Source organism: Sinorhizobium arboris LMG 14919 (assembly GCF_000427465.1).
Classification (GTDB): Bacteria; Pseudomonadota; Alphaproteobacteria; order Rhizobiales; family Rhizobiaceae; genus Sinorhizobium; species Sinorhizobium arboris.
The window spans coordinates 2917058-2974728 of sequence record NZ_ATYB01000014.1 but is presented as its reverse complement, the minus strand read 5'-3'; the positions used below and the strand labels follow the sequence as shown (position 1 = coordinate 2974728).

Annotated in this window: 42 protein-coding genes, 1 tRNA gene and 1 pseudogene (1 of these 44 cut by a window edge); 20 read left to right on the top strand and 24 right to left on the bottom strand. The window is 63.4% G+C overall.

Going from position 1 to position 57671, the window contains the following annotated elements; all coding sequences use genetic code 11:
- The 10 genes from SINAR_RS0125605 to SINAR_RS0125560 form a co-directional block, all read right to left on the bottom strand.
- Window positions 1–1457: the 5' portion of a nucleobase:cation symporter-2 family protein gene (locus tag SINAR_RS0125605; RefSeq protein WP_028001720.1), read on the bottom strand. It extends 28 nt beyond the left edge of the window; only the first 1457 of its 1485 coding nucleotides appear in the window; the start codon lies at window positions 1455–1457; its stop codon lies off the left edge, out of view.
- Window positions 1458–1662: 205 nt separating this feature from the next.
- Window positions 1663–3135: a nucleobase:cation symporter-2 family protein gene (locus tag SINAR_RS0125600; protein WP_028001719.1), complete on the bottom strand. Its 1473-nt coding sequence runs from the start codon at window positions 3133–3135 to the stop codon at window positions 1663–1665.
- Between the two features lie 304 nt (window positions 3136–3439).
- Window positions 3440–5164 (bottom strand): ABC transporter substrate-binding protein, encoded by a 1725-nt coding sequence (locus tag SINAR_RS0125595; protein ID WP_028001718.1) that lies wholly within the window; start codon window positions 5162–5164, stop codon window positions 3440–3442.
- A 79-nt stretch (window positions 5165–5243) separates the two neighbouring features.
- Window positions 5244–5663 (bottom strand): DUF2160 domain-containing protein, encoded by a 420-nt coding sequence (locus tag SINAR_RS1000000137540; RefSeq protein WP_028001717.1) that lies wholly within the window; start codon window positions 5661–5663, stop codon window positions 5244–5246.
- Complete coding sequence (locus SINAR_RS0125585) at window positions 5663–6487, bottom strand: carbohydrate ABC transporter permease (RefSeq protein ID WP_028001716.1); 825 nt, start codon at window positions 6485–6487, stop codon at window positions 5663–5665. The genes SINAR_RS1000000137540 and SINAR_RS0125585 overlap by 1 nt, the downstream gene beginning before the upstream one ends.
- Before the next feature lie 20 nt (window positions 6488–6507).
- Window positions 6508–7374 carry a carbohydrate ABC transporter permease gene (locus SINAR_RS0125580; protein ID WP_028001715.1) on the bottom strand — a complete coding sequence of 289 codons (867 nt, stop codon included), beginning with the start codon at window positions 7372–7374 and terminating at the stop codon, window positions 6508–6510.
- A gap of 1 nt (window position 7375) precedes the next feature.
- A complete protein-coding gene (locus SINAR_RS0125575; protein WP_028001714.1) occupies window positions 7376–8446 on the bottom strand; it encodes an ABC transporter ATP-binding protein in 1071 nt (356 codons plus the stop codon).
- A 22-nt stretch (window positions 8447–8468) separates the two neighbouring features.
- Window positions 8469–9539 carry an ABC transporter ATP-binding protein gene (locus tag SINAR_RS0125570; protein ID WP_028001713.1) on the bottom strand — a complete coding sequence of 357 codons (1071 nt, stop codon included), beginning with the start codon at window positions 9537–9539 and terminating at the stop codon, window positions 8469–8471.
- Window positions 9540–9689: 150 nt separating this feature from the next.
- Window positions 9690–11201, bottom strand: coding sequence for a glycerol-3-phosphate dehydrogenase (gene glpD / locus SINAR_RS0125565; protein ID WP_028001712.1), 1512 nt, complete (start codon window positions 11199–11201; stop codon window positions 9690–9692).
- 126 nt (window positions 11202–11327) lie between these two features.
- On the bottom strand, window positions 11328–12092 hold the full coding sequence (locus SINAR_RS0125560; protein WP_028001711.1) for a DeoR/GlpR family DNA-binding transcription regulator: 765 nt from the start codon (window positions 12090–12092) through the stop codon (window positions 11328–11330).
- A gap of 162 nt (window positions 12093–12254) precedes the next feature.
- Between SINAR_RS0125560 and SINAR_RS0125555 the strand changes: the two genes are divergently transcribed.
- The 7 genes from SINAR_RS0125555 (at window position 12255) to SINAR_RS0125525 (ending at window position 20503) form a co-directional block, all read left to right on the top strand.
- Window positions 12255–13025, top strand: coding sequence for an SDR family NAD(P)-dependent oxidoreductase (locus SINAR_RS0125555; RefSeq protein WP_028001710.1), 771 nt, complete (start codon window positions 12255–12257; stop codon window positions 13023–13025).
- Window positions 13026–13105: 80 nt separating this feature from the next.
- Window positions 13106–14002: a LysR family transcriptional regulator gene (locus SINAR_RS0125550; protein ID WP_028001709.1), complete on the top strand. Its 897-nt coding sequence runs from the start codon at window positions 13106–13108 to the stop codon at window positions 14000–14002.
- 171 nt (window positions 14003–14173) lie between these two features.
- Window positions 14174–14653 carry a formate dehydrogenase subunit gamma gene (locus tag SINAR_RS0125545; protein WP_028001708.1) on the top strand — a complete coding sequence of 160 codons (480 nt, stop codon included), beginning with the start codon at window positions 14174–14176 and terminating at the stop codon, window positions 14651–14653.
- The gene (locus SINAR_RS0125540) at window positions 14650–16206 is read left to right on the top strand and encodes a formate dehydrogenase beta subunit (protein WP_028001707.1); all 1557 of its coding nucleotides are present in this window, start codon (window positions 14650–14652) and stop codon (window positions 16204–16206) included. The genes SINAR_RS0125545 and SINAR_RS0125540 overlap by 4 nt, the downstream gene beginning before the upstream one ends.
- 252 nt (window positions 16207–16458) lie before the next feature.
- On the top strand, window positions 16459–19338 hold the full coding sequence (fdhF, locus tag SINAR_RS0125535; RefSeq protein ID WP_028001706.1) for a formate dehydrogenase subunit alpha: 2880 nt from the start codon (window positions 16459–16461) through the stop codon (window positions 19336–19338).
- Between the two features lie 8 nt (window positions 19339–19346).
- On the top strand, window positions 19347–20255 hold the full coding sequence (fdhD, locus tag SINAR_RS0125530; protein WP_028001705.1) for a formate dehydrogenase accessory sulfurtransferase FdhD: 909 nt from the start codon (window positions 19347–19349) through the stop codon (window positions 20253–20255).
- Between the two features lie 17 nt (window positions 20256–20272).
- Window positions 20273–20503, top strand: a complete 231-nt coding sequence (locus tag SINAR_RS0125525) for a formate dehydrogenase subunit delta (protein WP_028001704.1) — start codon at window positions 20273–20275, stop codon at window positions 20501–20503.
- A 69-nt stretch (window positions 20504–20572) separates the two neighbouring features.
- Here the strand turns inward: SINAR_RS0125525 and SINAR_RS0125520 are convergent, their stop codons facing one another.
- Window positions 20573–21052, bottom strand: coding sequence for a chemotaxis protein CheW (locus tag SINAR_RS0125520; RefSeq protein ID WP_003528560.1), 480 nt, complete (start codon window positions 21050–21052; stop codon window positions 20573–20575).
- Window positions 21053–21228: 176 nt separating this feature from the next.
- Window positions 21229–22152 (bottom strand): arginase, encoded by a 924-nt coding sequence (rocF, locus tag SINAR_RS0125515; RefSeq protein ID WP_028001703.1) that lies wholly within the window; start codon window positions 22150–22152, stop codon window positions 21229–21231.
- Window positions 22153–22291: 139 nt separating this feature from the next.
- Between rocF and SINAR_RS0125510 the strand changes: the two genes are divergently transcribed.
- Complete coding sequence (locus tag SINAR_RS0125510; protein ID WP_028001702.1) at window positions 22292–22726, top strand: Lrp/AsnC family transcriptional regulator; 435 nt, start codon at window positions 22292–22294, stop codon at window positions 22724–22726.
- 204 nt (window positions 22727–22930) lie between these two features.
- The gene (locus SINAR_RS0125500; RefSeq protein WP_028001701.1) at window positions 22931–23410 is read left to right on the top strand and encodes a VOC family protein; all 480 of its coding nucleotides are present in this window, start codon (window positions 22931–22933) and stop codon (window positions 23408–23410) included.
- A 286-nt stretch (window positions 23411–23696) separates the two neighbouring features.
- On the opposite strand, the gene SINAR_RS0125495 is transcribed toward SINAR_RS0125500, so the two are convergent.
- From SINAR_RS0125495 to SINAR_RS0125485, 3 genes are all read right to left on the bottom strand, one after another.
- A complete protein-coding gene (locus SINAR_RS0125495) occupies window positions 23697–29306 on the bottom strand; it encodes a translocation/assembly module TamB domain-containing protein (RefSeq protein WP_028001700.1) in 5610 nt (1869 codons plus the stop codon).
- Between the two features lie 121 nt (window positions 29307–29427).
- Complete coding sequence (locus tag SINAR_RS0125490) at window positions 29428–31341, bottom strand: autotransporter assembly complex protein TamA (protein WP_028001699.1); 1914 nt, start codon at window positions 31339–31341, stop codon at window positions 29428–29430.
- Window positions 31342–31627: 286 nt separating this feature from the next.
- Window positions 31628–32503 carry an alpha/beta fold hydrolase gene (locus SINAR_RS0125485; RefSeq protein ID WP_028001698.1) on the bottom strand — a complete coding sequence of 292 codons (876 nt, stop codon included), beginning with the start codon at window positions 32501–32503 and terminating at the stop codon, window positions 31628–31630.
- 208 nt (window positions 32504–32711) lie between these two features.
- Here SINAR_RS0125485 and SINAR_RS0125480 point away from each other — a divergent pair, with 208 nt between their 5' ends.
- Window positions 32712–34481 (top strand): adenylate/guanylate cyclase domain-containing protein, encoded by a 1770-nt coding sequence (locus SINAR_RS0125480; RefSeq protein ID WP_028001697.1) that lies wholly within the window; start codon window positions 32712–32714, stop codon window positions 34479–34481.
- A gap of 67 nt (window positions 34482–34548) precedes the next feature.
- On the opposite strand, the gene SINAR_RS0125475 is transcribed toward SINAR_RS0125480, so the two are convergent.
- Complete coding sequence (locus tag SINAR_RS0125475) at window positions 34549–34800, bottom strand: YMGG-like glycine zipper-containing protein (RefSeq protein ID WP_028001696.1); 252 nt, start codon at window positions 34798–34800, stop codon at window positions 34549–34551.
- A gap of 421 nt (window positions 34801–35221) precedes the next feature.
- Here SINAR_RS0125475 and SINAR_RS0125470 point away from each other — a divergent pair, with 421 nt between their 5' ends.
- From SINAR_RS0125470 to hemA, 4 genes are all read left to right on the top strand, one after another.
- The gene (locus SINAR_RS0125470; RefSeq protein WP_028001695.1) at window positions 35222–35710 is read left to right on the top strand and encodes a (2Fe-2S)-binding protein; all 489 of its coding nucleotides are present in this window, start codon (window positions 35222–35224) and stop codon (window positions 35708–35710) included.
- Window positions 35711–35814: 104 nt separating this feature from the next.
- On the top strand, window positions 35815–38160 hold the full coding sequence (locus SINAR_RS0125465) for a xanthine dehydrogenase family protein molybdopterin-binding subunit (RefSeq protein WP_028001694.1): 2346 nt from the start codon (window positions 35815–35817) through the stop codon (window positions 38158–38160).
- A 15-nt stretch (window positions 38161–38175) separates the two neighbouring features.
- Complete coding sequence (locus SINAR_RS0125460) at window positions 38176–38973, top strand: FAD binding domain-containing protein (RefSeq protein WP_028001693.1); 798 nt, start codon at window positions 38176–38178, stop codon at window positions 38971–38973.
- Window positions 38974–39416: 443 nt separating this feature from the next.
- On the top strand, window positions 39417–40631 hold the full coding sequence (gene hemA, locus SINAR_RS0125455; RefSeq protein ID WP_028001692.1) for a 5-aminolevulinate synthase: 1215 nt from the start codon (window positions 39417–39419) through the stop codon (window positions 40629–40631).
- Between the two features lie 203 nt (window positions 40632–40834).
- Here hemA and dxr read toward each other — a convergent pair whose 3' ends face one another.
- The gene (dxr, locus tag SINAR_RS0125450) at window positions 40835–42010 is read right to left on the bottom strand and encodes a 1-deoxy-D-xylulose-5-phosphate reductoisomerase (protein WP_028001691.1); all 1176 of its coding nucleotides are present in this window, start codon (window positions 42008–42010) and stop codon (window positions 40835–40837) included.
- A gap of 221 nt (window positions 42011–42231) precedes the next feature.
- Between dxr and SINAR_RS1000000134740 the strand changes: the two are divergent.
- Window positions 42232–42648 (top strand): annotated as a pseudogene (locus SINAR_RS1000000134740) (META domain-containing protein); the annotation flags it as partial.
- Between the two features lie 51 nt (window positions 42649–42699).
- Here the strand turns inward: SINAR_RS1000000134740 and SINAR_RS0125440 are convergent.
- A tRNA-Arg gene (locus tag SINAR_RS0125440) sits at window positions 42700–42776 on the bottom strand.
- Between the two features lie 191 nt (window positions 42777–42967).
- Here SINAR_RS0125440 and SINAR_RS0125435 point away from each other — a divergent pair.
- The 4 genes from SINAR_RS0125435 (at window position 42968) to metH (ending at window position 49619) form a co-directional block, all read left to right on the top strand.
- A complete protein-coding gene (locus SINAR_RS0125435) occupies window positions 42968–43864 on the top strand; it encodes an ROK family protein (protein WP_028001690.1) in 897 nt (298 codons plus the stop codon).
- 77 nt (window positions 43865–43941) lie between these two features.
- Window positions 43942–44436, top strand: coding sequence for a heme-degrading domain-containing protein (locus SINAR_RS0125430; RefSeq protein ID WP_028001689.1), 495 nt, complete (start codon window positions 43942–43944; stop codon window positions 44434–44436).
- A gap of 10 nt (window positions 44437–44446) precedes the next feature.
- Window positions 44447–45610 (top strand): mannose-6-phosphate isomerase Pmi, encoded by a 1164-nt coding sequence (gene pmi, locus SINAR_RS0125425; protein WP_084617639.1) that lies wholly within the window; start codon window positions 44447–44449, stop codon window positions 45608–45610.
- Window positions 45611–45845: 235 nt separating this feature from the next.
- Window positions 45846–49619 (top strand): methionine synthase, encoded by a 3774-nt coding sequence (gene metH / locus SINAR_RS0125420; RefSeq protein ID WP_028001687.1) that lies wholly within the window; start codon window positions 45846–45848, stop codon window positions 49617–49619.
- 81 nt (window positions 49620–49700) lie between these two features.
- Here metH and SINAR_RS0125415 read toward each other — a convergent pair whose 3' ends face one another.
- Genes SINAR_RS0125415 through SINAR_RS0125390 form a run of 6 tightly spaced genes read right to left on the bottom strand, consistent with a single transcriptional unit; the run spans window position 49701 to window position 55939 of the window.
- Complete coding sequence (locus tag SINAR_RS0125415; RefSeq protein ID WP_028001686.1) at window positions 49701–51305, bottom strand: GMC family oxidoreductase; 1605 nt, start codon at window positions 51303–51305, stop codon at window positions 49701–49703.
- A gap of 46 nt (window positions 51306–51351) precedes the next feature.
- The gene (locus SINAR_RS0125410; RefSeq protein WP_028001685.1) at window positions 51352–52353 is read right to left on the bottom strand and encodes a branched-chain amino acid ABC transporter permease; all 1002 of its coding nucleotides are present in this window, start codon (window positions 52351–52353) and stop codon (window positions 51352–51354) included.
- Complete coding sequence (locus tag SINAR_RS0125405) at window positions 52346–53233, bottom strand: branched-chain amino acid ABC transporter permease (RefSeq protein ID WP_028001684.1); 888 nt, start codon at window positions 53231–53233, stop codon at window positions 52346–52348. The genes SINAR_RS0125410 and SINAR_RS0125405 overlap by 8 nt, the downstream gene beginning before the upstream one ends.
- A 3-nt stretch (window positions 53234–53236) precedes the next feature.
- The gene (locus tag SINAR_RS0125400; RefSeq protein WP_028001683.1) at window positions 53237–53938 is read right to left on the bottom strand and encodes an ABC transporter ATP-binding protein; all 702 of its coding nucleotides are present in this window, start codon (window positions 53936–53938) and stop codon (window positions 53237–53239) included.
- Window position 53939: 1 nt separating this feature from the next.
- Window positions 53940–54722, bottom strand: coding sequence for an ABC transporter ATP-binding protein (locus SINAR_RS0125395; RefSeq protein ID WP_028001682.1), 783 nt, complete (start codon window positions 54720–54722; stop codon window positions 53940–53942).
- 11 nt (window positions 54723–54733) lie between these two features.
- Complete coding sequence (locus tag SINAR_RS0125390; protein ID WP_028001681.1) at window positions 54734–55939, bottom strand: beta-hydroxybutyrate-binding protein; 1206 nt, start codon at window positions 55937–55939, stop codon at window positions 54734–54736.
- A gap of 250 nt (window positions 55940–56189) precedes the next feature.
- Here SINAR_RS0125390 and SINAR_RS0125380 point away from each other — a divergent pair, with 250 nt between their 5' ends.
- On the top strand, window positions 56190–57146 hold the full coding sequence (locus SINAR_RS0125380) for a LysR family transcriptional regulator (RefSeq protein ID WP_028001680.1): 957 nt from the start codon (window positions 56190–56192) through the stop codon (window positions 57144–57146).
- Window positions 57147–57671: the final 525 nt, after the last annotated feature.

The window sequence follows — 57671 nt, the reverse complement described above, 5'->3', positions numbered from 1 at the left end:
TCGACGCATGCGGAACGCTCGATGCTGAGGCCGTTGAAGAAGGCATTGAGCACGACGGCCGAGACCGCGGCCAACACTATGCCGGACTCGATGATGGGATGGATCGCATGCGGCATCCACATCAGGAAGTTGGGTGCGATCATCGGAATGAGGCCGAAGCCGACGGAGACGGCGACCACGAACAGGTTGTTGCGCGAGGACTTGAAGTCGACCGTCGAGAGAATCCTGACGCCGGTTGCCGCCACCATGCCGAACATCACGAGCCCCGCTCCGCCGAGAACGAAGGTCGGTACCGCCTCGACCAGCGCGCCCATTTTCGGGATAACGCCCAGCAGGATCATGATGGCGCCGCCCATCACGCAGACGTAACGGCTCTTGACGCCGGTGACGCCGACGAGGCCGACATTCTGCGAGAAGCTCGTATAGGGGAAGGTGTTGAAGAGACCGCCGATGACGGTGCCGAGGCCGTCCACCCGGAGCCCTGCGGTCAGTTGTTGTTGCGTGACATCGCGGTTGGTCATCTCGCCGAGCGCCAGGAACATGCCGGTCGATTCGATCATCACGACGATCATGACGAGCGACATGGTGGCGATCAGCACCGGATCGAAGATCGGCATGCCGAAGCGCAAGGGTGTCACGACGGCGAACCAGCCGGCGCTCGCCACGCGATCGAAATGCATCATGCCGAGCAGGGCCGCCGCGACGCATCCGATCACGATGCCGATCAGAACCGCGATGTTGCTGATGAGCCCTTTGCCGAAGCGCGCCACCGCGAGAATGGAGACCAGCACGAAGGCGGCAAGCGCCACATGGCCGGGTTCGGCATAGATAGGGTTTGGCACCGTCGGGCCGAGAACGAGACCGTCCGGCACGGCCGGTCCGCCGGTTGCTGCGAGCTGCTTCAAGTCAGCCAGCCACTGGACATGGGCCGGATCGACGAGTTTCGGCGCCGTCGGACCGAAGGGATTGCCGAAAATCCAGTTGACGCCGACGCGCATCAGGGTCACGCCGATGACGAGAATGATCGTGCCGGTGACCACGGGCGGAAAGAACCTCAACAGGCGTCCCATGATCGGCGCGATGAGAATCGCGACGAGGCCGGCGCCGATGATCGCACCGAAGATCGTTCGTGCCCCGTCGATCCCCGGCGTCATGGCGGCCATGGAGACCATGGGACCGACGGCGGCAAATGTGACGCCCATCATCACCGGAAGGCGGATGCCTATGCCCCTGGTCAGTCCGAGCGACTGGATGATGGTGACGATGCCGCAGACGAACAGGTCCGCCGAAATCAGAAAGGCGACGTCTTCCGGGCTCAGCTGCAGCGCCCGGCCGACGATCAGCGGAACCGCGACTGCGCCGCCATACATGACAAGAACATGCTGTATCCCGAGCGTCGCAAGCCTGCCGACCGGAAGGCGTTCGTCCACGGGATGTATGCTGGATGCGTCGTTCATGGTTCCTCCTCCAATCACCGCGACCCATTGGTTCCCCGTCCTCCAACGGGGAGCGGGAACTTTTCGTGCGGCCGGAGCATGCCGCAAGGGTGCAGGAAGTGAAAACACTTTCCGGTTTTTCAGGGTAATCAGGCGCTTTTGCGCGATCCGGACGAGGATGCGCCCGGATCGCGTTTCCGCCATCAGTGGAACGGCTTGCTGGGCGTCAATGCGCTTCCGCAGCGATCACCGGCACCTCGATGCCGTTGGCGTCGTAGAGCTTGCCATTGAGGAAGTAATCGCCGTCGTGCAGCCGCGCGATGTCCTGGTAGCGAAGCGTCCGCTCCATACCGGCGACGAAGACCGATTGCTGGTCCGAATTTCCGGCAGTCATGTGGTTGAAGATCAGGTTGAGGCTGATCGCCATCAGTGCGGCGGAACTGATGCCGGAATGGAAGATCGTCTCGACCCAGGCCGGGAAATGCTCGTAGAAGGTCGGCGAGGCGATCGGGATCATGCCGAAGCCGATGGAGGTCGCGACGATGACCAGATTCATGTTGTTGGTATAGTCCACCTTCGACAGCGTGCGGATGCCGCTCGCCGCGACCGTGCCGAAGAGCACGATGCCGGCGCCTCCGAGCACCGAGCTCGGAACCGCCGCCACGACGCGGCCCATGACCGGCAGAAGGCCGAGCATGACGAGAAACAGGCCGCCGGTTGCAACCACATAGCGGCTTTTGACGCCCGTAACTGCCACGAGCCCCACATTCTGGGCAAAGGCGCTCTGGGTGAAGGAGCCGAAGATCGGTGCGAGCAGGCTTGAGAGCATGTCGGCCCTGAGGCCGTCGCCGAGCCGGCGCGAATCCACTTTCGTCTCGATGATCTCGCCGACCGCCAGCATGTCCGCAGAAGTCTCGACCAGGGTCACCATGATGACGATGAACATCGAAGCGATCGCCGCGACCTCGAAGGTCGGGTAGCCGAAGTGAAAGATCTGCGGAAGAGCGAAGAAGGGCCCTTCGGTCACCTGCGAGAAGTCCGCCATGCCGGCGAAATAGGCTATCGCCGTACCGATGATCAGAGCGATCAGTATCGAGAGGCGCGAGATCGCGGCGCTTCCGAGCTTGCTGAGCAGGAGCACGATGACGAGCGTGGCCGCCGCAAGCTGGATATTGGCGGGACTGCCGAAATCGGGCGCGCTGCTATTGCCGCCCATGGCCCAGCGCGCGGCCACAGGCATCAGCGTCAAGCCGATCGTGGTGATCACGATGCCGGTGACGAGCGGCGGGAAAAAGCGGGTGATCCGCGAAAATACGGGCGTGATCAGCAGCCCGATCAGCGAGGCGGCGATGACGGCGCCGAGCACCGACTGGAGACCTCCATTGCCGGAAATGGCGATCATCGTCGCCACGCCGGAAAAGGAAACGCCCTGTACCAGCGGCAACTGGCTTCCGAAGAAGGGCAGGCCGACGGTCTGCAATATGGTGGCGAGGCCGCCGGCAAATAGGGATGCGGTGATGAGCAGGCCGATGTCGCCGGGGCCGAGACCTGCGGCCTGGCCCAGGATAAGGGGTACGGCGACGATGCCTCCATACATCGTCAACACGTGTTGCAGGCCATAGGCCAGATTGGCGCCGATGCCGAGTCTCTCATCTTCCGGGCGCGTTGATGCTGCGGTTTCCTCTGTACCGTTTGCCAAGGTAAGCTCCTCCAATACCTTTGCATGTAATCCACTTCTTACGAAGAAGGTGCCGAATAATGGCAGCGACGCTAAGGCGCCGCCTTACTGAAATGGCGGAAACAGTTTTCGCCTGATGGGCGGTAATGTGCGCCCGGACGGCACCCCTCCGCCCTGCCGGGCATCTCCCCCGCAATGGGAAATCGCGGGGGTTGCTGGCATCGCTCCACTCGGATCGGTTCTCAAAAAAACGGGGCCGTTTCCGGCCCCGGTGCTGCATCTCCGGTGAAGAACGCCGCCCGACCGACCGGGCGGCGTCTATCGATCAGTTCGTCTGCCAGCTCTTGACCAGTTCGTCGTAATTGACGGTGGTCGGCTTTTCCTTCTCGTTCTCGACCTTGAGCTGCGGTGCGAGGTTGCCGGCCTTCACGGCTTCCGCGTTCCAGTATTCAAGGTCGTGCTCTTCGGCGAGCTTCGGACCGATGTCGCCCTGGACGCCGGCGCGCTCGAGGCGCTGCAGCACCTTTTCCTGCTCGGCGCAGAGCGAGTCCATCGCTTCCTGGGCGGTCTTCGCGCCGGAGGAAGCATCGCCGATCGCCTGCCACCAGAGCTGCGCGAGTTTCGGATAGTCAGGCACGTTCGTTCCGGTCGGCGACCACTGCAGACGGGCCGGCGAACGGTAGAACTCGATGAGGCCGCCGAGTTTCGGCGCGCGATCGGTGAAGCTCTGATGATCGAGCGTGGACTGGCGGATGAAGGTGAGGCCGACATGGCTCTTCTTCACGTCCACCGTCTTGGAGGTCACGAACTGTGCGTAGAGCCAGGCCGCCTTGGCCCGATCGTCCGGCGTCGACTTCAGAAGCGTCCAGGACCCGGCGTCCTGATAGCCGAGCTTCATGCCGTCCTTCCAGTAGACGCCGTGCGGGCTCGGAGCGAAACGCCACTTCGGCGTACCGTCCTCGTTCACGACCGGCAAGCCCTCCTTCACGAAATCGGCGGTGAAGGCCGTATAGGTGAACATCTGCTGGGCGATCTCGCCCTGCGATGGCACCGGGCCGGACTCCGAGAAGGTCATACCCTGGGCAGCAGCCGGCGCATAGGCCTTCATCCAGTCGAGATACTTCTGGATGGCATAGACCGAGGCCGGGCCATTGGTGTCGCCGCCGCGTGCAACGCAGGATCCGACGGGCCGCGAGTTCTCGTCGACCTTGATGCCCCACTCATCGACCGGCTTGCCGTTCGGTATGCCCTTGTCGCCGTTGCCGGCCATCGAGAGCCAGGCATCGGTGAATCGCCAGCCGAGCGACGGGTCCTTCTTACCGTAGTCCATGTGACCATAGACCTTCTTGCCGTCGATCTCGCGGCCCGTGAAGAATTCGGCAATATCCTCATAGGCCGACCAGTTGACCGGAACGCCGAGCTCGTAGCCGTACTTCGCCTTGAAGTCTGCCTTGTTCTTCTCGTCGTTGAACCAGTCGTAGCGGAACCAGTAGAGGTTCGCGAATTGCTGGTCGGGAAGCTGATACAGCTTGCCGTCCGGGGCAGTGGTGAAGGACTTGCCGATGAAGTCGTCGATATCGAGATTGGGGTTGGTGACGTCCTTGCCCTCGTTTTCCATGAAGTCGGTCAGGCTGCGCGCCTGCTGGTAGCGCCAGTGCGTGCCGATCAGGTCAGAGTCGTTGATATAGGCGTCATAGACGTTCTCGCCCGACTGCATCTGCGTCTGCAGTTTTTCGACGACGTCGCCTTCGCCGATCAGATCATGGGTGATCTTGATGCCGGTGATCGCGGTGAAGGCCGGGGCCAGCACTTTCGATTCGTATTCATGGGTGGTGATCGTTTCGGAAACGACCTTGATCTCCATGCCGGCAAAAGGCTTTGCCGCATCGACGAACCATTGCATCTCCGCTTCCTGGGCGGCGCGGTCGAGCGAGGACATGTCGCCGACTTCCTTGTCCAGGAACTGCTTTGCCTCATCCATCCCGGCAAAGGCCGATCCGGTAAATGCCAGCAGCATAGCCGCCGTCGTTGTCAAAAGGTGCCTTCGCATCAATTCCTCCCTTGGGTTTTGCGATTGCGTTCACTTGCAGTTTCGAAGGGCGCCCGGTGAGCGCCCTTCATTGCGTTCCTCAGACGTAGCGGAAGACGCCGGCCGCATAGATCACCGACAGGGCGACCGCCCACCAGAGATTTGCGCCGACCAGTCCCAGCCAGGCGAGGTGAATGAATGCGCTTCCGAGCAGCGACACGAAGAGCCGGTCGCCGCGCGTCGTCTCGAAGCGCAGTATGCCGACGCGCGGACTTCCGCCGGGCCGGGCATATTCCCACACAGCCATCAGCGACAGGAGCGCGAAGATCGTCAGAAAGAACATGGCGGTGGGGAAGGACCAGGCCATCCAGCCTCCGGGGACCAGCGGGGCGAACCAGTCGCGCTCGCCGTCCTTCACCGGCAGAACGGAGACGAGCAGGCCAGCAGTGACGACATATACGACGAGCACGGCGGCAAGTGCGACGGGCCAGCGGTTCTTGCGAGTGGCGATGGTTGCCATCAGACCCTCCCCAGGGCGAAGCCCTTGGCGATGTAGTTGCGAACGAAATAGATGACGAGCGCGCCGGGTATGATCGTCAACACGCCGGCGGCGGCGAGCACGCCCCAGTCGAGACCGGAGGCCGAGACCGTGCGCGTCATGGTTGCGGCAATTGGCTTGGCATCCGTCGTCGTCAGCGTGCGGGCGATCAGGAGCTCCACCCACGAGAACATGAAGCAGAAGAAGGCCGCGACGCCGATGCCCGATGCGATCAGCGGCACGAAGATCTTCACGAAGAAGCGTGGGAAGGAATAGCCGTCGATATAGGCGGTCTCGTCGATCTCCTTCGGCACCCCGGACATGAAGCCTTCCAGGATCCAGACGGCGAGCGGCACGTTGAACAGGCAATGCGCGATCGCCACGGCGATATGCGTGTCGATAAGTCCGAAGGCGGAATAGAGCTGGAAGAAGGGCAGCGCGAAAACCGCCGGGGGAGCCATCCGGTTGGTGAGCAGCCAGAAGAACAGGTGCTTGTCGCCGAGAAAGCGGTAGCGCGAGAATGCGTAGGCTGCCGGCAGGGCCACGGTGACCGAGATGACGGTGTTCAGCACTACGTAGATGATCGAGTTGATATAGCCGGAATACCAGGAGGGATCGGTGAAGATCACCTCGTAGTTCCTCAGCGTCGGGTTCCGCGGCCATAGCGAGAAGCCGGCGAGGATTTCGCTCGTCTCCTTGAAACTCATATTGACGAGCCAGTAGATCGGCAGGAGCAGGAAGACGATATAGAGCGTCGGCACCAGCCAGGAGAGGCGCTGCGAAAGCGGTTGCTTGTTGGTCATCATGATGTCTCCTTCCTCCTTTCTCAGCCTTGCGCGTCGCTCGTGGTCATCACGGTGTAGAAGATCCACGACAGGAGCAGGATGATGAGGAAGTAGATGATCGAGAGGGCTGCGGCCGGGCCGAGGTCGAACTGGCCGATCGCCGTCTTGACGAGATCGATCGACAGGAAGGTCGTCGAGTTGCCCGGGCCGCCGCCGGTCACGACGAAGGGTTCCGTATAGATCATGAAGCTGTCCATGAAACGCAGCAGGAAGGCGATCAGGAGCACGCGCTTCATCTTCGGAAGCTGAATGTAGCGGAAAACCGACCAGCGCGAGGCGCCGTCGATCTTGGCGGCCTGGTAGTAGGCGTCCGGGATCGAGACGAGGCCGGCATAGCAAAGCAGCACGACGAGGCTCGTCCAGTGCCAGACATCCATGACGATCAGCGTGACCCAGGCGTCGAGCGGATTCTGCACGTAATTGTAGTTGATGCCGAGCATTGCCAATGTGCGTCCGAGCAGGCCGATGTCGACGCGGCCGAAGACCTGCCAGATGGTGCCGACGACGTTCCACGGAATGAGCAATGGCAGCGCCATCAGAACGAGGCAGATCGGCACCCCGATGCCCCTCTTCGGCATGTTGAGCGCGATGACGATGCCAAGCGGGATCTCGATCGCCAGAATGATCGCCGAGAAGATCAGGTTGCGGGTGAGCGCATCCCAGAACCGGTCGGACTCGAGCACGTCCAGGAACCAGTCGGTGCCGGCCCAGAAGAACTCGTTATTGCCGAAAGTGTCCTGCACCGAGTAGTTGACGACGGTCATCAGCGGGATCACCGCCGAGAAGGCGACGAGCACCAGCACCGGCAGGACCATGAACCAGGCCTTGTTGTTCCAGGTCTTTTCCATGTCAGGCCTCCCCGCCGACGCGCCAGGAATCGGCGTATACGTTGATTGCCTTCGGATCGAAGGTGACGCGCGGCTCGGCGGGAATCTCGCCGTCCTCGTCGACGATGATCGAGATCGGCCGGTCGGCGAAGCGGGCGCGCACCACCTTGTGGCGGCCGATGTCCTCGACCTTGGTGATGGCGACCGGCATGCCGTCGCGGCCGAGCGAGATGAATTCCGGGCGGATGCCGATTTCGATCCTGGCGCCGGCCCTGATCTGCGGCTGGAAATTGAGCCCAATCCTCTGGTCGCCGACGGCGGCCGTGCTGCCAGCGATTTCGGCCGGCAGGACATTCATGCCGGGAGAACCGATGAAATATCCGACAAAGGTGTGGCGCGGCCGTTCGAAGAGCTCGGCCGGCGTGCCGATCTGGACGATCTGGCCGTCATACATAACGACGACCTTGTCGGCGAAGGTGAGCGCCTCGGTCTGGTCGTGCGTGACATAGACCATGGTGAAGCCGAACTGCTTGTGCAGCCGCTTGATCTGCGAGCGCAGGACCCATTTCATTTCCGGATCGATGACGGTCAGCGGCTCATCGAAGAGGATGGCGCTCACGTCCGAGCGCACGAGCCCGCGACCGAGAGAGATCTTCTGCTTCTGGTCGGCCGTCAGCCCGCGCGCGGTCTTTTTCGCCCAGCTGCCGAGCCCGGTCATCTCGAGGATCTCCTTGACGCGGCGGTCGACCTCGGGCTCGGGCACATGCCGGTTGCGCAGAGGAAAGGCGAGATTGTCGTACACGGTCATCGTGTCGTAGATGACGGGAAACTGGAACACCTGGGCGATATTGCGCTGCTGCGTGGTCAGATGCGTGACGTCCGTGCCGTCGAAGAGGATACGCCCTTCCGACGGGTTGATGAGTCCCGATATGATGTTGAGCAGCGTGGTCTTGCCGCAGCCGGAAGGTCCGAGGAGCGCGTAGGCGCCGCCGTCGTTCCATTCGTGATGGACTTCCTTCAGCGCATAGTCGGATTCCGACTTCGGCTTGGCGCCGTAGGCGTGGCGGATATGTTCCAGATTGATGCGTGCCATGGTTTCCTCCCCGACGCCTGGCTCAGGCCGTTCCGCCGACCGCCCTGCCGTCCGGCCCGAAGGCCATCAGGTGGCGCGTGTCGACGAAGACATTAAGCGTTGCGTCCGGTTCGATCTCGTGAATGCCGGGTGCGAGCATGACCCAGCGGGCGCCCTGGAAGGCGACGTGAATGAAGCTTTCGGATCCGGTGATCTCCGAGATGGCCGTTTTGACGGTCAGCGGCTCGTCGCTGCCGTTCGGCTGATCGAAAGAAAGGTGATGCGGCTGAAAGGCCACCGTGCAAGGGCCGTCGGCGACGGAGCGAAGATGCGCAGGTACGGGAAGCACCGGCTTGCCTTCCAGCACGAAATGCAATCCTGTTTTCACGAGGCCGATGGTGTTCAGCGGCGGATCGGCGAATGTGCGGGCCGTGACGATGTCGGCCGGACGGCGATAGACGTCGATGGTGCGGCCGAACTGGGTGATCCTTCCCTCGTTCAGCGTCGCGGTGTTGCCGCCGAGCAAAAGCGCTTCCGAAGGCTCAGTCGTCGCATAGACGAAGATCGCGCCGGATGCGGCGAAGATCTTCGGCAACTCCTCGCGCAACTCCTCCCGCAGCTTGTAGTCGAGATTGGCAAGCGGTTCGTCGAGAAGCACCAGGTCGGCGTTCTTGACGATGGCGCGGGCAAGCGCGGTGCGCTGCTGCTGACCGCCGGACAGGTTGAGCGGCGTACGGTCGAGATAGGGCGTGAGTTTCAGAAGGTCCGCCGCCTTGCGCACTTCCCGGTCGATGGTGGCGCCGTCGGCGCCCTTGATCCGCATCGGCGAGGCGATATTCTCGTAAACGGTCATCGCTGGATAGTTGATGAACTGCTGGTAGACCATGGCAACCGAGCGCTTCTGAACCGGAACGCCCGTTACGTCGGCGCCGTCGAGATGGATCGAACCGGAGGAGGGCTTGTCGAGACCCGCCATCAGCCGCATCAGCGACGTCTTCCCGGAGAGCGTCGGGCCGAGCAGCACGTTGAGCGACCCCCTCTCCAGCACAAGGTCGGTTGGGTGGATGTGCGTCCCGCCCCCCACGACCTTGGATATGTTCTTCATTTCAAGCATTGAATTCTCCACCCAGCCAACGGCATTTCAGCCGTGGTACGGAGCGGGATGAGGAAAACTGTTTTCGGTTTTCCGCCCGCACCCCGCTCCCTTTCAGTCTCGATCGCATCCATGATCTGGATCGAACGGAGCCACTATCACAGATGCGATCTACGCGGCCGCATTGGCCGCGCCGCGCATATATTTCTCCAGTTCCGCGATTTGCGCCCGCGAAAACTTCAGTCCCAGTTTCGTACGGCGCCAAAGCACGTCTTCCGCGCGCAACGCCCATTCCTGGCCGATGAGCCAATCGACCTCCGCCGCATAGAGATCCGCGCCGAAAAGTCTTCCAAGATCGACCTCGCTTGCGGCACTGCCGAGAAGCTGCGCCGCTCGCGTGCCGTAGAGCCGTACCAGCCGCCGCGCATGGGAAGCGGCCAGGAAAGGATAGCGCGCCTTGAGTTTCGCGACCTCGTCCTCATAGCCGACGGCCGGGAAGTCGCCGCCCGGAAGATGCGATCCGGCCGTCCACTTCTTGCCCTTGTTCCCGATGGCTTCGCCGATCTTCTCGAGCGCCGATTCCGCAAGCCGCCTATAAGTGGTGAGCTTTCCGCCGAAGACGTTGAGCAGCGGCGCCTCTCCGTTCTCGACGCGCAGCACATAATCGCGGGTCGCCTCCTGCGCCTTGCTCGCGCCGTCATCGAAAAGAGGCCGCACGGCGGAATAGGTCCAGACGATATCGTCGCTCACGACCGGATCGCTGAAATATTCGCTTGCCGCGCTGCAGAGATAGTCGATCTCGGCATCGCTGATGCGCACGTCGGCAGGATTGCCGGTGAAATCGCGATCAGTGGTTCCGATCAGCGTGAATTCGCTCTGATAGGGAATGGCGAACATGATCCGCCCGTCCGGATTCTGGAAGAAATAGGCGCGCGGGTCGTCGAACTTCTTCTTCACGACGATATGGCTGCCCTGGACCAGCCGGACATTGCGGACGTCCTTCTTGCCGACCGTTTCGGCGAGCACCCGGTCCACCCAGGGGCCAGCGGCGTTGACGAGCATGCGGGCGCGTATCGTTTCGCGCGCCCCGGTCGTCATGTTCTCGATCTCGATCGCCCATCGGCCGCCCTCGCGGCGCGCCGAAACGACGCGGGTGCGGGGCATTATCCTCGCCCCGCGGTCGGCGGCATCGCGGGCGTTGAGGACCACGAGACGCGCATCGTCGACCCAGCCGTCCGAATATTCGAAGGCTTTTGTAAACAGGCGCTTCAGCGGTGCGCCCGCCGGATCGCGGGTCATGTCGAGCGTCTTCGTCGCCGGCAGGAGCTTGCGGCCGCCGATGTGATCGTAAAGGAAGAGGCCGAGGCGGATCAACCAGGCCGAGCGCGGACCGCCCCTGTGGAACGGCAGCACGAAGCGCATTGGCCAGATGACATGCGGCGCCATCGCCCAGAGCACTTCGCGCTCCATCAGGGCTTCGCGCACGAGGCGGAATTCATAATGTTCGAGATAGCGCAGGCCGCCATGGATGAGCTTGGTCGAGCCGGAAGACGTTCCGGAAGCGAAATCGCTCATCTCCGCAAGGGCAACGGAATATCCCCGGCCGGCCGCATCGCGCGCGATGCCGCATCCGTTGATGCCGCCGCCTATGACGAAGACGTCGAAGATCGCCTGTTCTGACACTCTGTTCCCCTCCACATCTCGCGTTGCCCAATCCATGCAATCGCGAAAGTGAAAGCAGTTAAAGCGAAAACATTTCGAATGTCAAACGAATGCTTCCGAATCTTGCCTCGGTAATTTTGCCGCCCATCAGGCTTCGGTTTCGACCAGTCGCACATCCTGGTCGGCGCAGATTTTCCTAACGTTTTCAATAATACAGCGATCGGTGATGAAGGTCTGCACCTGCGAGATGTGGCCGATACGCACCGGCGCGGTGCGTTCGAACTTCGTCGAATCCGAAACGAGGATGACGTGGCGCGCATTGGCGATGATGGCCTGCGCAACTTTCACTTCGCGATAATCGAAATCGAGCAGGGCTCCGTCCGGGTCGATCGCCGAGGCACCGATCACCGCGAAATCCACCTTGAACTGCCTGATGAAGTCGACGGCGGCCTCTCCGACGATGCCGCCGTCGGAGCCGCGCACGACCCCGCCGGCAATCACCACCTCGATCGAGGGGAAGACCCGCAACCTGTTGGCTACGTTGATGTTATTAGTGATGACCATCAGTTCCTTGTGGTCGAGAAGTGCCTCTCCCACTGCTTCCGTCGTGGTGCCGATATTGATGAAGAGCGAGGAATTGTCGGGGATGAGGGCGGCCGCTGCGCGGCCGATCGCCTGCTTCTCCGCCGCGGCTATCTGACGGCGGGATTCGTATTTGACGTTCTCCTTGCCGCTCGGAAAGATGGCGCCGCCGTGAATGCGGTTCAAGACCCTGGCGTCGCAGAGATCGTTCAGATCCTTGCGGATCGTCTGTGGCGTCACGGAGAAGCGATGCGCCAAGTCCTCGACCAGCACGCGGCCTTCCGTTTTTGCCAGTTCCAAAATCTCCGCCTGTCGTCCGGTCAGATACATCCGCCCCTCGCTTTTCGTTTTCTTTCATAATATGCAAAAACGAAAGCGGCGCAATTTCAGAATAGGAATCCGAAACGCGTTCGATTTTCGTTGCGGCGCGCACCTGATGGCGCTGTAATCGGAGGGGCACGGCAGTCTGACGTTACCGGGAGGAGTGCGAGCATGTATCATCCGGCCTTGTTCAAGGGCATGAACGTGGTGGTTACCGGCGGCGGGAGGGGCATAGGCCTCGAGGTCGCGCGGCAGTTCCTGGACTGTGGTGCCCGCGTGCTGGTGCATATGGGGCGAACGATTGCGGCGGATCGCCCGGAGTTTCTCGATCTTGCAGCGACCGAGGGCAGGGCGTTCCTGGCGGCGGCGGATTTCCTTTCCGAGGGGGGCGTCGAAAGCTTCGCCGAGATCGTAAGAAGCCGTTTCGACAGTATCGACGTGCTCGTCAACAATGCCGGCACCATGGTCGGGCGTTTTCCGGCGGCCGGCCTCACCGACGAGCAATATCGCGCGGTCGTGCAGCTTAACCAGACCTCGGTGGTGGAGATGACCCGGGCGATGCTGCCGCTCCTGCGCAAGGGCACGCATGCGGCGATCGTCAACACCGTTTCGATCTCGGCGCGCATGGGCGGCAGTCCGGGCTCTTCGATCTACTCCGCCACCAAGGCCTTCGTCGCGACCTATTCGAAGGCGCTGGCGCGTGAACTTGCGCCGGAAGGCATCCGCGTCAACTGCGTCTCGCCGGGCACCATCGCGACCGATTTCCACGAGCGCTATTCGACGCCGGAGAAGCTGGAGGCGACGCGCAAGACGATCCCGCTCGGCCGGCTGGGGACCGCCGAGGATTGCACGCCAGCCTATCTCTTCCTGGCTTCGCACGCGCTTTCCGGCTACATCACCGGCCAGGTCCTGGAGGTGAATGGCGGGCAATTGATCTGTTAGGATGCAATGCCCCTTATCCGTCTGCCGGCATCTTCTCCCCGGGGAGAGGGCTGGGGTGAGGACAAATCTGAAGGCCGCGAATGATCGACAAGCTGGAATTCTTTCTCGCACTCGCCCGCGAAAGGCATTTCGGCCGAGCGGCGGAGGAATGCGGGGTAACGCAGCCGACGCTTTCGGCGGCGATCCGTCAGCTCGAAGAACAACTCGGCGTCATTCTGGTTAATCGCGGCTCGCGCTTCCAGGGACTGACGCCCGAGGGACAGCGGGTGCTGGAATGGGCGCGGCGGATCGTCAGCGACACGCGCACCATGCGCGAAGAGATGCGTGCCGCACGAAAGGGTCTCTCCGGGCATATCCGTCTGGCCGCGGTGCCGACGACGCTCTCCATGGTGCCGCTGATCACTGCGCCATTTCAGGAGAAGCACCCGGACGTCACCTTCTCGGTGCTTTCGACCACATCGCTGCAGATTCTCGCGCTCCTCGAAAACCTGGAGATCGATGCCGGTCTGACCTACCTGGAGAACGAGCCGCTCGGCCGGGTGACGAGCGTGCCGCTGCAGATGGAGCAATATCATCTGGTTACCGCCGCCGGCACACCGCTGTCGGATCGCGAAAGCGTGACCTGGAAGGAAGTCAGCGACATTAGGCTTTGTCTATTGACGGCCGACATGCAGAACCGCCGCATCATCAACCAGCACTTTTCCGAGGCGGGCGCGGTCGCAAACCCGACGCTCGAATCGAATTCGATGATCGTGCTTTTCTCCCATGTCCGCACCGGCCGCTGGGCGAGCATAATGCCATATAACGTCGCGAAATCCTTCGGTTTTCACGAAGATATCCGGATGATCCCGATCATCGATCCGGATGTCCGCCACACGGTCGGCCTCGTCGCTACCTATCGCGAGCCGTTCACTCCGCTTGTCTCGGCGCTGCTGCACGAAGCGCGCATCCTCGGTGAGCGCAACAAGGCTCAATAGAAATTTTCTATCAACCAACGGAACAGCATTATTGACCCCCGTGAGCATAAGCGCGAAGCTTGTTTCATGGGTAAAGGGCGTGAAACATTCGACCTTTGCCATGTGATCGAGACGGCGGCGCGACGACGGCAGGACAAACCCCGGCGTGCCGCGAGCCGGGAGGGCTCCTCAGTGAATATCCATCTGCCGCGCGCAGACGTGACCGAACGGACGCTGGCGATCGTCGGCGAACTCAAGGTGCTTGAAGGCCCGCTCCTTCCCATTCTGCACGAAATCCAGGACGAGTTCGGCTACGTGCCGGAGGAGAGCCTGCCGTTGATTGCGCGCGAACTCAATCTGTCGCGTGCCGAGGTCTACGGCGTCGTCACCTTCTATCACGACTTCCGCGAGCACCCGGCGGGACGCCATGTGCTGAAGCTCTGTCGCGCGGAGGCCTGCCAGTCGATGGGCGGTGACCGGCTTGCGGAACGCGCCAAGGCGCTTCTCGGGATCGATTTCCACGAGACGACGCCGGACGGCGCCGTGACGCTGGAGCCCGTCTATTGTCTTGGGCTCTGTTCCTGCTCGCCGTCGGCGATGCTCGACGGCGAGGTCCATGCGCGGCTCGACGATACGGCGATCGACGCGCTGGTTGCGGAGGCGCGGCGATGACGGTCAGGATCTACATTCCCCGGGATGCGGCGGCGCTCGCGCTTGGCGCCGAAAAGGTGGTGGAGGCGATGGCCGGCGAGATCGCCGCCCGCGGACTCGACGCCACGATCGTCCGCAACGGCTCGCGCGGCATGCACTGGCTGGAGCCGCTGGTCGAAGTCGAAACGGCCGCAGGGCGCATCGCCTATGGCCCGGTGAAGGCGCGGGACGTGAGCTCGCTCGTCGATGCCGGACTGCTCGACGGCGGTGCGCACCCGCTCCGTCTCGGTAAGACCGAGGAAATTCCGTTCCTCAAGCGACAGACGCGGCTCACCTTTGCCCGCTGCGGCGTCATCGATCCCCTTTCGCTCGAGGATTATCGCGTCCATGGAGGTCTGAGGGGGCTCGAAAGGGCAATCGCCATGCAGCCTGCGGCGGTCGTCGCCGAGGTCACGGAAAGCGGCCTGCGCGGCCGTGGCGGCGCCGGCTTCCCGACCGGCATCAAATGGAAGACCGTGCTCGAGGCGCCAGGCGCGCAGAAATACATCGTCTGCAATGCCGACGAGGGCGACAGCGGCACATTCGCCGACCGCATGATCATGGAAGGCGATCCCTTCGTGCTGATCGAGGGCATGGCGATCGCCGGCATCGCGACCGGTGCGACCAGGGGCTACGTCTATACCCGATCGGAATATCCGCACGCGATTGCGGTGATGAGCGCGGCGATCGAGATCGCCCGCGCCGCAGGTGTGCTCGGGCGTTCGGTGCTGGGCTCGTCGCACGCCTTCGACATGGAAGTGCGCACCGGCGCCGGCGCCTATGTCTGCGGCGAAGAGACCGCGCTCCTGAACAGCCTCGAAGGCAAGCGCGGCCTCGTGCGCGCCAAGCCGCCGCTGCCGGCGCATAAGGGCCTCTTCGACCGTCCGACCGTCATCAACAACGTCATCTCGCTCGCTTCCGTGCCGGTGATTCTCGACAAAGGCGCCGGTTACTATCGCGATTTCGGCATGGGCCGGTCGCGCGGCACGATCCCGCTGCAGATCGCCGGCAACGTCAAGCATGGCGGCCTCTACGAGACCGCTTTCGGCCTCACCCTCGGCGAGATCGTCGACGAGATCGGCGGCGGAACGGCGACCGGCCGGCCGGTCAAGGCCGTGCAGGTAGGCGGTCCGCTCGGCGCCTATTTCCCGCGGGCGCTGTTCGACACGCCCTTCGACTACGAAGCTTTTGCGGCGAAGGACGGGCTCATCGGCCATGCCGGCATCGTCGTCTTCGACGATACCGTCGACATGCTGAAGCAGGCGCGTTTCGCCATGGAATTCTGTGCTGTCGAAAGCTGCGGCAAGTGCACGCCCTGCCGCATCGGTTCGACGCGCGGCGTCGAAGTGGCCGACAGGATTGCCGGGGGGATCGAGCCCGAGAAGAATCGCGAACTGCTCGCCGACCTCTGCAACACGATGAAGTTCGGCTCGCTCTGCGCGCTCGGCGGCTTCACGCCCTATCCTGTGATGAGCGCAATGACGCATTTCCCCGAGGATTTCGCGCCGGCGCCGGTCGTGGAGGCTGCGGAATGATGCGCCTTGCACGTCGAGATTTGCCCCTCACCCCTTATGATGGGATGCCCCTCTCCTCGGGTTTGACCCGAGGATTAACCCTCTCCCCGCGCGCGGGGAGAGAGAACACCCCCTGTGGGGCGGCAGCGGTTGAGCAAGACGGCGCCGCATATCCCTTCTCCCCGGCTGCGGGGAGAAGGTGGCGGCAGCCGGATGAGGGGCGGACGGCAGAGTCGGCAATCGCCCCGAACGCAATGTCTCAGGAGGCCCTAAATGTCTCTCATTCATGAAATCGACTACGGCACTCCTGCTTCCAAGTCCGAAAAGCTGGTGACGCTGACGATCGACGGACGCGAGATCACGGTGCCGGAAGGCACGTCGATCATGCGCGCGGCGATGGAAGCGGGCATCGAGGTGCCGAAGCTTTGCGCTTCCGACATGATGGATGCCTTCGGCTCCTGCCGGCTCTGTCTCGTCGAAATCGAAGGGCGCGCCGGCATGCCGGCCTCCTGCACGACGCCGGTGGCGGCAGGCATCAGCGTTTCGACGCAGACGCAGCGGCTTAAGGATGTCCGCCGCGGCGTCATGGAACTCTATATTTCCGACCATCCGCTCGACTGCCTCACCTGTGCTGCCAATGGCGATTGCGAGCTGCAGGACATGGCCGGCGCCGTGGGCCTGCGCGACGTGCGTTACGGTTATGACGGCGAGAACCATGTGACGGCGCGCAACAATGGCGAAATCAACGCCAAATGGGCGCCGAAGGACGAATCGAACCCGTATTTCACCTATGACCCTGCGAAGTGTATCGTCTGTTCGCGCTGCGTGCGGGCCTGCGAGGAAGTGCAGGGCACCTTCGCGCTGACGATCAGCGGCCGCGGCTTCGATTCGCGGGTATCGGCCGGAATGAACGAAGATTTCGTCTCCTCCGAATGCGTCTCCTGCGGCGCCTGCGTGCAGGCCTGCCCCACGGCGACGCTGACGGAGAAGTCGGTGATCGAGATCGGCCAGCCGGAGCATTCGGTCGTCACCACCTGCGCCTATTGCGGCGTCGGCTGCTCCTTCAAGGCGGAAATGCGCGGCGAGGAGCTGGTCCGCATGGTGCCCTGGAAGGACGGCCAGGCGAACCGCGGTCATTCCTGCGTCAAGGGCCGCTTCGCCTATGGTTATTCCAATCACAAGGATCGCGTCCTCAATCCGATGATCCGCGAAAAGGTCACCGATCCCTGGCGCGAGGTCACCTGGGACGAGGCTTTCGCGCATGTAGCCTCCGAGTTCCGCCGCATCCAGTACCAGTACGGGCGCGATTCCGTCGGCGGCATCACGTCGTCGCGCTGCACCAACGAGGAAACCTATCTGGTGCAGAAGCTGGTGCGCGCCGGCTTCCGCAACAACAACGTCGACACCTGCGCCCGAGTCTGCCACTCACCGACCGGTTACGGTCTCGGCCAGGCCTTCGGCACCTCCGCCGGAACGCAGAATTTCGACAGCGTCGACAATACCGACGTTGCCGTCATTATCGGCGCCAACCCGACCGACGGCCATCCGGTCTTCGCCTCGCGGCTGAAGAAGCGGCTGCGCCAGGGCGCCAAGCTGATCGTCATCGATCCGCGCCGGATCGATCTCGTCCGCTCCGCCCATGTCGAGGCATCCTACCATCTGCCGCTGAAGCCCGGCACCAACGTCGCCATCCTGACGGCACTGGCACATGTCATCGTCACGGAAGGCCTCGCCGACGAAGCCTTCATCCGGGAGCGCTGCGACTGGTCCGAATATGAAGACTGGGCGGCCTTCGTGGCCGAGCCCCACCACAGCCCGGAGGCGACCGAAGCCTATACCGGCGTTCCGGCCGACCTGGTGCGCGGGGCTGCGCGGCTTTACGCTACCGGCGGCAATGGCGCGATCTATTACGGCCTTGGCGTCACCGAACACAGCCAGGGCTCGACGACGGTGATGGCGATCGCCAACCTCGCCATGCTCACCGGCAACATCGGCCGGCCGGGGGTGGGCGTCAATCCGTTGCGCGGCCAGAACAACGTCCAGGGCTCCTGTGACATGGGCTCCTTCCCGCACGAGCTTCCGGGCTATCGCCACATCTCGGACGATGCCACGCGCGAAACCTTCGAGAAGCTCTGGGGCGTAACGCTCAACGAGGAGCCGGGCCTGCGCATCCCCAACATGCTCGACGCCGCCGTCGAGGGCACCTTCAAGGGCCTCTATGTCCAGGGCGAGGACATCCTGCAATCCGACCCGGATACGAAGCACGTCGCCGCCGGCCTCGCGGCGATGGAATGCGTCGTGGTGCACGATCTCTTCCTCAACGAGACCGCCAACTACGCCCATGTCTTCCTGCCGGGCTCGACCTTCCTAGAAAAGGACGGAACCTTTACCAATGCCGAGCGCCGCATCAACCGCGTCCGGCGCGTCATGCGCCCGAAGAACGGCTATGCCGATTGGGAGGTGACGCAGAAGATGGCGCAAGCCATGGGGCTTGACTGGAACTATCGCCATCCATCCGAAATCATGGACGAGATCGCGGCGACGACACCGAGCTTCGCCATGGTCTCCTACGACTATCTGGAGAAAATGGGCTCGGTGCAGTGGCCGTGCAATGAACAGGCGCCGCTCGGCTCGCCGATCATGCATATCGACGGCTTCGTGCGTGGCAAGGGCAAGTTCATCCGCACCGAATACGTGCCGACCGACGAGCGGACGGGCCCGCGCTTTCCGCTGCTTCTGACGACCGGCCGTATTCTCAGCCAGTACAATGTGGGCGCTCAGACGCGGCGCACGGAGAACGTCGTCTGGCATGCGGAAGACCGGTTGGAGATCCACCCCCACGACGCCGAGCAGCGCGGCATTCGCGACGGCGACTGGGTCAGGCTCGCCAGCCGCTCGGGCGATACGACGCTCCGGGCCCTGATCACCGACCGCGTCGCGCCGGGTGTCGTCTATACGACCTTCCATCATCCGTCGACGCAGGCGAACGTCATCACCACGGACTTCAGCGACTGGGCAACCAACTGCCCGGAATACAAGGTGACTGCGGTGCAGGTTTCGCCGTCGAACGGTCCCTCCGACTGGCAGCGGGACTATGACGAGCAGGCCCGCCAGTCACGCCGCATTGCCGGCAAGCTGGAGGCGGCGGAATAGGAGCGAGCATGGCGGGCAAGCGGCTTTCGTCCTCTCCAGCTGTTCTTAGGACCGGCGCCGGCGGCGGGACGCGATCCGGAACGACGGCGACGGTCCCCGAGACGGCGCGGCGCGGCGGCATTCTCGTCGCGCAGTCGCGCGTCGTGCCCGAGGAAACGCCGGTCGCCTTCACCTATGGCGGTTCGACCCATGCGGTGATGATGGCGACGCCTGCCGATCTCGAGGATTTCGCCATCGGGTTCAGCCTGACCGAAGGGATTATCACCGGCCCCGAACAGGTCGACGACATAGAGATAGTCGTGGAGGAAAAAGGCATCGACCTGCAGATCAGGCTCAAGGACGAGCAGAACGAGGCTTTGCGCCTCCGACGCCGCCATATGGCCGGGCCCGTCGGCTGCGGGCTCTGCGGAATCGAGTCGATCGATGAGGCCGTTCGCCCGACGCCGGACGTCTCCGGGTCGCCGCTGCGGCTCTCCGAAAAGGATATCGTCGACGCGGTCGGGCTGCTCAACGGCCAGCAGCCGCTGCATTTCGAGACACGCGCGGTGCACGGTGCGGCCTTCTATGTGCCGGGTCGCGGGCTGATCGCGGTTCGCGAGGACGTCGGCCGCCACAATGCGCTGGACAAGCTGACCGGAGCGGCCGCCTGCGCCGGGTTCAAAGGTGCTCAAGGCGCCGTCGTCGTCACCTCGCGTGTATCCGTCGAAATGGTCCAGAAAACCGCGATTGCCGGCAGCCCGGTGATTATCGCCATTTCCGCACCGACGGCGCTCGCCATCCGCACGGCGGAAGAGGCGGGCATGACCGTCATTGCGCTTGTCCGCGGTGACGAGTTCGAAATCTTCACCCACGCGAAGCGCATTATTCGGAATGATGACGAGCCTGCGTCCTTATCCGCCCGCGTTCCGCTATCCTGAATCCGGAGCAATCGTCCATGTCTGTAAACCCCGACGCCAAGCTTATCTATATGGCGAACCAGATCGCCACCTTCTTCCAGACCCAGCCGGCGGAGGAGGCGGCCGAGGGCGTGGCGACGCACATCAACAAATATTGGGAGCCGCGCATGCGCCGCAAGCTCTTCGAGCACATCGCGCATGGCGGCGAAGGGCTGAACCCGCTGGTCATCGAGGCGGCCGAGAAGATCCGCCGCCCGGAGGCGGCCTAGAGCCCTTCCAGGCCGGCTGCCGTTCCGGGCACGGGTCAATGGCTGGCATTAAGTTGCATTTCCGCAGGCTCAGGCGGCCAGTTCTTCGGTTTCCCGCTCCTTGAACATGCGGGCCAGATTGAGGAAGCAGATCATGCCCGATTCGTTGGCGATGATGCCTTCCGCAAAGCTCTTGTCGAAGGAGGCGGTGACTTCCGGCACAGGCTGTACCTGACTGCCCTGCACGGTCAAAATGTCGGAAACACGGTCGACGACGAGACCGATGACCATGTTGTGGACCTCGGCGACGACGATCGCGCTGCGCTCGTTGGTGACGGTCGATTTCATGCCGAGCTTGTGGGCGAGGTCGATGATCGGGATCACCGTGCCGCGCAGGTTCATCACGCCGATCACCTCCGGCGGGGCGTGCGGGATGGGTGTCGAGGGCGCCCAGCCGCGTATCTCGCGGATCGTCGTGGTCTTGACGCAAAACTCCTGGTCGTGGAGGCGAAACGCTATGATTTCGAGCGTCTCGCCGTCAAATCCGGCTGCTCTCTGCGTGCTTGTCATCGAAGGTCCTTCCAGCTTTCCGTTCGTGGTGGTCCGCCGATGACATCCGGCGAGGCGCAAGCCGCTTCATGCACGGAAAATCCGCCTTGCGCTCCGTATGCCTATATTAGGCGCGGATTCGTTAAGCCTTTGCTGAACGTTCGCCCCTCGCAGGAGAGTGAGGTGGCGACGTGGCTTCAGGCGGCGCGGGTCGGACGATCAAGGATACGGCGGCCGAAGAGGCTTGCCGTCAGTTCGACCAGAATGCGCGCGCTCTTGCCCCGGTCGTCGAGGAACGGGTTGAGTTCGACGACGTCGAGGGAAGAGACGAGGCCGCTGTCGCACAGCACTTCCATGATGAGGTGAGCCTCGCGGAAGGTCGCGCCGCCCGGAACCGTCGTGCCCACGCCGGGGGCGAGTTCCGGATCCATGAAATCGACGTCGAGGCTCACATGCAGCAGGCCGTTGGCGGCGCGAACCTCGTCGACGATCTGCCGGATGATGTGGGCCATGCCCATCTCGTCGATGGCCCGCATATCGAAAACATTGACGCCGTGCTCCGCAATTTCCTCGCGCTCACGCGCGTCAACCGAGCGGATTCCGATCTGGTAGACCTTTTTCGGGTCGACCAGCGGCCGGTCTTTCGGGAGGATCGGGGCGAATTCCGCTTCCCCGCAGAAGAAGGCGACCGGCATGCCGTGCATATTCCCTGACGGAGAGGTCGACGGCGAGTTGAAGTCGGCATGCGCATCGAGCCAGAGGACGAAGAGGGGCCGGCCGACGTCCTGGGCATGACGCGCCATGCCGGAGACGCTGCCCATCGACAGCGCGTGGTCGCCGCCGAGGATGAGGGGGAAATGTCCCTTGCGCGCGGTGTCATGCACGGCTTCGTCGAGCGCGCGCGCGAAGGCTGCGACGGTCTGCAGATTGTTGGCGCCCGGATGGATGGCGAGATCGCGCGCGGGCAGCGGCCTCAGATCCCCCTCGTCATTGACCCTATGGCCGAGCTCCGCAAGGACCGTCTCTATGCCGGCGATCCTGAGCGCCGTCGGCCCCATTGCCGCGCCGCGGCGGCCCGAGCCTTCCTCGATGGGTGCGCCGATCAATGTGATGGTTTTCATGTCCGCCTCTTCCCTTCGTCCTGTTCCCGTGAAGTCCGGCGGATTATCGTCAAAAAGCGTGGCGGCAAAAAGATGGAAAACTGTCGATTGGCAAGATATGATGCTCAAAATGTAAAGGATCATTTGGCGAAGTGACAAGATGGATGATCTCGATCAAGCGCTGATCAGCGCGCTTCGGCAAAATTCTCGTATGCCCGTTTCGACGCTTTCCGCGATGACCGGCGTCTCGCGCGCGACGGTCGCCGCGCGCATCGACCGTCTCGTCGCGAATGGGACGATCGCCGCCTTCACGATCCGCACGGGCGCGGAAATCCCCGCCTCCGGCGTCAGGGCGGTGGTGATGATCGAGGTTCACGGAAAGATGGCGGACCGAGTCGCCGAGCAATTGCGGGGCCTGCCGCAAGTGCGGGCGCTGCACAGCACCAACGGCCGGTGGGATTTCATTGCCGAACTCGAGGACCGGGATCTCGCTAGCTTCGACGAGAGCCTGCGGCGCATCCGTCTGATCGACGGCATCACCGTGACCGAAACGAACATTCTGCTGAAGACCAGCAAGCTGACGGGGTCTTCGTAAGGGGAGAGCCTCGGCGCAAATCGGCAGCCCGCGGCTGTTTTGTTCTTGATTTGTTCTTATGTTCCGATAAGATGTTCCTCTCAGCAAACAAGAGAGGCATGAGCACGGGCGCGGTCTCCGCGGCATTCGGGCTCATTTTGAACGATGGCGTATTTGATCGCGGGTTCCACCCGCCCGACATCATTGCGATCCAGGGAGATTGCCATGGCTAGTTATTCCGGCGGCCCGTCGGTACGGCAGATCTGCATAAAGCTTTTTGTCAGGCATGGTGACGAGGAGCGGGCGATTGAGTTCTACCGCGATGTCTTCGGCGCTGAGCTGCTGCAGCGGCACGAGTGGAGCGGCATTCTGACGAGTGCCGATCTCTGCATCGGCGACTCGGTCTTTCGGGTCGCCGGCGCCAATCCGCGCCGGGACGCCGAACCGAGGCTTGGCGGCCCGCGTTCGCCGCACGCGCTCGGTACGACCGCGGCAATCCTCGAACTGCACGTCGATGATGTGGATCGCGTGCTCGAAAGGGCGATGGGCTCCGGCGCGAGCCTGCGCAACGTCGCCGAAACGCTGCCGACCGGCGATCGGGTCGGCGCCCTCATTGACCCGTTCGGTCACATCTGGGCGCTGTTCACGGCGACGAACGAGAGCGAGGCTCTGGATGCATTCGGGGCCGACCGCAACGCGGCGTGAGGGGGACCTTGCACCCTGGCAGGACTTCCTCCAGCCTCCGCGCCGCAGACGCGGTGCTGCCGGATCCCTGTGACAGCATAGGGATAAGGGAAGGCGGACCTGGTGCGGCCCCTCGATACGCTGATGGGCCGTGCAGTCAGGGAGAGATGGTTCGCAACCCCCCAGGCGAAGCTGTCGCAACATGCAACTTCCCGGACCGCCTCATTGCTGTGCCTGTCGCAGGAACCCAGCCAGCCCAAGTCTTTGGGCTGATTAAAACCTTCTTCGGTCGCTCAGTGCCGACGAATCAATATTCCCTCTCAAAGAATATGCCGCCGGCCGCCGAACCGTCGCCGGCTGCTTCGCCCTTCAGCTTCACGCCGCGACCGATATCGAGATTGATGATCGCCTTGCTGGAAGCCGAGTCCGAGCCCTGCTGCAGTTCGAGATAGGTGCGATCGTTGAGATATTTGCCGGCGCGGACCTGGGCGCCGCCGCTCTCGTCGGTCGTGATGTCCAGATCGTCGACGCCGAGCTTGTTGCGCAGGCCGTCGAGCAGCGACGTCGATCCGCCGCCGGCAAGCTGGCCTACGGCCGAGGCGAGCTGCGCGATCTGGAAGGCGGAGAGATTGTTCAGCGACCGGTTGAAGATCAACTGCGCCAGGATTTCGTCCTGCGGCAGGGCAGGGGACGAGGAGAAGGTTACCGTCGGGTTGTTGGCCGGGCCTGCGACATTGACGGTGATCGTCGTCGAGCCGGCGCTCGAGGTCGCGTCGAGATCGAGCGTCGGAATGAGGTCGCCGCCGAAGCCGATGTGGCCTTCGGTGAAAGTCAGGCGTTTGCCGAGAATCTCCAGGCGCCCGCGGCGCATGTCGAATCCACCGGAAACGATCGGCTGAACGGCGGTGCCGCGGACAGTCAGATCGCCGCCGAGTTCGGCATCGATGCCGCGTCCGCGCACGAAGAACTGGCCCGGTGAGCTGACGGCAAGATCGAAGGCGATCGCGCCGCCGGCCTCGGCGCCGGCGGACGTATCCCGGCGCAGGTCCCTGGTCATCTGCCGCACCCGGGGTGGGGCGTTGCGGTGCTTTATGTCGATCTCCGAGAGCGAAGCCGGCAGCTTCTCCGGTATGGTGATCGCGGCCCTGCGAATCGTCAGCCTTCCGCCAAGAACGGGGGTCGAGACGAGGGGGCCGTTGAGCGTCAGGTCGCCTGCAAGGTTGGCGGTGAACAGCGTGCCGTCGACATAGGTCGCGTTGTTGAGCCGGATTCTGAGATCCGCCGGGAAACCGGAGCCGGGGACGATGCCCACGGTTCCGCTCGCCTCGATCGATCCGCCGCTGGCGAGATTGGCCGATAGGCGAGAGATCGTCGCCTGTCTGCCGTCGAGGGCGACATTGGCGGTGAGGTCGTTGAGAGCGAGATTGCGGCGAACGTCCACGAGCCGGGCGCCGGCGGTCGAGACCGTACCGGCAATTTGCGGCGCCTTTGCCGAGCCGGAGAGCGAAAGGTCGACCTTGGCCGATCCGGTCAGGGTGAAGCCCTGTTCCGCCATGATATTGGCGAGCAGCGCGAAGGGTACGTCGCCGGCGAATTTCATCGAGATCGGCATGTTGCCGCCAAGCTCGACATTGCCACCGCCTCGGAAGGAAAGGTCTCCCGGCCCGGAGACCGTGGCATCGACGGTCACCCGGTTGTCGGCGAAGCGCCCCTTTGCAGCAATCTCCAGCGACGATACGCCGGCGCCGCGCGCCGCTGCGACCGAGGCGTCGCTCCATCTGAGGTCGTAGACCACGACCGGAGCCGCCGCCGTTCCGTTCACGTCCACCGTCCCGGCGATCGTGCCTTCCGCCCCGAGCGTCGGGGCAAAGGTGTTGATCAGTGCGGCAGGCAGCGCATTGAGTCTTGCCGAAATGTCGAGCGTCGGTCCGGCAGAGCCGGCGACCGTGATCGTGCCTTTCGAAGCCTCGATGGTCAGGGCATCGAGAAGTACCGTGCCGTTGTCGATCGCGACGACGGTCGGGCGTGCAAGCCTCAGCGGTATCCGCTTGGGCGCTGCCGCGAAAGAGGCGAGGCGGACTTCGGTGCGGCCGCCGCTTGCGACCATGTCGCCCTTCGCCGAAAGAGGACTGCCGTCATATCTGCCGTCAACGGTAAAGCCCGTCCTGCCGCCCTGCTGATCGAAGGTGAGATTGAGGCCGGTGATACGGTTTTGACCCTGAGCGACATTTTCCGCCTTGACGCTTCCCCTGATCGCGAGTGCCGCCACATCGGCGATGCTGATATCGGCGGTTGGCTTTGCGATCGTCAGGTCGCCGCGCTTGATGCCGCCGCCGCTCGCCTGCAGCGAAACGGAAGTCACACCGTTCGCCGTTCTGATCGCTGCCGAGCCGGAAAGGTCCCCGGAGACCCTCTCGCCGGCCATGGCGGCGAGCAGACCGAGGTCCGGCAGGTTGAAGTCGACCTTGCCCTCGGGTTTGAAGTCTGCCGTCAGATCGATCGCTCCCGTCAATCTGTTGTCGCCGACCTTCGCCTCCAGTGTCGGGATCGAGGTGCGGCCGCCCTCGGAGACCACCTCGGCCCTGACGTCGATGGCTTGGCCGTCGAGACCTCCGGTCGCCGTCAGCTTCGCCTGCGGGCTGCCGGGTCTCGCCGTCGCATCGGCCGTGACCACGAAGTCCGAAAGCGTGCGTCCTGCAAGGACCGCGCCGCTCGAGGTTACTTCCGCCTTGATGGCGAGCGCGTCGAGCGGGCCGGACAGGTCGGCGCTAAAGGCAGCCTTGCCTTCCGCTTCGGCGAGCAGCTTGGCGAGGTCCGGCAATGCGCCCTCTATCTCGGCGGTCAATGTGCCTTCGGCGAGCGCGGCCGAACCGGTGCCGCTGACCGTCCCGGATTTGACGTCGAGCGCGTTCAGTTCGATCCTGCCGCCGGCTCCGGTCTCGACCTTGCCCGAAACGGTGATCGGCCCATCGAATTTCGCGCCGATGCCGGGCGGAAGCACGGCGGGTTCGGCAACGAACTGGAAATTCGCCTCGGCCGTGTTGTCGGTGCGGTCGAGACTGGCCGTCACATCGCCGCGAAAGCCGGCGCGTTCGATGGCCAAGGGATCGAGGCGGATGCTGTCCTCGGCAACGGTCACCATGCCCTTCGCCGAAAGGTCCTCCGCCGTTATGCCGGCCGCCCGCACGGAGGCGATCGAGGCGCCGCTCCAGGTGAGGTCGTAGCGGACGACCGGAGCCGCGCCATTCCCGGTAATGTCCAACTTGCCTGCAATCTTGCCCTCGGCCCCGAGCGTCGGCGCGACGGTGTGGATCAGGGTGGCTGGCAGCTCGTTGATATCCGCCGATATATCAAGGGTCTCGCCTGCCGTACCAGTGACGGCGACCGTGCCCGTGGATGCCTGAATCGTCAGCCCATCGATATGCACGACGCCGTTTTCGATGGCGATGACGCTCGGCCGGGCAAGCTGCAGGGGGATGCGCTTGGCTGTCGCCGAGGCCGATGCAAGGCTTATCTCGGTCCGGCCGTCACGGCTCGCGAGATCGCCGGTCGCCGCGAGCGGAGCGCCGTCATATTCGGCACCGACCGAGAAGCCGGTTCTTTCCGCCTGCTGGTCGAAGGCGATATCGATGTCCGTCAGGCGGTTTTCGCCCTGAACGACGCTTTCGGCCCTGACACCGCCCTTGATCGCCATCCTGGCAAGATCCGCGACGGTAAAGTCGACCACGGGCCTGGCAACGGTCAATGCGTCCCGGCTGATGCTTTCGCCGCGGGCCGTCAGCGCGAGCGACGTGACGCCGTCGGCCGTCCGGATCGTCGCGGAGCCGGCAAGGTCGCCGGATGCCTGCTGTCCGGCCATGGCGGCGATGAGGCCGAGATCGGGCAGGTTGAAATCTATCTTTCCGTTCGGCTTGAAATCGGCTGTGAGTTCGATCGCACCGGCCAGCCGGTTGTCACCGACCTTGGCCTCGAGGGCGGGGATCGAGGTCCGGCCATCCCTGGAGACGACATCGGCGCGGATGTCGATCGCCTGGCCGTCGAGAGTGCCGGTTGCCGTCAGCTTCGCTTCGGGGCTCTCCGGCGTCACGGTCGCATCGGCATTGACGACGAGATCGTCCAGCGTGCGGCCAGCGAGCGTCGCTCCGCTTGAGGTTATCTTTGCTTCGATGCCGAGCTTGTTGAGCGGGCCGGAGGCGACCGCGTCGAAGGCTGCCGAGCCCTTCGCATCGGCGAGCAGCCGTCCGAGGTCGGGGAGCGTTCCCCGGATGTCCGCAGTCAAAGTGCTTCCGGCAAGCGCAACGGAGCCGGAGGCGTCGATCGCACCGGATTTGACGTCGACCTCGCTCAGCCGGACGCTGCCGTCCTGTTCGACGACCGCGTTGCCCGCAAGGGCGATCGTCCTGTCGAACTTATCGGCAAGCCCCGGCGGCAGGACCTCTCTCACGGCAAAGAGCTTGAACGCCGCGTCGAGCGTCGTTTCGACGCGGTCGAAAACGCCGGTGATCGTGCCGCCGATGCTCGCGCTCTCGATCGCCAGCGGGTCGAAACGGATGTCTTCCGGAGTAACGGCGATGGTGCCGTCGAGCTTCAGCGGCGCCTGCACCGCCCGGTCGAGATCTGCATTTGCAAGGCGGCTCTCGGAGATTTCGACGGTGGCCTTGAGGGGACCCGACCGGCTTTCCAGGTTGAAGGCGTCGCTCTGAGCCGAAAGCCGGATGCCGCCGAGTCGCGCCTGCGGCAGGTTCACGGACGGGACGTTGGCTGCGACGTCGAGGATTGCCGATTGCCCGTCGCCGATCAGCGACAGATTCGCCGTATCGATGAGCGCCTGCAGTTCGCCGTCCTTCAGCGGCCAGCGGAAATCGAATGGACCGTTCGTGCCGGCGACGCTTGCCTGGAGATTGTTCTCGCCGCGGCTGTCGACCGTGCCGGAGATATCGAGCGTCATCGCACCGGTCGAGAGCTTGCCTGCATCGATCCGGACCTTGCTCTTTCCGTCGAAGGCGGCCGTCAGGTCGATCCTGCTTTCTCCTTCGAAGAGCGGCCTGAAGGCTGGCGGCGTCAGAGTCGCCAAAGCGCCGCCGCCGGAAACCGTCAGCCTGTGCAATCCCTCGGCCGCGAGGACGTGCCGCCCGTCGAGGCGGAGAATTTCGCCGCCGTCGAGCGAAACCGTGCCCGATCCCGCCCAGTCGGAAAGCGGTCCCTGTCCGGTCACGGTCATGTTGACGGCCGGCTCTCCGGGCAGGCGGAGCAGTTTTGCGAGAAGGCCGCCCTTCGGCTCCGCGAGCTCGGCTTCAAGCTTCAGCTGGTTGCCGGCCGGGTTGAAGACGAGATCTGCGGTGGCGCGCGCCTCCGGACGGTCTCGTTCGGCGGCATCAAGCACGAGAGCGACGCTGGAATTGGTTGCGTTGAGCTGACCCTTGGCGGTCAGGAAACGATCCTCGCCGGTGATCTGCTTGCCGAGCACGATTTCCTCGAGATCGAAGGAGTCGATCTTCACGTCGACCGGCAGGGCGAAGGTCGATCGTACTTCCCTGGTCTCGGTCGAGGGAACAGGCAGCCGCTCGACACGGATCGAACCGGCCGAAATATGGCTGGCATCGAAGCGAAGCGAGAGAAGCTCGGCAGGCGACCAGTTCACAGAAAGGTCGCGGACCTCGGCATATATGCCTTCGCCATCGAAGAGCGTAACGGTACCGGCCGTGAAGTCGCCGGTCAGGAGTGCACCCGGATCGGAGATGCGGACGATCTGGTCGGGGGTCGCCGCATATTTTTCGATCGCCCAGGCGACGGTTCGGGCGCCGGGCACCGTGAAGCCCAGAAACCCGACGAGCAGGAGGAGCACGACCACGAGAGTGCCGATGGCGGCGAAGAAGTACCGCAGCGCAGATTGAAGGAAAAGGGAGACCTGGTTCATGTCCTATCCATAGTCCATGTTGCGCCGCTCTGGAATCGGTAGGGCGCCGGCACGTCGCCAGCGGGCGGGGCTGCGCTCATCTTATCACGGTGTCGCCCGCATGCAGCAAATAGTCCGGGCATCAGAAGGACTGGCCGATACCGGCATAGATTCCGTAATCGGTGCCCCCCGGATATTTGTTGAGCGGCACGGCGAAGTCGAGCCGGATCGGGCCGAAGGGCGTCGCATAGCGCAGGCCGATACCCGCGCCGGCCCGGATGTCGGAGAAATCGGGCGTGGTGCTTTCCGAAACGGTACCGGCGTCGATGAAAGGCACGATGCCGATCGTGTCGGTGACGGCGATGCGGGCTTCGAGCGAGCCGTTCACATAGGAGCGGCCGCCGGTCAGTTCGTCATCGGCGTCGCGCGGGCTGATCTCCTGGTAGGAATAGCCGCGCACCGATCCGCCGCCCCCTAGGAAGAACCGCCGGGTTGCTGGGATATCCGAGAGTTCGTCGCCACCGACGAGCACGCCGGCACCGAGTTTGCCGGCCAGGACGAAGCGTTTCTCGGTTCCAAACGCGTAATAGCCGGATGCGGATGCTTCGAAAGAGCTGAAGAAAGTCTTCCCTTCGATCTCGTAGCTTGGCTTGGCGTTGATCAGCGCCCGGTAACCCTCCGTCGGGTTCAGCTTGTCGTCGCGCGCGTCGCGGACATATTCGAACGGGAGGGCGGCTGTGATATAGGAATTCGAGCCGAAAGCGTCGTCGATATCCGCCCAGCCCACTTCCGCGCCAGCGGAGACCGTATCTTCTGGCGAGAGCTCGAAAGCGGCGCCGGCCGCGGCGGTAATCATTTTGGCGTTATAGGCATCCGGATCGACGATCGCCGCCTTGACGCTTGCGGTGAAAGTCGATGCCGGCCCGAAGGCACCCGGCTTCGCGAAGAGAATTCCGGCCGAATAGTCGAGTCCGCCGACATCGGTGGTTTCGCCGAGGCGGTCGACCGAGCCCTCGATCCGGAGCGATTCGGCGCGCCCGAAGAGGTTGCGATGGCCCCAATACCCCTGGAGGCCAAGGCCGTCCGTGGTCGAGACCTGGCCGCCGAAGCCGAAGTAGCGGTGCTTGCCTTCGGATACCTGGATGTTCATAGGGATCGTGCCGTCGCGGGCAAGCCGGTCGGCTTCGTTGATGGTGACGCTGGAAAAGACGTTCAGCTGCCGCAGTCGCTCGGCGGCCTTGCGAATGTTCTCCGGCGAGTAAGGACGGCCGTGATTCAGGCGGGAGTAGTCCTTGACGAATTCCGGATCGACGGTTCTGGTGCCGCTGACGGTCAGGTCGCCGACCGGCGCAACCGGCCCGCCGTCGGCGCTGATCGTCACGTCGACCGTGGACGTCGCGTGATCGGCGACGACGCTGCGCTCGGCGAGCTTGGCCAGCGGGCGGCTCTGTTCCTTGAGATCGTTCACGATCTGCTCGCCCGCCTTGATGATGAGGGTCGAGTCGGCGCGGGCTCCACGCTCGAGGTCGTAGGCGGCGGGATCGAACCGCGCCGCGTCCCCTTCGAACCTGACCGAGCCCAGCGTAAATACCGGCCCGGGGACGACGCGCACCGCGACAGGGACGGGCTGGCCGTCGGGGAAGGCGGGGTCGGGGGGCAGGCTGTCTATGTCCTGGCCGTTAACCAGAATGCTGACCGTGCCGCCGTAGCGCGCCTTTTCGTAAAGGACGGCCAGGAGCCGGTCGCGGTCGTCGCGCGCCTTGATCGCGAGGCCAAGATCGCCCGAGACCGGATCTTCCTGGTCCTGCACGAGCCGGGAGCCGTTTTCGAGAGCTTCGCGGAGCTCCTCGTCATCGGTTCCGGGCTCGAATGTCAGCGTATAGCGGACCGGGTCGATGACCTGGACCTCATCTTCGGCGCTTTCGAAGAAACGCATGCCGAAGATCTTGAACGCATGGGCCTGCTCGACGGAAACCGGGCCGAGCACGGCCGATGCCACGATTGCGAGCGCGGTCGCTGTCTTCCAGTGCGCAATACTCGATCGTGGTGGAGACATTCCTCTCCGCATCCCGTTTCAGGCGACTCTGTACCAACTGCCTGCATACGCGGCGTCGGCCAAGCTAGCAGGACATAGTTTTCCATCTGTTAACGATGACGGCTCTCCGCATCCACCCCGAAGCGGCGATTCGGAGAGGATTTTTCGGCAAAAAGGACTCCGCCTGTGGTGCTTCAGGCACAACGGGCACTCGTTGAAATTGACTTGGGCGGCGCAGGCGGCTCTGTCGCAAGGGGAGCTGCCTCACATGGACGAACTTCGACTGCCACGGTGGAGGCCGGCGCTCTCACTTCACCATCGTGCGCGAGAGGAAATCTCGCGACAATGAGACAACCTCGGACAGGTTCGTCTCCAGCAACCAATGGCCGCCGTCAAGCAGATGCAATTCGGCTTCCGGCAGGTCACGGAGATAGGCTCGGGCGGAACCTTCGGGCATGGAGCCGTCCTGCGGGCCCCAGACGATCAGCGCCGGCGGCCGATGTTCGTGCAGATAGGCCTGGTAGTGCGGGAACCAGGCAAGGTTCTCCCGCAGGCCCGCAATGACGTCGATGGCGATCTTCCGCCGCTTGGCCGTCGTCAGCGACCAATGGAGTTTCCACAGGTCGGGAGAGATCCGCTCGGCAAGCTCGGGCCTGACGTCGTTGAGAAACTCGTCGCGGTATCCTTCCTCGCTTACGGCTTCGCCGAGCCGAGCTCGGCCTTCCGGCGTGGGGTGTCGGAAATACGCCTGCAGCGGTGCGTATTTCGAACCGAGCTCGTCTTCGTAGATGTCGCCATTCTGAATGATCAGTGCGGAAATCCGCTCCGGCTTGCGAATGGCCAGCCGGAGGCCGATCTGGGACCCGAAGTCATGCAGATAGAGCGCGAACCGATCCAGGCCCAGGTGCCCGGTGAAGGCTTCGAGAAAATCAGTGAAGCCGTCGAAACCATAGGCGAAGTCGTCCGGCGTGTCGCTATATCCCGATCCAGGGAAGTCCGGAGCGATAAGCCTCCACCGGTCGGCCAGCAGCGGCATGAAATTGCGGAACGCGTAGGACGAGCACGGATAGCCGTGGGGAAGGAGCAGGACGGGCGCGTCCCGCCGCCCGGCTTCCCGGTAGAAGATCCGGATGCCGTCCAGGTCGAGGAAGCGGTGATACACGGAATCTGGCGAATCGATCATGGGAGCACCTCGCATGCGCTGACCGGTGCCGAACAATGAGCGCACGCGATGGTTCCATGCCCCTCGGCTGGCCACGCCGGCAGCTTCTTTTCAAGTGCATGCTAATTTAGATAGGCGATCTCATCGGGGTGCGATAGGATTGCTCTGGACCGCTTGAACCCGGGAGTCCGGAAGAAGATGCTCCCGCCAAACGTTGGTTGGCAAACCGATGGAACAGAGACTAGCCGCAGTGCTGGCAGCCGATATGGCAGGCTATAGCCGCCTGATGGAGGCCGATGAAGCGGGTACGGTCGCCCGCCTCAGAACACACCGGATAGAACTGATCGATCCGGCGATAGAAAAGAACAAGGGCCGCCTCATCAAGACCACGGGCGACGGCATGCTGGTCGAATTCCAGAGCGTGTCCGACGCGGTGAAATGCGCGGTCGAAATCCAGAGCCGCATGAAGCGGCGCAATGCCGATGTTGCGCAAGACCGGCGGATCGAATTCAGGATCGGAATCAATCTCGGCGACATCATCTTCGAGGACGACGACATTTTCGGCGATGGCGTGAACATCGCCGCCCGTATCGAGCAGCTGGCCGATGTGGGGGGCATCTGCGTGACGGCTGCGGTCGCGACGCAAGTCGCCGACCGGCTCGAAATCCCCATCGAGGACCTGGGGGAAAAGATGCTGAAGAACATCAGCCGCCCGGTGCATCTTTTTCGAGTCGGGCTCGAGGGCTCCGTGCTCCCGGTCCCCCAGGACGCGACCGATGCGAAGCGCGCCATCTCGAAACCCTCGATCGTGGTACTGCCCTTCGACAACATGAGCGGCGACCCCGACCAGGAGTTTTTCGCAGACGGCCTGACGGAGGACATCATCACCGAGCTGTCCCGCCGGCACGAGCTGTTCGTCATCTCGCGCAATTCGAGCTTCGTCTACAAGAACCAACCCGTGAACGTGCGTGAGGTGGCCGAGAAGCTTGGGGCGCAGTACCTGGTGGAGGGCAGCGTCCGCAAGATCGGCGACCGGGTGCGCGTGACGGTCCAGCTCATCGATGCGATCAACGACGCCCATATCTGGGCCGACAAATACGACCGGAAACTGGACGACATTTTCGCAATTCAGGACGAGGTGACGGCGGCGATAGCGGCAACGCTCCCCGGGCGCGTCGAGGCCGCCCAGCGAGACCTGCTCGCCCGCACGAAGCCGGCAAATATGGCCGCATACGAATGTGCGCTAGCCGCCAAGGTGCTGCACCACAGGAGCACCGTGGCGGATAACGAGCAGGCCCAGGCCCTTATCGACCGAGCCGTCGCGCTCGATCCCGGCTATGCGCACGCCCATGCCTGGCGGGCCTGTATCCTTGGGCAGGCGTGGGTCCACGGCTGGTGCGAAGACAAGGATGCGGTCTGGGCCGAGATCGTTGACGAGTTGGACCGCGCGCTGGCGCTCGACGACAACGACGCCGACGTGCATCGCATCCTCGCCGCTGTCAACGTGAACAACAATGCGCTGACGACGGCGCGCTATCACCAGGAGCGCGCCCTTTCCCTCAATCCCAATTACGACCTCGTGGTGGTCCAGCAGGGCGAATTGCTGACGTGGCTAGGACGACCTGAAGAGGGGGTGGAGTGGATTCGCAAGGCAATGCAGCTCAACCCCCATCACCCGGAACGATTCTGGAGTCACCTCGGCAAGGCTCATTTCGCCGCCGGGCAGTATGGAGAGGCGATAGAGGCTTTCATGCACCTGTCCGTTCTGGACCATGTCCAGCATGCATTCGTCGCGGCATGCTACGGCTGGCTCGGGGATGACATTGCTGCTCATGCGCATATGGAGAAGGTCCGGGCGCTCGCCCCGGATTTCGACCTCGACGCCTTTCTCGCCACCCAGCACTACGCTCAGGAATCGGATCTGCAACACCTCTGCGACGGGCTTGTCAAAGCGGGAGCGAAGGGCGGTTCGGCGGCGAACGGAATCGCAGCGCAATAGCGTTCCGTCGGGAACGTCTGACGGATATGAGGGCCCCGGATCGTTCCGGGGCCGGTCTGTGCGGCAATCAGCAGCGGTCGATGTAGCGGCGGCCGTAGCGGTCGCGGTAATAGCACTGGCCCGGCTGGTCGGTGACGTGACCGATCACGGCGCCGGAAACGCCGCCGATCGCCGCGCCGACTGCGGCACCGCGTACGTCGCCGGTGATTGCGCCCCCGATGATTGCGCCCGATGCGGCGCCGATGCCGGCACCCTTCTCGGTTTGCGTGCAGCTCGCGACCGACAGGGCGACCAGCACAAGCGCGATGGCTTTCTTCATGATGTCCTCTCCGATTTCGACGGATTCGGCGTCTCGCCTCGTCCGTCCCATAGTGATGGGAGGGTGCGAACCGCGGCCCTCCACTTGAACTTGCATTCGGAACATAACCCGCCGCCAGGGAAAATGCACGGATACGGCGAGATCGTCCTTATGCAACATAATGCGATCTTTCCTGAACGGAACATGAAGGCGCTGTTTCCGGCGTTACACAGGCGTTCGTATTTTTTTGCCCCTTGCGGCGCGAAACGGTTGCGGCAACCCGAAAAAAAGACAAATGTTACAACGTCGCCACGCGGGCTCGGGAGGAGCGGACTGCTGGCGGAAGGGCATTGATATCGGTCGGCGCGTACTGCAAGTCGCGTGAACGCATCTCACCCGATTTGAAGCTGCGCTCGACTCTGGACCGACCCGGAGGAGCGAAATGGCGAAAATAACGATGACGGTCAACGGCCGCCAGGTAAGTGGTGCCTGTGACGACCGAACGCTGCTGGTGCACTTTATCCGCGAAAATCTCGGCCTGACCGGGACGCATATCGGCTGCGACACGACGCAGTGCGGCGCCTGCGTCGTTCACATGGACGGGCAATCGGTGAAAAGCTGTTCCATCCTTGCAGTCCAGGCGGCCGGTTCGTCGATCACGACGATCGAGGGGCTTGCGTCGAACGGTGAGCTTCACCCGGTCCAGGCGGCTTTCAAGACGCATCACGGACTGCAATGCGGCTTCTGCACGCCGGGAATGGTCATGACCGCCGTCGACATGATCCGTCGCCATGGCAGCAATCTGGATGAGGCGACGGTCCGCGCCGAACTGGAAGGCAACATCTGTCGTTGCACCGGCTATCACAACATCGTCCAGGCGATCCTGGCTGCCGCCGCCGAGACGGGCGGCGTTCGTCAGGCGGCAGAATGAGGAAACTCCGGGGTTGGAGCGCCATGCGGGCGGAGCATCGCAGGCAAATTTCGTCATTCCGCTCAAGCGGAAATTCGTTGCAGGACTTCGGGAGGAGATAGGCAATGGGTGTTGAAGGCATCGGCGCGCGGGTGGCGCGCAAGGAGGACAAGCGCTTCCTGACCGGCAAGGGGCGCTACACGGACGACATGGTCGTGCCGGGCATGAAGCATGCGGTTTTCGTGCGCAGCCCGCATGCGCATGCCACCATCAGGAGCATCGATGCGGCGTCGGCCAAGGCCATGCCCGGCGTGATCGACGTACTCGACGGCAAGCAATTGCTGGCGGACGGGATCGGCAATCTGATCTGTGGCTGGATGATTCATTCCAAGGACGGCACGCCGATGCGCATGGGCGCCTGGCGGCCACTCGCGGACAACACCGTACGCTATGTCGGCGACGCGGTGGCGATCGTCGTTGCCGACAGCGTTGCGCAAGCACGCGACGCGGCGGAGGCGGTCGTCGTGGACTACGACACCCTGCCGGCCGTCACCGACGCGATCCAGGCCATGGGCGAGGGCCAGCCTCAGATTCATCCGGAAGCGCCGGGCAATCTGGTCTTCGATTGGGAGCTTGGCGACGCCGACGCGGCCGACCGGGCGATCGCCGCGGCGGCGCACGTCACGGAATTGAAGATCGTCAACAACCGCCTGTCGCCGAATGCGATGGAGCCGCGCGCGACGCTCGGGATCTACGATGCCGGCGACGACCATTTCACCTGCTACACCACCAGCCAAAACCCGCATCTTGCACGGCTGGTGATGAGCGCCTTCTACAATGTGGCGCCGGAAAACAAGCTCCGGGTGATCGCACCCGACGTCGGCGGCGGCTTCGGCTCCAAGATCTATATCTATCCGGAAGAGGTCGTCTGTCTCTGGGCGTCGAAGCGTACCGGCGTGCCGGTGAAATGGACCGCAGACCGCACCGAGGCGTTCCTCACGGACGCGCACGGCCGCGACCATGTGTCCATGGTGAAGATGGCCTTCGACAGCAACAACCGGATCACCGCGCTGAAGGTCGACACCATCGCCAATCTCGGCGCCTATATGTCTCTCTTCTCTTCCTGCGTGCCGACCTATCTCTACGCGACGCTCCTCTCCGGGCAATACGCGATCCCGGCGATCCACGCCAATGTCCGTACCGTCTACACCAACACCGCGCCGGTCGACGCCTATCGCGGCGCCGGCCGCCCGGAGGCCACCTACCTCCTGGAGCGCACGATCGAGACGGCTGCGCGCGAGCTCGGCCTCTCCCCCGCGGAACTCAGGCGCATCAACTTCATCCGCAACTTCCCCCATCAGACGCCGGTGATCATGAACTACGACGCGGGCGATTACGAAGCGTCGCTCACGGCGGCCATGGAGGCGGCCGATTGGGGCGGATTCGCCGCGCGCAGGGCGGAAGCCGAGCGGCGGGGAATGAAGCGCGGCATCGGCATGAGCTGCTATATCGAGGCCTGCGGTCTGGCGCCTTCGGCCGCCGTAGGCTCGCTCGGCGCCGGCGTCGGCCTGTGGGAATCGGCCGAGGTCAGGGTCAATGCGGTCGGCACCATCGAGGTCATGACCGGTTCGCACAGCCACGGCCAAGGGCATGAAACGACCTTCGCACAGGTGGTTGCGGAGCGTTTCGGGGTGCCGATCGACAGCGTCAACATCGTTCACGGCGACACGGACAAGGTGCAGATGGGCATGGGGACCTATGGTTCCCGCTCCGGCGCCGTCGGCATGTCGGCCGTCTTCAAGGCGCTCGACAAGGTCGAGGCCAAGGCGAAGAGGATCGCGGCCCACCTGATGGAGGCGGACGAGAGCGACATCGTCATCGAGAACGGCGCGCTCAAGGTAGCCGGCACCGACAGGTCCGTTCCCTGGTCGCAGGTGGCGCTTGCTTCCTATACGGCCCATAACCTGCCGCCCGGCATGGAGCCGGGCCTCAAGGAAGGCGCCTTCTACGATCCGAGCAACTTCACCTTCCCGGCCGGTTGCCATATCTGCGAGGTGGAGGTCGATCCGGAAACCGGCCAGACGAAGATCGTGCAGTTTGTCGCAGCCGATGATTTCGGCAACATCATCAACCCGCTGATCGTCGAGGGCCAGGTGCATGGCGGGCTGGCGCAGGGCATAGGCCAGGCGCTGCTCGAAGAGGTGCATTATGACGGGACCGGCCAGCTGCTGACGGCGAGCTACATGGACTACGCCATGCCGCGCGCCGACGACCTGCCTTCGTTCACGGTGACCACCTCGAACACGCCCTGTCCGGGCAACCCGCTCGGCGTCAAGGGCTGCGGCGAGGCAGGCGCGATAGGCTCGCCGCCGGCGCTGATCAACGCCATTACCGACGCGATCGGCAACAACGAGCTCACTATGCCGGCGACGCCGCAGAAGGTCTGGGCCGCGGTGCATACCGCGCATTGATCGGGAGGACGTAAGATGTATGAGACCACCTATCACAGAGCCTCCTCGGTCGACGAGGCGGTGAATCTGATCAGGGCCGCCGCGGAGGGCAAGTATCTCTCCGGCGGCATGACCCTCATTCCGACGATGAAGCAGCGGCTCGCCGCGCCGAGCGACCTCGTCGATCTCCGGCACATCGCCGAGATGAAGGGCATCACCGTCGACGTCGGGTCGGTGAGGATCGGCGCGGCGACGACGCACGAGGAGGTCGCGACCTCCTCTCCGCTCGCCGCTGTCTGTCCGGCCATTTGCGCACTTGCCAGCCACATCGGCGACCCCCATGTCCGCCACATGGGAACGATCGGCGGCTCCATCGCCAACAACGATCCGGCTGCGGACTATCCGGCCGCGATGCTGGCGCTCGATGCGGTGATCGTCACCGACAGGCGCGAGGTCAAGGCAGACGACTTCTTCATCGGCCTCTTCGAGACGGCCCTGGAAGACGGCGAGATCGTAACCGCCATCCGGTTCGAAGCGCCGGCGAAGGCGGCCTATCAGAAGTTTCCAAATCCGGCGTCGCGCTATGCGATGGCCGGCGTCTTCGTTGCCCGCCGCGACGATGGCGGCGTGCGCGTTGCCGTGACCGGAGCCGGGGCGAACGGCGTCTTCCGCCATCGGAGCCTGGAGGCGGCGCTTGCTGCCACCTGGTCGCCGGCTGCGGTCGCCAATGTCACCGTGGACGATTCGGACCTGCTCTCCGACATCCATGCAAGCGCTGCCTATCGCGCCAATCTCGTCAAGGTGATGGCGAGACGAGCCGTAGCGGCTGCTTAACGGGGACCGCAATTTCGCTCGTTCGAATCGCGAAGGTGACTCATTCGGAAAGGAGGAGCGGGGATGCGGACGGAGAACCTCGAACAGCTTTCCTCATCCTCTCCGAGGGCAAACTTTGGTATCGGAAAAGGGCGGCCGTGGCCGTCCTTTTCCGCAACTGCTTGACTTCGATCAAAGTTCGGGGGAATGAGTTGCGGTAACCACTTTTGGAACAGTTCAAAACTGGCTCCGCGCCGGCGGCCTGATTACGTTGGAAAGATTTGAAAATGTGTCGGCATTTTCGGTCCCGTTTCCGGCTTGCCAGGCACGATACGCGCCGGGCAGAATGACTGAAGCTCCTGGCCGAGAGGCCTTTTGCCGCAGTCCGCGCGGTTGGAGCCTGTCCGGGGTTGACCCCCTGATCGCTTTGAAGAAAGAAAGGCGGCAGGGCACTGGAGATGATGATGGATTTCGAGAGTTTCTTCAAAAGCGAGCTGGACGGGCTTCATCAGGAAGGCCGCTACCGGGTTTTCGCCGATCTCGCCCGCCATCGGGGAAATTTCCCCAAGGCGACGCGCTACACGGCCGAAGGCGCCCAGGAAGTAACCGTCTGGTGCTCGAACGACTATCTCGGCATGGGGCAGTGTCCCATCGTCACGGGAGCGATGAAGAAGGCGATCGACGAATGCGGCGCCGGCGCCGGCGGCACCCGCAACATCTCCGGCACCAACCATTACCATGTGCTGCTCGAGCGCGAACTCGCCGACTTGCACGGCAAGGAATCGGCGCTGCTCTTCACCTCGGGCTACGTTTCCAACTGGGCGGCCCTCGGCACGCTCTGTTCCAAGATTCCCGGCGTTATCGTTTTTTCGGATGCCGGCAACCACGCTTCGATGATCGAGGGCATCCGCCATTCGAAATGCGAGCGCGTCATCTTCAAGCACAATTCGGTGGCGGACCTTGATGCGAAGCTTGCAGCCGCCGACCCGCGCGCGCCGAAGATCATCGCCTTCGAATCCGTCTATTCGATGGATGGCGACATCGCGCCGATCAAGGAATTCTGCGACCTCGCCGACAAATACGGCGCCATGACCTATCTGGACGAGGTGCATGCGGTCGGCATGTACGGTCCGCGCGGCGGCGGCATTGCGGAGCGCGAGGGGCTGATGCACCGGCTGACCGTCATCGAAGGCACGCTGGGCAAGGCATTCGGCGTCATGGGCGGCTACATCACCGGCTCGGCGGCGCTCTGCGACTTCATCCGCTCCTTTGCGTCCGGTTTCATCTTCACGACGGCACTGCCGCCGGCGCTCGCTGCGGGTGCTCTCGCGTCCATCCGCCACTTGAAGGAAAGCCAGGTCGAACGTTTCGCGCATCAGGAGCGCGTGCGCCGGCTTCGTTCGCTGCTCGACCAGCGCGGTATTCCGCATATGGTCAATCCGAGCCATATCGTGCCGGTCATCGTCGGCGACGCCGCCAAGTGCAAATGGATCTCCGACCTGCTCCTCGACAATTTCGGCATCTACGTCCAGCCGATCAACTATCCGACGGTGCCGAAGAAGACCGAGCGCCTGCGCATCACGCCGACGCCCATGCATTCGGATGCCGACATAGACCATCTGGTCGGCGCGCTGCATTCGCTCTGGTCGCGCTGTGCGCTGGCAAGAGCGGTCGCGTAAGTCCGGCGAGCCAAAGGCTGGAGGCTGCTCTCCTCAGGCTTACCCGGCGACCAGCCCTCTCCCCGTTCTGACCGGACGTAGAGAGGAGCGCCTCGGCGCGAGCCTCTGCTTCGTAGCGGCTGTGCGAAGCAAGGCGTCGCACCTGTCGCTCCGTCTGCGGCGGCAGGTCGGATGAAGAGGCAGACTGTTTTGACGACGTCCGGCTACCGGATCATCTCAGCCGCCGCCCGCCGGGCTCTTTCATCCGCTGCGAAGACGTCGTCCATGCTCGTTGCGGCCGGGAGGCCGGCAAGTGCGTCCATCACCTTTTCGACGATTTCCGCCATGGCGAGGAAGCCGATTCGGCCTTTGATGAAGGCTTCGAGGGCGGTCTCCTTGGCGCCGTTCAGGACCGCGCCCTGGACGCCGCCTTCCTTCATTGCCCGGCGCGCGAGCCTGATCGCCGGAAAGCGGACCTCGTCCGGCGCCTCGAAATCGAGACGGGCAAGCCTGGCGAAGTCGAGGCGCTCGACCGGAAGGTCGCAGCGTTTCGGGTAGGACAGGGCGTAGCCGATTGCGGTGCGCATGTCGGGGCAGCCGAGCTGCGCGAGGACGGAGCCGTCCGTGTAGCCGACCATCGAATGGATCACCGACTGCGGATGGACGATGACCTCGATCTGCTCCGGCTTCAGGCGGAAGAGGTGGCGTGCCTCGATCATCTCGAGCGCCTTGTTGAACATCGACGCGCTGTCGATCGAGATCTTGAGGCCCATCGACCAGTTCGGATGGGCGCGGGCCGCATCCGCGGTCACGAGCCGCATTTCCTCAAGAGTCCTGGTGCGGAAGGGGCCGCCGGAGGCGGTGAGCACTATGCGTTCCACGGCATGGCGCTGATCGTTTTCCAGCACCTGAAAGATTGCATTGTGTTCGCTGTCGACGGGCAGCAGCCGGCCGCCGCCCTCGGCCACCGTGTCGATGAAAAGGCTGCCGGCGGAAACGAGGCATTCCTTATTGGCGAGCGCGATGTCGGCGCCGCGACGGGCAGCCGCCAGCGTGGGGCCGAGGCCGGCATTGCCGACGATCGCCGCCATGACCCAGCCGGCATCCCGCTTGGCCGCCTCGATGAGCCCGCTTCGTCCGGCGGCGACCTCGATGCCGCTGCCGCTCAGCGCGTCCTTGAGCTCACCATAGCGATGTTCGTCGGCGGTTACCGCGAGCTCGGCGCCGATGCGGCGCGCCTGCTCGGCCAGCAGCGGTATATTGCCGTTGCCGGTCAGGGCGGCGATCTCGAAACGATCGCGTCCGCCGAGCCGCTCGATCACGTCGAGCGTGCTGGTTCCGATCGATCCGGTGGAGCCCAATATCGTCAGACGGCGCTTCAAGTCATCGCCGGATGCCATTGCCAAATCCCGTATTCTTCTCGTTTTAACGATTTAACTAAGGCTCTACAGCTGAAAGCTGCCGGCAACAAGGGCGCACGGACGTTGTCTTTGAGCGCGGCCTGTCCGCCGCCGAGGCGGGCCGCGAGCGCAAGCCCGCCGTTTTTCCCTCGCATCCTGTGCCGCGCCTCTTAAAATGCTCTGGCTGCGGGGGATTCGCCTGCCCGCCGAGGAGTTCGCAAATGTTGAAAGCGCTGACCGCCCTTGCCTGCGCCTGCGTGCTGACCGAACTCGCCTCGCTGCAGACGGTCGCCGCCGAAAAGGTGCCGGGGGAGCTCGTCGGTTCGTGGCTTGCCGAGGACATTGGGGGCCGGGGCGTCATCGACGATCTTCAAACCACGCTCGAGATTCGCGAAGACGGGACCTATGGCGGCATGGCCGGCTGCAATCGTTTCACCGGAGCGTTCAGCCTCTCGGATACGGCGATCACCTTCGGACCGGCCGCCGCAACCCGCAAGATGTGCGTGCCGGCCGTCATGGATCAGGAGCGGAAGTTCTTCGAAGTGCTGAAAGCCGAACTTTCCTGGCGAATAGAAGGATCCAAGCTCGTTCTCGGCGGGCGGAACGGGAAGAGCTTGTTGCAGCTGGCCTCGATGCAGCCGCCGGACCGCAGTCACCATGTGCGGGACTCTGACGGCGTCGAGAAAGATTGGTGATCCCGGCGCGATTCGAACGCGCGACCCCCAGATTAGGAATCTGGTGCTCTATCCTGCTGAGCTACGGGACCATCGGAATAGACCCATACAAAAGCGCGGCTCTTTCGCCAAGTGTTTTTCGTCACAGCAGCCGATTTGCGGGCCCTCCCGAGGGTGGGGGCTAGCGTCCCGGATGCGGTGGATGCTAAGCAAGGCCCGCGAGCGCCGGAGGAGAGGCTGCCCGCGTTCCTCGCCAACGATCTTCATCTCAAAGACGAGATACATGTTCATCGGAATCGACTGGGGCGGCACGAAAATGGAGGTCATCGCGCTCGATCGCGATGGCGAAACGCGTGCCAGGCATCGTGTCCCGACACCCACCAGCGGCTATGAGGATTGCATCCGCGCCGTCGTGGATCTCGTCGCCTCGGCCGAAAGCACGGCGGGCGAGCGCGGTTCGGTCGGCATCGGCATTCCCGGCAGTCCCAATCCGCGAACCGGAATCGTGCGCAATTCCAATGCGGTGCTCATCAACGGCAAGCCGCTCGGGCGGGATCTTGCGGCGGCGCTCGGACGCGAGGTGCGCCTGGCCAACGACGCCAATTGCCTGGCGGTCTCCGAAGCCGTCGACGGGGCGGGCAAGGATGCGGGCGTCGTCTTCGGCGTGATCGTGGGTACGGGCCATGGCGGGGGGCTGGCGATCGGCAAGAAGGTTCACGCCGGCTATCAGGGCGTCGCCGCCGAGATCGGCCATTATCCGCTGCCCTGGATGACGAAGGACGAATATCCGGGGCACCGCTGCTGGTGCGGCAAGCTCGGTTGCCTCGACATGTATGCCTGCGGCACCGGACTGGAACTCGACTACCGTATGACTACCGGGGCGGACCGGCGCGGGCGGGATATCATCGAGGCGAAGCGCGCGGGCGATCCGGTGGCTATCGGTGTCTATGAGCGGTTCGTCGACCGGCTGGCCCGCAGTCTCGCGCTGTTGACGAACATCGTCGATCCCGACGTATTCGTGCTCGGCGGAGGCATGTCCAATGTCGACGAGATTTACGGCGAGTTGCCGGCGTTGATCACCAAATATCTCTTCGGCGACAGTTTCGAGACGCCGATTCGCAAGGCGGTGCACGGTGACAGTTCCGGCGTGCGCGGCGCCGCATGGCTCTGGAAGGATTAATCGGCCAAACGGGGGAATTTTCGCCCGGATCGCGCATCCCACTCGTCCAGTTCGACTACTGACCAAGCGGAGGCACCATGAACATAGACAACGATCTGCGCCGGATTGCGCTGCAGGAGCAGCAATTGCAGTTCGAGCGCTTCGATCTCGATACGGCCTGGGAGCTCGGAGCAACGCTTCGCCGCATGGCCGCGGAACGCAAGCTCGGCTGCGTGATCGACGTCACGCTCTTTTCCATGCAGGTCTTCTATGCCGCGCTGGAAGGGGCGACGCCGGACAATCCGAACTGGGTGCGCCGCAAGCGCAATACGGTGTTCCGCCTGTTCAAGAGCAGTTACGCCACGGGGCTCGGCCTTCTCAAGCAGCAGACGAATTTGCAGGCGAAGCTCGGTCTGCCGGATGCGGAGTTCGCCGCCCATGGCGGCAGCTTCCCGATCGTCGTCAAGGGAACGGGCTGCATCGGCGCGGTCACGGTCTCCGGCCTGCCGCAGCGTGAGGACCACAATCTCGTGGTCGAGGCGCTGGCGGAACTTCTCGGCGCGGATCACGGCGCGCTGAAGCTGGAAAGCTGACGGAAAGCGCATGGGCATGGATATTCATCTCCAGGCGGACGAACTCGCAGCTTGGCTGACGGATGCCGCCTTGCCGCTCTGGCGGCAGAACGGCTTCGACGGGGAGGGCGGCGGCTTCGCCGAAACGATCGACATGAAGGGCGAACCGACGCGCGCCGATCGCCGCTCCCGCGTGCAGCCCCGGCAGGTCTACTGTTTCGCCGCGGCGGGCCGGCGCGGCTGGGATGGAGACTGGCGCACAGCCGCCGAAGGCGGCCTGCTCTATTTCGATCGTGTCTACGGACGGCCGGGCGGCTTTTACGGGGCGCTGGCGAATGCCGACGGCAAGCTGATCGATGCTTCTTTCGATCTCTACAACCAGGCCTTCGCCTTGCTTGCCTTCGCCCATATGGCGGAAGCCCTGCCGGAGCGTAGAGCCGAGATGGCGCGGCGCAGCGACAATCTCAGGCGACGGCTCAAGGCTCATTGCAAGCATCCGCTCGCCGGCTTCGAGGAGGATAACCCGCCGCGCCTGCCGCTCGGCTCCAATCCGCATATGCACCTCTTGGAGGCCTGTCTTGCGAGCGAGGAGGTGGAGGGATTCGACCGCGTCGCCTGGGCCAGACTTGCCGACGAGATCGTGGATCTGGCGATGCACCGGTTCATCGACGCCGAAAGCGGGGCGCTGCGCGAATTCTTCGACCACGACTGGGCGCCCTTCCCCGGCGAGAAGGGCCGTATCATCGAGCCGGGGCACCATTTCGAATGGGCGTGGCTCCTCCTGCGCTGGGCGGAACGGCGCGGCAATGCGCAGGCGATCGTCAAGGCGCGGCGGCTTTTCGAAATCGGCGAGATATATGGAACATGCCCCGAGCGGGACGTGGTCGTCATGACGCTCCTCGATGATTTCTCGGTTGCCGATCCGACGGCGCGACTTTGGCCGCAGACGGAGTGGCTGAAGGCATCGATCCGCTTTGCAGCTCTGACGGAAGGTGCGGAGCGAGAGCGTTATCTGGCTTCGGCTGCGCGCGCCGCAACCGCCCTGCAGCACTTCCTGGATGTGCCTGTCCGCGGCCTCTGGCGCGACAAGCAGAAGGCGGATGGCAGCTTCGTCGAAGAGCCTGCGCCGGCAAGCACCTTCTATCATATTCTTTGCGCGATCTATGAATTGGAGGATTGCCTGAAGCGGATGTGACGGGCGGAAAACCGCACACACTTTTCCTCGTCCCGCTCTAACCTTTCAAGCGACGCACTTCCGGACGGAGATCCGTTGCAGACTTTCCTGCAAGTGCACTATCGGCCCGCCGCGCCCGCGGCGGGCTATTTTATTGCCCGATTTTCAATTGTGACCGGCACGTATGTTGACATAAAGATATCTTTATGTGAGTAAATCGATAATTCCTTGTCGTTTTCAGAACGGGAGATCTCCCATGTCCGCCGCCGACGCCCTCTTTGGACACGTCTCGCCCAAGCCGGATGGTTCGGAAATCTTCCGCCAGCTTGCCCAAGCCGCGGCCAAACGCATCCTCATCATGGATGGCGCCATGGGAACGGAGATTCAGCAGCTCGGTTTCGGGGAGGACCATTTCCGCGGCGAACGCTTCGGTGGCTGCGCCTGCCACCAGCAGGGCAACAACGACCTCCTGACGCTCACTCAGCCGAAGGCGATCGAGGACATTCACTATCACTATGCCATAGCCGGCGCCGATATCCTCGAAACCAACACCTTCTCCTCGACGCGGATCGCTCAGGCCGATTACGGCATGGAGGATACGGTCTACGATCTCAATCGAGACGGCGCGCGGCTGGCGCGGCGGGCGGCGAAGCGCGCCGAGGCGGAGGACGGCCGGCGGCGCTTCGTGGCCGGCGCGCTCGGTCCAACCAATCGCACCGCGTCGATCTCGCCGGACGTCAACAATCCCGGCTATCGCGCCGTCAGCTTCGACGATCTGAGGCTCGCCTATGCCGAGCAGGTGCGGGGCCTCATCGACGGCGGTGCCGACATCATCCTGATCGAGACGATCTTCGATACGCTGAACGCCAAGGCGGCGATCTTCGCGACCCAGGAAATCTTTGCCGAAAAGGGCATCCGGCTGCCGGTGATGATCTCCGGAACGATCACCGATCTCTCCGGCCGCACCCTCTCCGGCCAGACGCCGACCGCCTTCTGGTACTCGGTGCGCCATGCGGAGCCGTTTACGATCGGGCTCAACTGCGCGCTCGGCGCCAATGCGATGCGCGCCCATATCGACGAGCTTTCGGCGGTCGCCGACACGCTCGTCTGCGCCTATCCGAATGCTGGCCTGCCGAATGAGTTCGGCCGCTATGACGAAAGCCCCGAGCAGATGGCGGCGCAGGTCGAGGGCTTTGCCCGCGACGGTCTCGTCAATATCGTCGGCGGCTGCTGCGGTTCCACGCCGGCCCATATCCGCGCCATCGCCGAAGCGGTTGCCAAATATCCCCCGCGCCGGGTACCCGTGATCGAGCGCCGCATGCGGCTTTCCGGCCTCGAACCCTTCACGCTTACCGACGAGATTCCTTTCGTCAATGTCGGAGAACGCACCAATGTCACCGGCTCGGCGAAGTTCCGCAAGCTGATCACGGCCGGGGACTACACCGCCGCACTCGATGTGGCGCGCGATCAGGTGGCGAACGGCGCGCAGATCATCGACGTCAACATGGACGAAGGCCTGATCGATTCGAAACAGGTGATGATCGAATTTCTGAACCTGGTCGCCTCCGAGCCGGATATCGCCCGCGTACCGGTGATGATCGATTCGTCCAAATGGGAGGTGATCGAAGCCGGGCTCAGATGCGTCCAGGGCAAGGCGCTGGTGAACTCCATTTCGCTCAAGGAAGGCGAGGAGGCGTTCCTGCACCACGCGCGCCTCGTCCGCGCCTATGGGGCCGCCGTCGTGGTGATGGCGTTCGACGAGACGGGCCAGGCCGATACCAAGACCCGCAAGGTGGAAATCTGCCGGCGGGCCTATCGGCTGCTGACGGAAGAGGTCGGCTTCCCCCCCGAGGACATCATCTTCGACCCGAATATCTTCGCTGTCGCAACCGGCATCGATGAGCACAACAATTACGGCGTGGACTTCATCGAGGCGGCGCGCGAGATCATCGCGGCACTGCCGCATGTCCATGTCTCCGGCGGCGTCTCGAACCTCTCCTTCTCCTTCCGCGGCAACGAACCGGTGCGCGAGGCGATGCATGCCATCTTTCTTTATCACGCGATTCAAGCCGGCATGGACATGGGCATCGTGAACGCCGGACAGCTCGCCGTCTATGACGCGATAGACCCGGAACTGCGCGAGGCCTGCGAAGACGTGGTGCTCAACCGCCGGGCCGATTCGACGGAACGCCTCCTGGAGATCGCCGAGCGCTATCGCGGGAAGGGTGGGAGCCAGGGCAAGGAGAAGGACCTTGCCTGGCGCGAGTGGCCGGTCGAGAAGCGGCTCGAGCATGCGCTCGTCAACGGTATAACCGAATTCATCGAAGAGGATACGCAAGAAGCGCGGCTTGCCGCCGAGCGGCCGCTGCATGTCATCGAAGGGCCACTCATGGCCGGGATGAACGTCGTCGGCGACCTTTTCGGCTCGGGCAAGATGTTCCTGCCGCAGGTGGTCAAGTCCGCGCGGGTGATGAAGCAGGCCGTTGCCGTGCTGCTCCCGTATATGGAGGCGGAGAAGCGTGCCAATGGCGGCGGCGAGGAGCGCGAGAGTGCCGGCAAGATTCTGATGGCGACGGTCAAGGGCGACGTGCACGACATCGGCAAGAACATCGTTGGGGTCGTGCTCGCCTGCAACAATTACGAGATCATAGACCTCGGTGTCATGGTGCCCTCGTCTAAGATCCTCGAAGTGGCGCGCGAACAAAAGGTCGACATCATCGGCCTTTCCGGCCTGATCACGCCCTCGCTCGACGAGATGGCACATGTCGCTTCCGAGCTGGAACGGGAGGGCTTCGACGTCCCGCTGCTGATCGGCGGGGCGACGACCAGCCGCGTCCACACGGCGGTGAAGATCAACCCGCGTTACAACCTCGGTCAGGCGGTCTATGTCACCGACGCCAGCCGGGCGGTCGGCGTCGTGTCGAGCCTGCTCTCGCCGGAGGTCCGCGAGCCTTACAAGGAAACGGTCCGCGCGGAATATCTGAAGGTCGCCGACGTGCATGCCCGCAACGAAGCCGAGAAGCGCCGTCTGCCGCTTTTGCAGGCGCGGGCGAACGCACTCAGGATCGACTGGGATGCCCACCAGCCGAAAGCGCCGACTTTCCTCGGCACGCGTGTGTTCGAGGGCTGGGACCTCGCCGAACTTGCCCGCTATATCGACTGGACGCCGTTCTTCCAGACCTGGGAGTTGAAGGGGGTGTTCCCGAAGATCCTCGATGACGAACGCCAGGGAGCTGCCGCTCGCCAGCTCTTCGAGGATGCGCAGGCGATGGTCGAAAAGATCGTGGCAGAGGCATGGTTCGCCCCGAGGGCCGTGGTCGGCTTCTGGCCGGCGGCCAGTGTGGGCGACGACATCCGCCTCTTTACCGACGAGGCGCGCGAAGCCGAGCTCGCGACCTTCTTCACGCTCCGCCAGCAAATGGCGAAGCGCGACGGCCGGCCGAATGTGGCCCTTGCCGACTTCGTCGCTCCCGCAGCGAGCGGCAAGCAGGACTATGTGGGCGGTTTCGTGGTGACGGCCGGCATCGAGGAGGTCGCGATCGCCGAGCGCTTCGAGCGGGCGAACGACGATTATTCCTCGATCATGGTCAAAGCGCTCGCCGACCGCTTCGCCGAGGCCTTTGCCGAGCGCATGCACGAATATGTCCGTAAGGAGCTCTGGGGCTATGCTCCGGACGAAGCCTTCACGCCGCAGGAGCTGATTGCAGAGCCTTATGCGGGTATCCGGCCTGCGCCCGGTTACCCGGCGCAGCCCGACCATACGGAGAAGGAGACGCTTTTCCGCCTTCTGAATGCGGAAGCCGCCATCGGCGTCAAGCTAACCGAGAGCTATGCGATGTGGCCGGGCTCGTCGGTATCGGGCCTCTATATCGGCCACCCCGATTCCTATTACTTCGGTGTGGCAAAGGTCGAGCGCGATCAGGTGGAGGATTATGCCGAGCGCAAGCGGATGAGCGTCCGCGAGGTCGAGCGCTGGCTTTCGCCCATCCTCAATTACATTCCGATGCCGGAGACGGAAGCGGCGGAGTAGGCCGAAAAAGGACGCGTTTGCTGTCGCTCGGCCCTCGTCCGCCTGCCGCCGCGAGCTCTCCGTCCACCGGGAGAAGGCCACTCAGAGCGTGTGCCGATTTGCCGCCAGGATCATCTCGGCGGCCTTTTCCGCGATCATGATCGTCGGCGAATTGGTGTTGCCGGAGGTGATCGTCGGCATGATCGAGGCATCGGCGATGCGCAGGCCGGCGATGCCGCGCAGCCGCAACTCGGGATCTACGACGCTATCCGGGTCGCTGCCCATGCGGCAGGTGCCCACGGGGTGGAAAATCGTCGTGCCGATGTCGCCTGCCGCGCGTTTCAGCTCCTCATCCGTCTCATAGTCCGGGCCGGGCTTGAACTCGACAGGCCTGTAACGGGCGAATGCGGGCTGCGCGACGATGCGGCGGGTGAGCCGGATCGACTTCACGGCCACATCCCGGTCGGCCTCGGCTGTCAGATAGCGCGGACGGATGTCAGGCGCCGCTGCGAAATCGGGGCCTTTCAGATGTACCGACCCGCGGCTCTCCGGCCTCAGATTGCAGACGCTCGCGGTGACGGCGGGGAAGGGGTGCACCGGTTCGCCGAACTTCTCGAGCGTCACCGGCTGGACATGATACTGCAGGTCCGGCGTTTCCTTCTCCGGGCCTGAGCGCGTGAAGATGCCGAGCTGGCTGGGCGCCATGGCCATAGGGCCGGAGCGGCGGACGAGATATTCGAGGCCGATCGCAGCCTTGCCGAAAAGCGAACTCGCTTTTTCATTGAGCGTCGGAACGCCGGTCACCCTGTAGGCGAGGCGCAATTGCAGGTGGTCCTGCAGGTTTTCGCCGACTGCCGGCAATTCGTGGCGGACTTCGATACCGTTTTCACGGAGCACCTCGGGTCGGCCGATTCCGGAGAGTTCGAGGATATGCGGCGAGCCGATCGCTCCGGCCGAAAGAACTGTTTCGCGGCGCGCCCGGGCGCTCTTCACGATGCCGTCATGCTGGAACTCCACGCCGGCGACGCGGCCGTCCTCGATAATGAGCCGGCGGACATGGGCTTTCGTCAGGATCGTAAGGTTGCGCCGATTTCTGGCAGGCTTCAGAAAGGCCTTGGCCGTATTCCAGCGGATGCCGGACCGCTGGTTGACATCGAAATAGCCGGAGCCCTCGTTGTTTCCGCGGTTGAAGTCGTCGGTCTCCGGAATACCCGCCTCGGTCGCGGCCTTTTGGAACGCATCGAGCACTGCCCATCGGACGCGCGCCTTTTCGACCCGCCATTCGCCGCTTGCGCCGTGCATGTCGTCGGCGCCGCGGTAATGGTCCTCGGATTTCCTGAAGAAGGGCAGCACGTCGTTCCAGCTCCAGCCGGGGCAGCCGAGCTGGCGCCAGAGGTCGTAGTCTCGCGCCTGCCCGCGCATGTAGATCATGCCGTTGATCGAAGAGCAGCCGCCCAGCACCTTGCCGCGCGGATAACCGAGAGACCGGCCGTTGAGGCCCTCCTCCGCTGCGGTCGTGAAGCACCAGTCGGTGCGGGGATTGTTGATGCAGTAAAGATAGCCGACCGGAATATGGATCCAGTGATAATTGTCGCTGCCGCCGGCCTCGAGCAGCAGCACGCGGCGATCGGGACTTTCCGACAGGCGGTTTGCGAGCACGCAGCCGGCGCTGCCCGCTCCGACGATGATGTAATCGAACGTGTCCATTGGTCTTCTCTATGTCGGGCCCGACGTGGTTCGGACGGATGCATGGTCAATGCTTGTGTCGATGCTCGAAACCGAGCCTGCGGCCGAGCCGGGAGTTGTAGAACTCGCCGACGATACCGCGGCGGAACACAAGCACGCAGACCATGAAGACGATGCCGGTGATGATCGTGACCGGAAATTCCGACGTCGCCAGATAGTTCTGCAGCGTCACGACCAGGCCCGCGCCGAACAGCGGCCCGATCAGCGTTCCGATGCCGCCGAGAAGCGTCATCAGGATGACCTCGCCGGACATCTGCCAGCTGACGTCGGTCAGCGTCGCGAACTGGAAGACGAGCGCCTTCAGACCGCCGGCAAGCCCGGTAAGCGCCGCTGACATCACGAAGGCTGCGAGCTTGTAGTTCCTGACCGAGTAGCCGAGGGAGATCGCCCGCGTCTCGTTTTCGCGGATCGACTTCAGGATCATGCCGAAGGGCGAATTGATGATCCGCCAGATCGCGGCGATGCCGAGAACGAAGACGGCGAGCACGAAGTAATACATGTTCGTCGGCCGTGAGAGATCGATGAACCCCAGAAGGTGGCCGCGGGGCACCGACTGGATGCCGTCCTCGCCATGGGTGAACCCGGCCTGCAGGCAGAAGAAATAGAACATCTGGGCCAGCGCAAGCGTGATCATGGCGAAATAGATGCCCTGCCGCCGGATGGCGAAGAAGCCGACGACCGCACCGAGCAGCGCTGCGCCGAAGACGCCGATGAGGATGCCCAGTTCGGGCGGCACGCCCCATTCCTTGACGGCATGGGCGGTGAAATAGGCCGCTCCCCCGAAGAAGGCGGCATGGCCGAAGGAGAGCAGCCCCGTATAGCCGAGCAGGAGATTGAAGGCGCAGGCAAAGAGCGCGAAGCATAGAAGCTTCATGAGGAAGACGGGGTAGAAGAACAGGGGCGCGAGCAGCAGGCAGGCGAGGCCGACGCCGAGAAACACCGTCTGAACGATGGCGGGCGAGCGTTCCTTTTGCTTTGCAAGTTCGAGTGTCAGCGTCATATCAAGCATCCCGGCCGAAAAGGCCTGCCGGTCTCAGCAGGAGAACGATGGCCATGATCACGAAGATCACGATGTTGGAGGCTTCCGGGTAGAAGACCTTTGTCAGCCCCTCGGCGACGCCCAGCAGATAGCCGGTGACGATGGCGCCCATGATCGAGCCCATACCGCCGACGACGACCACCGCGAAGACGACGATGATGATGTTGGAGCCCATCAGCGGCGAGACCTGGTAGATCGGCGCCGCCAGGACCCCGGCAAGTGCAGCGAGCGCCGCCCCGAGGCCGTAGGTCAGCGTCAGCAGGAAGGGCACGTTGATGCCGAAGGATTGCACCAGGACCGGATTCTCGGTGGCGGCGCGCAGATAGGAGCCGAGTTTGGTCTTCTCGATCACGAGCCAGGTGCCGAGGCAGATCACGAGCGAAAAGACGATGACCCAGCCGCGATAGATCGGCAGGAACATGAAGCCGAGATTGGCACCGCCCGTCAGCAGCCCCGGCGTCGCATAGGGCTGGCCGGAGGCGCCATAGAGATAGCGGAACGTACCTTCGACGGTGAGCGCCAGGCCGAAGGTGAAGAGGAGTCCGTATAGCGGATCGAGCGAATAGAGCCGTCTCAGCATCGTGCGTTCGATGGCGGCGCCGACGAGGCCGACGAGAACCGGCGCGAGAAGGAGCGCCGGCCAGTAGCCGATGCCGAAATAGGAAAGCAGCAGCCAGGCGACGAATGCGCCGAGCATGTACTGCGCGCCATGGGCGAAATTGATAACGCGCAAGAGCCCGAAGATGATGGCGAGGCCGAGGCTCAGGAGTGCGTAGAAGGAGCCGTTGATGAGCCCGATCAGGAGCTGCCCGAGGAAGGCCTGGAGCGGAATTCCGAAAATCATCGTCATGGCCTACACTCCGAGCACGTCATGCAGCATGTCCATGCGCCCGGAAAGTTCCGAAACCGGAAATTCGCCGGCCACACGTCCATGGTCCATCAGGTAGAAGCGGTCCGCGACCTTGCTCGCGAAACGGAAGTTCTGTTCCACCAGGAGAACGGTCATGCCGCGCTCCTTGAGCTTCTTCAGCACCTCGCCGATGCGCTGGACGATCACCGGCGCAAGCCCCTCGGTCGGCTCGTCGAGCAGCATCATCCGGACTCCCGTCCGCAGGATGCGGGCGATCGCCAGCATCTGCTGTTCGCCGCCGGAGAGCTTGGTTCCGGTGCTGTTGCGGCGCTCGTGGAGATTGGGAAACAGCTCGAAAATCTCGTCGATCGTCATGCCGCCCTTCGCGACGGCCGGCGGCAGCAAGAGGTTTTCGTAGACGGAAAGCGTCGAGAAGATACCGCGCTCCTCCGGTACGAATCCGAGGCCGCGATGGGCGACACGGTGGAGGGGCACGCGCATCAAGTCTTCGCCGGCGAGGCGGATTTCGCCTCTGCGCTCGCGCACTATGCCCATGATCGCGCGCAGGGTCGTCGTCTTGCCGACGCCGTTGCGGCCGAGCAGCGTCACCATTTCGCCTTCGGCGACGGTCATATCGACGCCGTGCAGGACGTGGCTTTCGCCGTACCAGGCGTTGAGCCCGGCCACCTTGAGAAGCGGTTTCATCTCAGGTCTCCTCCGTGCCCATATAGGCGGTGCGTACGCGCGGATCCTCAGAGACGGTCGAATAGTCTCCCTCCGCGAGGATCTCGCCGCGCTGCAGGACGGTGACGTGATGGCAGAGCGTCGCGACGACGGAGAGATTGTGTTCGACCATCAGCACGGCGCGCTCGCGCGCCACTTCACGGATGATCTCGGCGACCATGCCGACGTCCTCGTGCCCCATGCCGGCCATCGGTTCGTCGAGCAGCAGCACCTTGGGTTCGAGCGCCAGCGTCGTTGCGATCTCGAGCACGCGTTTGCGGCCGTAGGAAAGGTCCGCGGCGACGGCGTTCGCCTCCTTGTCGAGGCCGACGGAACGGATCAGCCGCTCGGCCTTGCCGTTAAGCGCGTCGAGCGCCGAAAGTGGTTTCCAGAACTGCCTCGCAAGGCGGTTCGGCCGCTGCAGCGCGACGCGGACATTGTCGAGCACGGTGAGGTGCGGGAACACCGCCGAGATCTGGAACGAACGCACGAGCCCCATGCGGGCGACTTTGTCGGGCGCGGTCCTGGTGATGTCTTCGCCGAGCAGGGTGATCGTGCCATGGGTCGGCTGCAGGAACTTCGTCAAGAGATTGAACACGGTGGTCTTGCCGGCCCCGTTCGGGCCGATCAGCGCATGCACGCGGGCATGATGGACATCGAGGTTGACATCGTTGACGGCCGTGAAGCCGCCGAAGTCGCGGCGGAGCCCGCGGGCGGACAGTACCACCCGCGGCGCTCCATTCTCCAAAGGCATGGCGGCGGTCATCGTCTTGCCGGTCAGGACTTTACGAGCTCGCAGCCGCTCTGGGCCGGGTCCATAAAGGCTTCCTGACCGGGAATGGTCGCGAGAACCTTGAAGTAGTCCCAGGGCTCTTTGCTCTCGTCCGGCTTCTTGACCTCGAGCAGATACATGTCGTGGATCATCCGCCCGTTCGGCGCGACTGTTCCGTTTCTTGCGAAGACGTCGTCGACCGGGAGAGCATGCAGTTCCTTGGCGACGGCCTCGGTCTCGTCGGTGCCGGCCTTCTCGATCGCTTTGAGATATTGCAGCACGGCAGAATAGGTCCCGGCATGAACCATATTCGGCATCTTGCCGGTGCGCTCCATGAAGCGCTTGCCGAATTTCGCGCTCTCCTCGTCCCGGTTCCAGTAGAAGCCCTCGGTGAGCGTCAATCCTTGCGCTGCGTCGAGCCCGAGACCGTGGACCTCGGCCAGCGTGAAGAGCAGGGCCGCCAGACGCTGACCGCCCTGGACGATTCCGAACTCGGCCGCCTGCTTGATGGCGTTCGAGGTGTCGAGACCCGCATTGGCAAGGCCGATCACCTTGGCCCCCGAGGACTGGGCCTGCAGCAGGAAGGAGGAGAAGTCGGTGGTGGCGAGCGGATGGCGGACGGCTCCGACGACGGTGCCGCCGTTCTCCTTGACGTAGTTGCCGGTGTTTTCCTCGAGCGAATAGCCGAAGGCATAGTCGGCGGTCAGAAAGAACCAGCTGTCGCCGCCCTGCTTGACCAGCGCGCCGCCGGTGCCGACCGCGAGCGAGTGCGTGTCGTAGGCCCAGTGGAAGCCATAGGGGCTGCATTGCTTACCGGTGAGCTCGGTGGTTGCCGCTCCGGTAACGATGTCGATCTTCTTCTTCTCCTTCGAGATCGCCTGCACGGCGAGCGCAACGGAAGAGGTGGTCAGCTCCATGATGCTGTCGACCTGCTCGGTATCGTACCATTGCCGTGCGATGTTGGAGGCGATATCGGGCTTGTTCTGATGGTCGGCCGTCACCACCTCGACCGGGACGCCGAGCACCTTGCCGCCGAAATCTTCGACGGCCATCAATGCTGCCTCGTAGGAGGACTTGCCGCCGAAATCGGCATAGACGCCGGACTGGTCGTTGAGGATGCCGATCTTGACCTTGCCGTCGGATGCGTCGGCAAAGGCGGCGGTGCTGCCGGCGAGCACCATTGCGAGCGTGGCGATCAGTCTCTTGTGCATTTGTCCTCCTCCCAGAGTTCTATGTTCTAAACGGCGATGCGAAGCTGCTGTGCGGAAACACATAGTACTCGGCCGTGTCCTTTCGAGGTCTCGGCCGTCTCTCCGTATCGCTCTGTTCAAATTTGGCCAGACATGCTCCTCAAATGTCGGCTTCGATGTTTACCATCCAGAAAATTCTGCTTGGAAGCAAGTCGGTCGACCCGTAAATTGCAAACAGCATCTGTTCATTTTTGAACAGAAGGGGAGGGATATGAATTTCACCTGGGACGACCTGCAGTTTTTCCTGGCCGTCGCGCGAACGGGCCAGCTCTCGACCGCGGCGCGGCGCCTGCGGACGAGCCACGCGACCGTCTCGCGTCGCATCGACCGGCTGGAATTCGCACTCAAGGTCAAGCTCTTCGAGCGCAATCCCCGCGGCTACGTGCTGACGACCATGGGCCAACGCTTCGTGGAAACGGCCGAGCGCATGGAGCGGGAAACGGAGCAGCTGCAGCTCGATATCAGCGACGGCATGACGGCGCAGCGCGGCGTCGTGCGGCTGAGCATGCTCGAGGGCTTCGGCAATTTCTTCCTTGCGGACCGTCTTGCGGATTTCGCCGGCCGCTATCCGAACATCTCGCTCGAACTGGTGGCGATCCAGCAGATCATGTCGCTCTCGCGCAAGGAGGCCGATCTCGCCGTCGCGCTCGCTGCGCCGAAAGCCGGTTCCTACCATGCGGAGGTGCTGACACCTTATACGCTGCATGTCTATGGATCACGCAGCTATCTTGCGAGCCACCCGCAGATACGCACCCGTAACGACCTCACCTCGCACCGGTTCGTCGGCTACATCGAAGACATGATCTTCACGCCGGGGCTCGACTATCTCGGCGAAATACAGCCGGGGCTGCGCGCCCACTTCCAGAGCTCGAGCATCCTTACGCAGCTGAAAGCGGTGCGCCAGGGATTGGGACTCTGCGTGCTTCCGCATTTCATGGCGCGCAATGAGACCGATCTCGAGATCGTGCTGCCGGAAGAGATCGAGCTGAAGCGGACCTATTGGCTGATCTGCCACCGCGATCTGATCGCGATGCCCCGGGTGAGGGCCGTGCGTGACTTCCTGGTGGATGCCGCCAACGAAAACCGGAGCTGTTTCCTGCGGGAAACGCCGTTCGCATTGGCCGGTCCGACGAGGCCCTTGAACGGCGCCAGGCCGTTAACCATATAGGCCTCATCCCCGAAAGAGCGGAAAGCGCGTGATTTGGACCCGTGATAGTAGAGTTTGGGCTCGGTATTTCGCGTTATCTGGAAACATTCCTTTCGAATCAATGGCTTGCGATTTTCTGACATTTTTTTGAAAATCGCTGTTGACGTGTCGGAGGGAGGGGGTCTATAAGCCCGATCACTGACGAGGGCGGCGGCGCTGCTGGCGACGATGACCTTCGCTCTAGAGTTTCCAAGATTGGCGGATGCTGATTTTCGGGGCTGGGACTTACGGGTTTTGGTCTTGCTGGAACGTTGACGGGAAGGTTTCTCGTCTGTTTTTTGACAATTGAAGATAGAGAAAGAGAAACGTGGGCGGCGGAGCTTGCGGGACCTGAAGAGATTTGGGTTCTTGAAAGAGACTTTGGCGGTCACGTTTTGACAAGAGACTAACACTTCGTTTTGGCTTCGATGCCTTTCGTCGATCCTTGGATCGCCGGGACCGAAGCCGGCCATGCGGCGCGCTGTGAAGCGTGTGGGATGGTTTAAG

What these genes read in the sequence shown, in the direction of transcription:
- SINAR_RS0125595 (WP_028001718.1), bottom strand. Translation starts at nt 5,164, where the DNA reads ATGCGAAGGCACCTTTTGACAACGACGGCGGCTATGCTGCTGGCATTT.
- SINAR_RS1000000137540 (WP_028001717.1), bottom strand. Translation starts at nt 5,663, where the DNA reads ATGGCAACCATCGCCACTCGCAAGAACCGCTGGCCCGTCGCACTTGCC.
- SINAR_RS0125585 (WP_028001716.1), bottom strand. Translation starts at nt 6,487, where the DNA reads ATGATGACCAACAAGCAACCGCTTTCGCAGCGCCTCTCCTGGCTGGTG.
- SINAR_RS0125580 (WP_028001715.1), bottom strand. Translation starts at nt 7,374, where the DNA reads ATGGAAAAGACCTGGAACAACAAGGCCTGGTTCATGGTCCTGCCGGTG.
- SINAR_RS0125575 (WP_028001714.1), bottom strand. Translation starts at nt 8,446, where the DNA reads ATGGCACGCATCAATCTGGAACATATCCGCCACGCCTACGGCGCCAAG.
- SINAR_RS0125570 (WP_028001713.1), bottom strand. Translation starts at nt 9,539, where the DNA reads ATGCTTGAAATGAAGAACATATCCAAGGTCGTGGGGGGCGGGACGCAC.
- SINAR_RS0125560 (WP_028001711.1), bottom strand. Translation starts at nt 12,092, where the DNA reads ATGTATCTGACCGGACGACAGGCGGAGATTTTGGAACTGGCAAAAACG.
- SINAR_RS0125555 (WP_028001710.1), top strand. Translation starts at nt 12,255, where the DNA reads ATGTATCATCCGGCCTTGTTCAAGGGCATGAACGTGGTGGTTACCGGC.
- SINAR_RS0125550 (WP_028001709.1), top strand. Translation starts at nt 13,106, where the DNA reads ATGATCGACAAGCTGGAATTCTTTCTCGCACTCGCCCGCGAAAGGCAT.
- SINAR_RS0125540 (WP_028001707.1), top strand. Translation starts at nt 14,650, where the DNA reads ATGACGGTCAGGATCTACATTCCCCGGGATGCGGCGGCGCTCGCGCTT.
- fdhF (WP_028001706.1), top strand. Translation starts at nt 16,459, where the DNA reads ATGTCTCTCATTCATGAAATCGACTACGGCACTCCTGCTTCCAAGTCC.
- fdhD (WP_028001705.1), top strand. Translation starts at nt 19,347, where the DNA reads ATGGCGGGCAAGCGGCTTTCGTCCTCTCCAGCTGTTCTTAGGACCGGC.
- SINAR_RS0125525 (WP_028001704.1), top strand. Translation starts at nt 20,273, where the DNA reads ATGTCTGTAAACCCCGACGCCAAGCTTATCTATATGGCGAACCAGATC.
- SINAR_RS0125520 (WP_003528560.1), bottom strand. Translation starts at nt 21,052, where the DNA reads ATGACAAGCACGCAGAGAGCAGCCGGATTTGACGGCGAGACGCTCGAA.
- rocF (WP_028001703.1), bottom strand. Translation starts at nt 22,152, where the DNA reads ATGAAAACCATCACATTGATCGGCGCACCCATCGAGGAAGGCTCGGGC.
- SINAR_RS0125510 (WP_028001702.1), top strand. Translation starts at nt 22,292, where the DNA reads ATGGATGATCTCGATCAAGCGCTGATCAGCGCGCTTCGGCAAAATTCT.
- SINAR_RS0125500 (WP_028001701.1), top strand. Translation starts at nt 22,931, where the DNA reads ATGGCTAGTTATTCCGGCGGCCCGTCGGTACGGCAGATCTGCATAAAG.
- SINAR_RS0125495 (WP_028001700.1), bottom strand. Translation starts at nt 29,306, where the DNA reads ATGAACCAGGTCTCCCTTTTCCTTCAATCTGCGCTGCGGTACTTCTTC.
- SINAR_RS0125490 (WP_028001699.1), bottom strand. Translation starts at nt 31,341, where the DNA reads ATGTCTCCACCACGATCGAGTATTGCGCACTGGAAGACAGCGACCGCG.
- SINAR_RS0125485 (WP_028001698.1), bottom strand. Translation starts at nt 32,503, where the DNA reads ATGATCGATTCGCCAGATTCCGTGTATCACCGCTTCCTCGACCTGGAC.
- SINAR_RS0125480 (WP_028001697.1), top strand. Translation starts at nt 32,712, where the DNA reads ATGGAACAGAGACTAGCCGCAGTGCTGGCAGCCGATATGGCAGGCTAT.
- SINAR_RS0125475 (WP_028001696.1), bottom strand. Translation starts at nt 34,800, where the DNA reads ATGAAGAAAGCCATCGCGCTTGTGCTGGTCGCCCTGTCGGTCGCGAGC.
- SINAR_RS0125470 (WP_028001695.1), top strand. Translation starts at nt 35,222, where the DNA reads ATGGCGAAAATAACGATGACGGTCAACGGCCGCCAGGTAAGTGGTGCC.
- SINAR_RS0125465 (WP_028001694.1), top strand. Translation starts at nt 35,815, where the DNA reads ATGGGTGTTGAAGGCATCGGCGCGCGGGTGGCGCGCAAGGAGGACAAG.
- SINAR_RS0125460 (WP_028001693.1), top strand. Translation starts at nt 38,176, where the DNA reads ATGTATGAGACCACCTATCACAGAGCCTCCTCGGTCGACGAGGCGGTG.
- hemA (WP_028001692.1), top strand. Translation starts at nt 39,417, where the DNA reads ATGGATTTCGAGAGTTTCTTCAAAAGCGAGCTGGACGGGCTTCATCAG.
- dxr (WP_028001691.1), bottom strand. Translation starts at nt 42,010, where the DNA reads ATGGCATCCGGCGATGACTTGAAGCGCCGTCTGACGATATTGGGCTCC.
- SINAR_RS0125435 (WP_028001690.1), top strand. Translation starts at nt 42,968, where the DNA reads ATGTTCATCGGAATCGACTGGGGCGGCACGAAAATGGAGGTCATCGCG.
- SINAR_RS0125430 (WP_028001689.1), top strand. Translation starts at nt 43,942, where the DNA reads ATGAACATAGACAACGATCTGCGCCGGATTGCGCTGCAGGAGCAGCAA.
- pmi (WP_084617639.1), top strand. Translation starts at nt 44,447, where the DNA reads ATGGGCATGGATATTCATCTCCAGGCGGACGAACTCGCAGCTTGGCTG.
- metH (WP_028001687.1), top strand. Translation starts at nt 45,846, where the DNA reads ATGTCCGCCGCCGACGCCCTCTTTGGACACGTCTCGCCCAAGCCGGAT.
- SINAR_RS0125415 (WP_028001686.1), bottom strand. Translation starts at nt 51,305, where the DNA reads ATGGACACGTTCGATTACATCATCGTCGGAGCGGGCAGCGCCGGCTGC.
- SINAR_RS0125410 (WP_028001685.1), bottom strand. Translation starts at nt 52,353, where the DNA reads ATGCTTGATATGACGCTGACACTCGAACTTGCAAAGCAAAAGGAACGC.
- SINAR_RS0125405 (WP_028001684.1), bottom strand. Translation starts at nt 53,233, where the DNA reads ATGACGATGATTTTCGGAATTCCGCTCCAGGCCTTCCTCGGGCAGCTC.
- SINAR_RS0125400 (WP_028001683.1), bottom strand. Translation starts at nt 53,938, where the DNA reads ATGAAACCGCTTCTCAAGGTGGCCGGGCTCAACGCCTGGTACGGCGAA.
- SINAR_RS0125395 (WP_028001682.1), bottom strand. Translation starts at nt 54,722, where the DNA reads ATGACCGCCGCCATGCCTTTGGAGAATGGAGCGCCGCGGGTGGTACTG.
- SINAR_RS0125390 (WP_028001681.1), bottom strand. Translation starts at nt 55,939, where the DNA reads ATGCACAAGAGACTGATCGCCACGCTCGCAATGGTGCTCGCCGGCAGC.
- SINAR_RS0125380 (WP_028001680.1), top strand. Translation starts at nt 56,190, where the DNA reads ATGAATTTCACCTGGGACGACCTGCAGTTTTTCCTGGCCGTCGCGCGA.